Source organism: Pseudomonas sp. PDM21 (assembly GCF_014852505.2).
Lineage (GTDB): Bacteria > Pseudomonadota > Gammaproteobacteria > Pseudomonadales > Pseudomonadaceae > Pseudomonas.
In genome coordinates this window covers 5,541,870-5,598,285 of sequence record NZ_CM181223.1, presented here as the reverse complement: position 1 = coordinate 5,598,285, position 56,416 = coordinate 5,541,870, and the positions used below count along the sequence as shown (strand labels likewise).

53 protein-coding genes, 3 tRNA genes and 1 pseudogene (2 of these 57 only partly in view) are annotated in these 56,416 nt (G+C 63.7%); 26 read left to right on the top strand and 31 right to left on the bottom strand.

Annotation, left to right across the window (positions count from 1 at the left end; genetic code table 11):
* The 10 genes from IB275_RS25865 to IB275_RS25820 form a co-directional block, all read left to right on the top strand.
* Positions 1-68 carry the 3' portion of a hypothetical protein gene (locus IB275_RS25865; protein WP_192292445.1) on the top strand. It extends 1,015 nt beyond the left edge of the window, so the window shows 68 of its 1,083 coding nt (coding positions 1,016-1,083); the start codon falls outside the window, past its left edge; the stop codon is at positions 66-68.
* A 1-nt stretch (position 69) separates the two neighbouring features.
* Positions 70-1,650: a hypothetical protein gene (locus IB275_RS25860; RefSeq protein WP_192292443.1), complete on the top strand. Its 1,581-nt coding sequence runs from the start codon at positions 70-72 to the stop codon at positions 1,648-1,650.
* Between the two features lie 18 nt (positions 1,651-1,668).
* Positions 1,669-2,184, top strand: a complete 516-nt coding sequence (locus IB275_RS25855; RefSeq protein WP_318652554.1) for a DUF6160 family protein — start codon at positions 1,669-1,671, stop codon at positions 2,182-2,184.
* A 115-nt stretch (positions 2,185-2,299) separates the two neighbouring features.
* Entirely contained in the window at positions 2,300-3,133 is an 834-nt protein-coding gene (locus tag IB275_RS25850) for an energy transducer TonB (RefSeq protein ID WP_192292438.1), read from the top strand.
* A complete protein-coding gene (gene rimI, locus IB275_RS25845) occupies positions 3,130-3,582 on the top strand; it encodes a ribosomal protein S18-alanine N-acetyltransferase (RefSeq protein WP_081516411.1) in 453 nt (150 codons plus the stop codon). The genes IB275_RS25850 and rimI overlap by 4 nt, the downstream gene beginning before the upstream one ends.
* A 317-nt stretch (positions 3,583-3,899) precedes the next feature.
* On the top strand, positions 3,900-5,288 hold the full coding sequence (locus IB275_RS25840) for a flavin monoamine oxidase family protein (RefSeq protein WP_192292435.1): 1,389 nt from the start codon (positions 3,900-3,902) through the stop codon (positions 5,286-5,288).
* The gene (locus IB275_RS25835; RefSeq protein ID WP_192292432.1) at positions 5,263-6,507 is read left to right on the top strand and encodes a C69 family dipeptidase; all 1,245 of its coding nucleotides are present in this window, start codon (positions 5,263-5,265) and stop codon (positions 6,505-6,507) included. The genes IB275_RS25840 and IB275_RS25835 overlap by 26 nt, the downstream gene beginning before the upstream one ends.
* Before the next feature lie 64 nt (positions 6,508-6,571).
* Positions 6,572-7,216 carry a carbonate dehydratase gene (gene can / locus IB275_RS25830; RefSeq protein WP_081516408.1) on the top strand — a complete coding sequence of 215 codons (645 nt, stop codon included), beginning with the start codon at positions 6,572-6,574 and terminating at the stop codon, positions 7,214-7,216.
* A complete protein-coding gene (locus IB275_RS25825) occupies positions 7,213-8,214 on the top strand; it encodes an isocitrate/isopropylmalate dehydrogenase family protein (protein WP_192292429.1) in 1,002 nt (333 codons plus the stop codon). Before can ends, IB275_RS25825 begins: the two co-directional genes overlap by 4 nt.
* An 80-nt stretch (positions 8,215-8,294) precedes the next feature.
* Positions 8,295-8,987, top strand: a complete 693-nt coding sequence (locus IB275_RS25820; RefSeq protein WP_192292426.1) for an SOS response-associated peptidase — start codon at positions 8,295-8,297, stop codon at positions 8,985-8,987.
* Positions 8,988-9,278: 291 nt separating this feature from the next.
* Here the strand turns inward: IB275_RS25820 and IB275_RS25815 are convergent, their stop codons facing one another.
* On the bottom strand, positions 9,279-9,680 hold the full coding sequence (locus IB275_RS25815) for a DUF1493 family protein (protein WP_192292423.1): 402 nt from the start codon (positions 9,678-9,680) through the stop codon (positions 9,279-9,281).
* 261 nt (positions 9,681-9,941) lie between these two features.
* On the opposite strand from IB275_RS25815, the gene IB275_RS25810 reads away from it, so the two are divergent.
* The 4 genes from IB275_RS25810 to IB275_RS25795 all read left to right on the top strand — a co-directional run bounded on the left by IB275_RS25810 (position 9,942) and on the right by IB275_RS25795 (position 11,842).
* The gene (locus IB275_RS25810; RefSeq protein ID WP_192292420.1) at positions 9,942-10,325 is read left to right on the top strand and encodes a hypothetical protein; all 384 of its coding nucleotides are present in this window, start codon (positions 9,942-9,944) and stop codon (positions 10,323-10,325) included.
* Positions 10,326-10,368: 43 nt separating this feature from the next.
* Entirely contained in the window at positions 10,369-10,923 is a 555-nt protein-coding gene (locus IB275_RS25805; RefSeq protein WP_192292416.1) for an ankyrin repeat domain-containing protein, read from the top strand.
* A 242-nt stretch (positions 10,924-11,165) separates the two neighbouring features.
* On the top strand, positions 11,166-11,558 hold the full coding sequence (locus IB275_RS25800; RefSeq protein ID WP_192292413.1) for a hypothetical protein: 393 nt from the start codon (positions 11,166-11,168) through the stop codon (positions 11,556-11,558).
* Positions 11,555-11,842, top strand: a complete 288-nt coding sequence (locus IB275_RS25795) for a barstar family protein (protein ID WP_192292411.1) — start codon at positions 11,555-11,557, stop codon at positions 11,840-11,842. The genes IB275_RS25800 and IB275_RS25795 overlap by 4 nt, the downstream gene beginning before the upstream one ends.
* Before the next feature lie 158 nt (positions 11,843-12,000).
* Here the strand turns inward: IB275_RS25795 and IB275_RS25790 are convergent, their stop codons facing one another.
* The 4 genes from IB275_RS25790 to IB275_RS25775 form a co-directional block, all read right to left on the bottom strand.
* On the bottom strand, positions 12,001-12,867 hold the full coding sequence (locus IB275_RS25790) for an IS3 family transposase (protein ID WP_192292408.1): 867 nt from the start codon (positions 12,865-12,867) through the stop codon (positions 12,001-12,003).
* Positions 12,864-13,157: a transposase gene (locus IB275_RS25785; protein WP_192292405.1), complete on the bottom strand. Its 294-nt coding sequence runs from the start codon at positions 13,155-13,157 to the stop codon at positions 12,864-12,866. Before IB275_RS25785 ends, IB275_RS25790 begins: the two co-directional genes overlap by 4 nt.
* Positions 13,158-13,357: 200 nt before the next feature.
* Positions 13,358-16,213, bottom strand: a complete 2,856-nt coding sequence (locus IB275_RS25780) for an RHS repeat-associated core domain-containing protein (RefSeq protein WP_225607665.1) — start codon at positions 16,211-16,213, stop codon at positions 13,358-13,360.
* A 17-nt stretch (positions 16,214-16,230) separates the two neighbouring features.
* A complete protein-coding gene (locus IB275_RS25775; protein ID WP_192292402.1) occupies positions 16,231-17,700 on the bottom strand; it encodes a DUF6531 domain-containing protein in 1,470 nt (489 codons plus the stop codon).
* A gap of 534 nt (positions 17,701-18,234) precedes the next feature.
* On the opposite strand from IB275_RS25775, the gene IB275_RS25770 reads away from it, so the two are divergent.
* Both IB275_RS25770 and IB275_RS25765 read left to right on the top strand, forming a co-directional pair.
* Positions 18,235-18,480 carry a FitA-like ribbon-helix-helix domain-containing protein gene (locus IB275_RS25770; protein WP_192292399.1) on the top strand — a complete coding sequence of 82 codons (246 nt, stop codon included), beginning with the start codon at positions 18,235-18,237 and terminating at the stop codon, positions 18,478-18,480.
* Positions 18,477-18,896, top strand: a complete 420-nt coding sequence (locus IB275_RS25765; RefSeq protein ID WP_192292396.1) for a type II toxin-antitoxin system VapC family toxin — start codon at positions 18,477-18,479, stop codon at positions 18,894-18,896. Before IB275_RS25770 ends, IB275_RS25765 begins: the two co-directional genes overlap by 4 nt.
* Here the strand turns inward: IB275_RS25765 and IB275_RS25760 are convergent.
* The 11 genes from IB275_RS25760 to IB275_RS25710 all read right to left on the bottom strand — a co-directional run bounded on the left by IB275_RS25760 (position 18,877) and on the right by IB275_RS25710 (position 27,166).
* Positions 18,877-19,767 (bottom strand): OST-HTH/LOTUS domain-containing protein, encoded by an 891-nt coding sequence (locus tag IB275_RS25760; RefSeq protein WP_192292393.1) that lies wholly within the window; start codon positions 19,765-19,767, stop codon positions 18,877-18,879. The two genes, IB275_RS25765 and IB275_RS25760, sit on opposite strands and share 20 nt — an antisense overlap.
* Before the next feature lie 151 nt (positions 19,768-19,918).
* Positions 19,919-19,995: transfer RNA gene (locus tag IB275_RS25755), tRNA-Met, on the bottom strand.
* A 178-nt stretch (positions 19,996-20,173) separates the two neighbouring features.
* A complete protein-coding gene (gene ychF / locus IB275_RS25750) occupies positions 20,174-21,274 on the bottom strand; it encodes a redox-regulated ATPase YchF (protein ID WP_192292390.1) in 1,101 nt (366 codons plus the stop codon).
* A gap of 40 nt (positions 21,275-21,314) precedes the next feature.
* Positions 21,315-21,899 (bottom strand): aminoacyl-tRNA hydrolase, encoded by a 585-nt coding sequence (pth, locus tag IB275_RS25745; protein WP_081516404.1) that lies wholly within the window; start codon positions 21,897-21,899, stop codon positions 21,315-21,317.
* Positions 21,900-21,937: 38 nt separating this feature from the next.
* A complete protein-coding gene (locus IB275_RS25740) occupies positions 21,938-22,552 on the bottom strand; it encodes a 50S ribosomal protein L25/general stress protein Ctc (RefSeq protein ID WP_081516403.1) in 615 nt (204 codons plus the stop codon).
* 112 nt (positions 22,553-22,664) lie between these two features.
* A complete protein-coding gene (locus IB275_RS25735) occupies positions 22,665-23,606 on the bottom strand; it encodes a ribose-phosphate pyrophosphokinase (protein WP_015478849.1) in 942 nt (313 codons plus the stop codon).
* A 52-nt stretch (positions 23,607-23,658) separates the two neighbouring features.
* Positions 23,659-23,733, bottom strand: a tRNA-Gln gene (locus IB275_RS25730).
* A 62-nt stretch (positions 23,734-23,795) separates the two neighbouring features.
* A tRNA-Gln gene (locus IB275_RS25725) sits at positions 23,796-23,870 on the bottom strand.
* Positions 23,871-23,901: 31 nt separating this feature from the next.
* A complete protein-coding gene (gene ispE / locus IB275_RS25720; RefSeq protein ID WP_192292387.1) occupies positions 23,902-24,750 on the bottom strand; it encodes a 4-(cytidine 5'-diphospho)-2-C-methyl-D-erythritol kinase in 849 nt (282 codons plus the stop codon).
* 1 nt (position 24,751) lies between these two features.
* Positions 24,752-25,396 (bottom strand): lipoprotein insertase outer membrane protein LolB, encoded by a 645-nt coding sequence (gene lolB / locus IB275_RS25715; protein WP_081516401.1) that lies wholly within the window; start codon positions 25,394-25,396, stop codon positions 24,752-24,754.
* Between the two features lie 3 nt (positions 25,397-25,399).
* Positions 25,400-27,166 carry a tetratricopeptide repeat protein gene (locus IB275_RS25710; protein ID WP_192292384.1) on the bottom strand — a complete coding sequence of 589 codons (1,767 nt, stop codon included), beginning with the start codon at positions 27,164-27,166 and terminating at the stop codon, positions 25,400-25,402.
* Between the two features lie 145 nt (positions 27,167-27,311).
* Between IB275_RS25710 and hemA the strand changes: the two genes are divergently transcribed.
* The 6 genes from hemA to IB275_RS25680 all read left to right on the top strand — a co-directional run bounded on the left by hemA (position 27,312) and on the right by IB275_RS25680 (position 32,693).
* Positions 27,312-28,580, top strand: a complete 1,269-nt coding sequence (gene hemA, locus IB275_RS25705) for a glutamyl-tRNA reductase (protein WP_045211202.1) — start codon at positions 27,312-27,314, stop codon at positions 28,578-28,580.
* A complete protein-coding gene (gene prfA, locus IB275_RS25700; RefSeq protein WP_138215893.1) occupies positions 28,577-29,659 on the top strand; it encodes a peptide chain release factor 1 in 1,083 nt (360 codons plus the stop codon). Before hemA ends, prfA begins: the two co-directional genes overlap by 4 nt.
* A 30-nt stretch (positions 29,660-29,689) precedes the next feature.
* Entirely contained in the window at positions 29,690-30,520 is an 831-nt protein-coding gene (gene prmC / locus IB275_RS25695) for a peptide chain release factor N(5)-glutamine methyltransferase (RefSeq protein ID WP_192292381.1), read from the top strand.
* On the top strand, positions 30,514-31,269 hold the full coding sequence (locus IB275_RS25690; protein WP_192292378.1) for a molybdopterin-synthase adenylyltransferase MoeB: 756 nt from the start codon (positions 30,514-30,516) through the stop codon (positions 31,267-31,269). Before prmC ends, IB275_RS25690 begins: the two co-directional genes overlap by 7 nt.
* Positions 31,262-32,056 carry a glutamate racemase gene (murI, locus tag IB275_RS25685; RefSeq protein ID WP_192292375.1) on the top strand — a complete coding sequence of 265 codons (795 nt, stop codon included), beginning with the start codon at positions 31,262-31,264 and terminating at the stop codon, positions 32,054-32,056. Before IB275_RS25690 ends, murI begins: the two co-directional genes overlap by 8 nt.
* A gap of 115 nt (positions 32,057-32,171) precedes the next feature.
* The gene (locus tag IB275_RS25680; protein ID WP_192292372.1) at positions 32,172-32,693 is read left to right on the top strand and encodes an acyloxyacyl hydrolase; all 522 of its coding nucleotides are present in this window, start codon (positions 32,172-32,174) and stop codon (positions 32,691-32,693) included.
* Between the two features lie 231 nt (positions 32,694-32,924).
* Here IB275_RS25680 and phrB read toward each other — a convergent pair whose 3' ends face one another.
* The 4 genes from phrB to IB275_RS25660 all read right to left on the bottom strand — a co-directional run bounded on the left by phrB (position 32,925) and on the right by IB275_RS25660 (position 37,435).
* Positions 32,925-34,352, bottom strand: a complete 1,428-nt coding sequence (gene phrB, locus IB275_RS25675; RefSeq protein WP_192292369.1) for a deoxyribodipyrimidine photo-lyase — start codon at positions 34,350-34,352, stop codon at positions 32,925-32,927.
* Positions 34,349-35,299, bottom strand: a complete 951-nt coding sequence (locus IB275_RS25670; RefSeq protein WP_192292367.1) for a MerR family transcriptional regulator — start codon at positions 35,297-35,299, stop codon at positions 34,349-34,351. Before IB275_RS25670 ends, phrB begins: the two co-directional genes overlap by 4 nt.
* 31 nt (positions 35,300-35,330) lie before the next feature.
* Positions 35,331-36,302, bottom strand: a complete 972-nt coding sequence (locus IB275_RS25665; RefSeq protein ID WP_192292365.1) for a YbgA family protein — start codon at positions 36,300-36,302, stop codon at positions 35,331-35,333.
* Positions 36,303-36,451: 149 nt separating this feature from the next.
* Complete coding sequence (locus IB275_RS25660; RefSeq protein ID WP_192292362.1) at positions 36,452-37,435, bottom strand: NAD(P)/FAD-dependent oxidoreductase; 984 nt, start codon at positions 37,433-37,435, stop codon at positions 36,452-36,454.
* Between the two features lie 276 nt (positions 37,436-37,711).
* On the opposite strand from IB275_RS25660, the gene IB275_RS25655 reads away from it, so the two are divergent.
* From IB275_RS25655 to IB275_RS25640, 4 genes are all read left to right on the top strand, one after another.
* Complete coding sequence (locus IB275_RS25655) at positions 37,712-38,617, top strand: TIGR01777 family oxidoreductase (RefSeq protein WP_192292359.1); 906 nt, start codon at positions 37,712-37,714, stop codon at positions 38,615-38,617.
* 107 nt (positions 38,618-38,724) lie between these two features.
* On the top strand, positions 38,725-39,747 hold the full coding sequence (gene hemH / locus IB275_RS25650) for a ferrochelatase (RefSeq protein ID WP_192292356.1): 1,023 nt from the start codon (positions 38,725-38,727) through the stop codon (positions 39,745-39,747).
* A 269-nt stretch (positions 39,748-40,016) separates the two neighbouring features.
* Positions 40,017-41,381, top strand: a complete 1,365-nt coding sequence (locus tag IB275_RS25645; protein ID WP_192292354.1) for a spinster family MFS transporter — start codon at positions 40,017-40,019, stop codon at positions 41,379-41,381.
* A gap of 103 nt (positions 41,382-41,484) precedes the next feature.
* Positions 41,485-42,600, top strand: coding sequence for a hypothetical protein (locus IB275_RS25640; RefSeq protein WP_192292351.1), 1,116 nt, complete (start codon positions 41,485-41,487; stop codon positions 42,598-42,600).
* 115 nt (positions 42,601-42,715) lie between these two features.
* On the opposite strand, the gene IB275_RS25635 is transcribed toward IB275_RS25640, so the two are convergent.
* The 11 genes and pseudogenes from IB275_RS25635 to IB275_RS25585 all read right to left on the bottom strand — a co-directional run.
* Positions 42,716-43,153 carry a type IV pilin protein gene (locus IB275_RS25635; RefSeq protein WP_192292348.1) on the bottom strand — a complete coding sequence of 146 codons (438 nt, stop codon included), beginning with the start codon at positions 43,151-43,153 and terminating at the stop codon, positions 42,716-42,718.
* Positions 43,150-47,121 carry a pilus assembly protein gene (locus IB275_RS25630; protein WP_192292345.1) on the bottom strand — a complete coding sequence of 1,324 codons (3,972 nt, stop codon included), beginning with the start codon at positions 47,119-47,121 and terminating at the stop codon, positions 43,150-43,152. Before IB275_RS25630 ends, IB275_RS25635 begins: the two co-directional genes overlap by 4 nt.
* A gap of 10 nt (positions 47,122-47,131) precedes the next feature.
* Complete coding sequence (locus IB275_RS25625; protein WP_192292342.1) at positions 47,132-47,710, bottom strand: pilus assembly PilX family protein; 579 nt, start codon at positions 47,708-47,710, stop codon at positions 47,132-47,134.
* The gene (locus tag IB275_RS25620; protein ID WP_192292339.1) at positions 47,707-48,468 is read right to left on the bottom strand and encodes a PilW family protein; all 762 of its coding nucleotides are present in this window, start codon (positions 48,466-48,468) and stop codon (positions 47,707-47,709) included. The genes IB275_RS25625 and IB275_RS25620 overlap by 4 nt, the downstream gene beginning before the upstream one ends.
* Positions 48,469-48,476: 8 nt before the next feature.
* Positions 48,477-49,013, bottom strand: a complete 537-nt coding sequence (gene pilV, locus IB275_RS25615) for a type IV pilus modification protein PilV (RefSeq protein WP_192292334.1) — start codon at positions 49,011-49,013, stop codon at positions 48,477-48,479.
* Positions 49,010-49,483, bottom strand: coding sequence for a GspH/FimT family pseudopilin (locus IB275_RS25610; RefSeq protein ID WP_192292331.1), 474 nt, complete (start codon positions 49,481-49,483; stop codon positions 49,010-49,012). The genes pilV and IB275_RS25610 overlap by 4 nt, the downstream gene beginning before the upstream one ends.
* Positions 49,484-49,753: 270 nt before the next feature.
* On the bottom strand, positions 49,754-52,813 hold the full coding sequence (locus IB275_RS25605; protein ID WP_192292328.1) for a multidrug efflux RND transporter permease subunit: 3,060 nt from the start codon (positions 52,811-52,813) through the stop codon (positions 49,754-49,756).
* A gap of 195 nt (positions 52,814-53,008) precedes the next feature.
* Positions 53,009-54,151 carry an efflux RND transporter periplasmic adaptor subunit gene (locus IB275_RS25600; RefSeq protein WP_192292325.1) on the bottom strand — a complete coding sequence of 381 codons (1,143 nt, stop codon included), beginning with the start codon at positions 54,149-54,151 and terminating at the stop codon, positions 53,009-53,011.
* Positions 54,152-54,454: 303 nt separating this feature from the next.
* The gene (locus IB275_RS25595) at positions 54,455-55,159 is read right to left on the bottom strand and encodes a methyl-accepting chemotaxis protein (protein ID WP_412548371.1); all 705 of its coding nucleotides are present in this window, start codon (positions 55,157-55,159) and stop codon (positions 54,455-54,457) included.
* A 228-nt stretch (positions 55,160-55,387) separates the two neighbouring features.
* Positions 55,388-55,597 (bottom strand): annotated as a pseudogene (locus IB275_RS25590) (methyl-accepting chemotaxis protein); the annotation flags it as partial.
* Between the two features lie 604 nt (positions 55,598-56,201).
* On the bottom strand, positions 56,202-56,416 hold the 3' end of the coding sequence (locus tag IB275_RS25585; protein ID WP_192292319.1) for a DUF1513 domain-containing protein. The gene runs 880 nt beyond the window's last position; only the last 215 of its 1,095 coding nucleotides appear in the window; its start codon lies beyond the right edge, outside the window; its stop codon occupies positions 56,202-56,204.

Here is a 56,416-nt window from a genome sequence, read left to right as displayed (position 1 = left end):
TCTACGACGCCCTGCGCGGCCTGCCCCGGCAGTCCACCTGCATGGGCTCGCAAGCAGCGGGCTGCTGACATGAGCTGGCGCGCAGCGGTAGCTGCCTGTCTCGCCGGTTGCCTGGTCAGCCTGCCGGCGCTGGGCATGAAGGCCCTGGATGATGATCAACTGGAGGAGGTCAGCGGCGCGGGCCTGGGTTTCTTCATCGATGGCTTCAGCTACGACCAGGCCACGGCCACTTCGAAGATCACCGGGGTGAAGAACAGCGCCAACCAGGATGTGCAGGTGGATATCACCGGGGCCTATATAAAAGGTGCGGGCAGCCAGCGCGGCACCCTCGACACCAAGGCCTACCTCGGCACCCCCATGCACCCCTTTACCCTCGGCCCGGTGAAGTACAAGGCGGGGCTGAACATCCCGGCCAACCAGGAAGCGCTGCAACTGATGACGCCGACCTGGACCGACCCGATCAACGACACCCACAAGTTCGGCCTCTGGTCCTACTACCAGGGCTGCCTGTATGGCGACGCCGGTTGCACCAACCCGGCCCAGGCGACCAACAAGATCAACACCGAGCTGAGCGCCCTGAAGACCCAGCGCGACACGCTGCTGACCACCTATTCGAACAACATGGTGACGCTCAAGAGCGGCATCGATGCCGACATGGTCGTGGTCAACCAGCGCAAGGCGACGGTGGATGCCGCGCAGGTGGTGCAGAGGAACAACTACAGCACCATGCAGAGCACCTTCAACGTGGCCCCGGCCAGGGTCTGCGATACCGTCCTGGGCATTGCCTGTACCAACAAGCCGGACTTCGGCGAGAAGTACAGTTGCGGCGGCATCGTCGGTTGCAGCAGCAACTCGGGGGTGAAGGCCTACAACGACTCGGTGGACAAGTACGCCAGCAGCACCTCCGACCTCACCAAGGCGCAGCAGGACCTCAGCGCCTCCTGGTCGGTCAGTCGCAACGGCGTCACCCTGAGCCAGCGCGCCAGCGACTACGACAAGTTCGTCCAGCTCTGCGGCGCGCAAGGTGGCAGCGCCACCACCTGCGTCAGCGGCACCATCAGCCGTACCGAGAAGAACGTCTCCACGGTGCAACTGGTCGCCAGCGCCATGCAGAACTCCTCCGGCACCCGTATCCAGGGGCTGGATATCGGTATCGCCACCAAGTTCACCCTGCCCAGCACCGCTTACAACAGCAACGGCAGCGCGGGCGCCACCACGACCCGCACCGACTTCTTCTCCATTGCCCTGGAAAACTTCACCCTCAACGGCTCCTACCTCAATCTGTGGGGCGATGCCGCTGGCCTGAAGGCCTCCATGAGTCTGCAGATGTACGCCGACAAGCTGATCATCGCCGGCTGCGAGAACTGCGCCGACAGCAACAAGGTGGTGGCCAAGAACGTCTACTTCGACCTCAACCTGGGCGATGCCAACTACCAGCCGGCGACGCTCTCGGTGGCCAGCAACGGCGACCTGATGCTCAGCGCGCCGGGCGTCACCTGGGCCAACCACGAGGCCTTCTACCAGAACGTGCAGAAGAGCAATATCAGCATCGGCAACCTGAACATCAGCGGCACCGACGTCGGTTCCCAGGCCATCCGCGGCCTGCGCATCGACTACCTGAACGTCCGCACCGTGAACCTGCCGCGCTAGCGCATGAGGAGACTCGCCGTGAAAACCGCACGCCTTTCGAGCCGACTCCTGGCCCCCCTGTTGCTGCTGGCTGCCGCGATCGCCCACGGCGAGATGCGCGGGCTGGACGACAGTGAAATGGCCGACGTCAGTGGCCAGGACGGCGTCAGCCTGAGCGTCAATTTCAACCTTGCCGCCAACACCGCCGATACCCGCTGCACCGGCGGCTGCGGTGCGCGACTGGCGATCCAGCCGCTCAACAGCACCGGCTACATCGTGCTGGACAACATCAAGGGCACCTTCAGCTTCGACGGCATGTCCATCGACATGGTGACCATCAACAACGGCTTCAATGGTGACGGCGCGCTGTTCAACCGCCAGGCCATGAAAGTTGGCCTGACCAACGCCAGCGCCAGCAACCTGCAATTCACCCTGGGCGGCTCCAACCAGGGCAAGGTATCCGGCAGCGGCCTGCAGCAGACCAACCTGCTGACCTACCAGGCCACTGGCGCGGTCAAGCTCACCGGCAACGTCTACGTCTTCGGCACCCCGTAAGCGAAACGTACAGGCTCTCCGCCCGCCGGCCTTTCCCCCCGGCGCGTTTCACGCGACAATCCCGCCTCGTCGTGTCGGCCTGTCCATGCAGGCACCACCCACAGGTAAACGCCCCTTGATCGAAGAAGCCCGTCGCCGCGCCTACCTTGGCGCCATGCAGGTCGCCAGCTGGCTGCCGCGCGTGGTGCTGCCGTTTGCCGCCCCGTCGCGCCCGGAGCTGCTGGAAACCCCCGCGCCCGTCACGGCCGAGCCCACGGTAGCTGCGCCTGCCGCGGCTGCACGCGGGGCCGCCGCTCCGGTTGTGGCACCCGCGCCTGCGCCGGTCACGGCCGGCGAACCCGGCTCGATCGCCGCGCGCCTGCTGCCCAAGGTCGGTGCCCAGGCCAAGCCGGCCGCGCCGGTCAAAGCCGAGGAGTCGACCGAGGCGGAAGCCGAACCTGCCGTCCGCGCGCCAGTCGCCCCGCCGCCGCGTTTCGCCCTGCAATTGCTGCGCGCCGGCGAATGTATCCTGCTGGTCGAGCTGCCCACCGGAGAGCCGCTGGCCAGCCGTGACCCGGCCTACTTGCTGCTGAAGGACCTGCTGCGTGCCTCTGGCCTGCCGGACAGCCCGCAACTGATGGGCGAGCCGGTACGCTGGCCGCTGTTCTCCCGCGGCAACATGGACCAGGGCCCGCAAGCCGCCCGCGAGTTCGTCCAGGGTTTCGTCGCCGCGCGGCTGGAGGAGGGCGCCCCATGCTCCTGCCTGTGGCTGGTCGGTATGCCCGCCGTGCGCTTCGCTGGCGAAGGCGATGAAGAATCCCTGCTGCGCGAGCTGCAGGTCGAAGGCCTGGGCGTCGCCTGGGCGCTGCCGGGCCTCGAGCGCCTGGCCGAAGAACCCACTTTGAAAGCCGACCTCTGGCGCGCCATGCGCCGGGTGCGGCAACGCTGGATGAGTCAGACCCCTGCATGAGCGACGCTGTTTCCTTCCGCCCGATGACCGAGGCGGACCTCGATGCCGTACTCAAGATCGAATACGCCGCCTTCAGCCACCCCTGGACGCGCGGTACCTTCGCCGACGGCCTGAAGAGCTACGAATGCTGGGTGATGTTCGAAGGCAGCCAGCAGGTCGGCCACGGCGTGATCCAGCTGATCCTCGATGAAGCGCACCTGCTCAACATCACGGTGAAGCCGGAAAGCCAGGGGCGTGGCCTTGGTCTGGCGCTGCTGGAGCACCTGATGAAGCGTGCCCACGAGAAGGGCGGGGTGGAATGCTTCCTCGAAGTCCGCGCCTCCAACGGCCCAGCCTATCGTCTCTACGAGCGCTACGGCTTCAACGAAATCGGCCGCCGCCGCGATTACTACCCGGCAGTCGGCGGTCGTGAAGACGCGCTGGTGATGGCCTGCACGCTGGTCGACTGACTTCGCTGGAAAGTCTCACCGCAGCATGGCGTGGAGCGAAGCGATACCCATCACTGGGTGCGCCTGCCGCAAGGGGCTCGCTCGTCCTGCAAACGTCGCTCGGATCAGACATGTGTACCTGTGGGAGCGGGCCATGCCCGCGATCGCGCGCATGGCGCGCTCCTGCAGGTCTACTTCGCGCGTTCGGCAAAGCGTCGGAATCTGCCGCCTCGATTCCCCCGCAATTATTGAGAAATTTCCTGCCGATCGGGTTTTTCCGAGGGCGATTCCTGGCTTACCCTTAAGACCAATAACAACAAGAACATAAGGTCGCAAACATGAATCGCAGTGATGTGATCGTGGTGGGCGCCGGTATTTCGGGGCTGACCGCGGCCTGGCGTCTGGCGCAAGCCGGGCGGCGGGTGAAAGTGATCGAGGCCAACAAGCGCGTCGGTGGGCGCACCCTCAACCATCGCTTCGCCAGCGGCGAAGTGGTCGAAGTGGGCGGGCAGTGGGTCGGCCCGACCCAGGAGCGTATCCTTTCCCTGTTGGCCGAACTCGGCCTCTCGACCTTTCCGCAATGGAGCCAGGGCGACAACCTCACTCTTTTCGGCGGCCGACTCAGGCCGTATCGCGGCACCATCCCGAAGTTTCCTCCCCACGTTCTGCTCGATGTCCTTCAGGCCCATGTCCGCCTGGACCGCATGGCGCGGGAAATTCCGCTGGGCGACCCCAGCCTGCATCCCAAGGCGCCTCAGTGGGACAGCCTCACCTTCGCCGAGTGGCTGCGGCGCAACGTGCGCACCTCCACCGGGCGCAAGGTCTTCGAGCTGATGTGCGGCGCCGTGTTCGCCGCCAGCCCCCATGACCTCTCGTTTCTCCATGTCCTCTTTTATATCCACGGCGGCACCAACCTCGACACCGTGCTCGGCGTCGAAGGCGGCGCCCAGCAGGACCGCATCGTCGGCGGCTCCCAGCGGATCAGCGAAACCCTGGCCGAGCGCATCGGCGACGTCCAAACCGGCGAACCCGTGCGCGCCGTGCGCCAGGACGGCAGCCGCGTCGAACTGGTGACCGACCGCGGCACGCACCAGGCCAGCCATGTCATCTTCGCCATCCCACCAACGCAACTGCTGCGCATCACCCAGGAACCGCTGTTGCCCAGCTGGCGCGACCAGCTCCTGCAACGGCTGCCGCAAGGCGCGGTGATCAAATGCATGGCGCTCTATGACAAGCCTTTCTGGCGCGACAAGGGCCTCTCCGGTCAGGCCACCAGCGAAACCGGCCCGGTGCGCCTGACCTTCGACAACAGCGTCCCCGATTCCGGACGCGGCGTGCTGCTGGGCTTCATCGAAGGCGACGAGGCGCGGCAATGGAACGCCCGGCCCGCCGGTGACCGCCGTGGCCAGGTGCTGGACTGCTTCGCCCGCTACTTCGGCGAGCAGGCGCTGCAGCCGGTGGATTACGTGGACAAATCCTGGGCCGAGGAGCCCTTCGCCCGCGGCTGCTATGCCGCCCTGTTCCCGCCGGGGCTGTGGAGCAGCGGCGCGGCGCGCCTGCGCGAACCCTACGGACGTCTGCACTTCGCCGGTACGGAAACGGCGACCCGCTGGATGGGTTATTTCGATGGGGCCGTGGAGGCCGGGGAGCGCGCCGCGCGGGAAGTGCTCGGCGCGCGGGAAGATCACGGGGAGGAAGATTATGTGCGACACCTTGGTATTGCGTAGCGGCGGGGCCACCTGGTTCGCCAAGAACAGCGACCGTGAACCCGCCGAAGCGCAACGCCTGATCCGCCTGCCCGCTGTCAGCGGCGACAGCGCGGCCACGGTGCGCACCAGCTACCTGCAGATCCCCCAGACCGCCAACCGCCACGGTGTTATCCTCAGCCAGCCTGCGTGGCTGTGGGGCGCCGAAATGGGCGTCAATGACAAGGGCGTGGCCATCGGCAACGAAGCCGTGTTCACCCGATTGACCCAGCGCGACGGTGAGGCCTTGCTCGGCATGGACTTGCTGCGTCTGGGCCTGGAGCGCGGCGGCAGCGCCCGCGAGGCCCTGGCAGTGATCACCGAACTGCTGGAACGCCACGGCCAGGGCGGCCCGGCCGGCTATCGCAACAAGCGCATGCGCTACGACAACAGCTACCTGATTGCCGACCGTGACGAGGCCTGGGTGCTGGAAACCGCCGGGCGTCTGTGGGCGGCGAAGAAGGTCGAGCGCTGGGCCATCTCCAACGCCCTGAGCCTTGGCCACGAATACGACCTCGCCAGCCCCAACCTGGAAACCCAGGCGCGCCGCTTCGGCTGCTGGAACGGCCGCGGCGACTTCCATTTTGCCCGTGCCTTCGATGGCCGCGTACTGCCCTGGGTGGCTGGCGCCCACCAGCGCCGCCAGCTCAACGAAGACTTCCTCGCCCACTGCCCGGTCCAGGTCGACTGGCTGGCGCTGGTGGTCGCCCTGCGCAGCCATGGCCATCGCGGGCACCGCTTCAATCTGCACGACAACCGGCAGATCTGCCTGCATGCCGGCAGCTTCTGGCGCCCTTCGCAGACCACCGCCAGCCTCATCGCCCGGCTCGACGGCGACTCTCCGCGCCTTGCCGCGACGGCGACTTCCGCCCCCTGCCTGTCGATGTTCCAGCCGCTGGGCTTCGACGAGCGCGCCGGGGAAGGGCTGCTCAGCCGCGAGACCGACGCCGTTGGAGATTCACTCTGGTGGCGCTTCGAAACCGTGCACCAGCGCGCCCTGACCGACCCCGGCTTCGCCGACGCCCTGCGCGCCGGTCACGGCTGGCTGGAAACCGAGTTGCTCGGCGCACTGGATCGGCGCACGCTGGATTGGCCGCGCCTCGCCGCCGAAGGCCAGGCCTGGCACGACGCCTGGCACCAGCTGGCGCTGCAGCAGGCGCCTCGCCCGTCGCGCTGGTGGCGGATGAACGCTGTGCGCTGATGCGGCTTGTCAGCCACGCCTGTGCTGCGTAAGGTGCCGCCAGCCAAATGATGAGGAGCCGGACATGAGCGATCTGCAGGAACTGTTCGACAACAACGCCCGCTGGGCCGAAGCCATCAAGCAGGAAGACCCCGACTTCTTCGCCAAACTGGCCCGCCAGCAGACCCCCGAATACCTGTGGATCGGCTGCTCCGATGCACGCGTACCGTCCAACCAGATCGTCGGCCTGCTGCCCGGCGACCTGTTCGTCCACCGCAACGTCGCTAACGTCGTGCTGCACACCGACCTCAACTGCCTGTCGGTCATCCAGTTCGCCGTCGACGTACTCAAGGTCAAGCACATCCTGGTCACCGGCCACTATGGCTGCGGTGGCGTGCGCGCTGCGCTGCACCACAGCCAGCTCGGCCTGATCGACGGCTGGCTGCGCACCATCCGCGACCTCGCCTACGAATACCGTGACCACCTCGCCCAGTTCGAGAAGGAAGAAGAGCGCGTCGACCGCCTCTGCGAGCTCAACGTCATCCAGCAGGTCGCCAACGTCAGCCACACCAGCATCGTCCAGAACGCCTGGCACCGCGGCCAGAAAATCTCCGTGCACGGCTGCATCTACGGCATCAAGGACGGCATCTGGAAGGACCTCAACGTCACCGTCAGCGGCCTCGACCAGTTGCCGCCGCAATACCGTCTGCGCCCGCTCGGCCAGTCTTGAGCCGACGCCTCTGCGTCATCCCCGGTGACGGCATCGGTCGCGAGGTCGTACCCGTCGCCGTGGAGGTGCTGCAGCGCCTGCTACCCGACCTGCAGGTAGAAGAAGCCGAAGCCGGCTGGGACTGCTTCCAGCGCCACGGCACCTCCGTTCCTGACGCCACCTACGAACGCCTTCGAGCCTGCGGCGCCGGGCTGTTCGGCGCGGTTTCCTCGCCCAGTCACAAGGTCGAGGGCTACCGCAGCGCCATCCTCAGTTTGCGCCAGACGCTGGCGCTGAACCTCAATTTGCGCCCGGTGCGTTCTCGCCCGGTCGTCTCACCGCGCGCAGGCATCGACCTGCTGGTTCTGCGGGAAAACAGCGAAGGCCTCTACAGCGGGCGCGAGCATTGGGAAGCCGAAGGCGTCGCCATCGCTGAGCGAGTCATCAGCCGCGCCGCCTGCGAGCGCCTCGCCGCTGGCGCTGCCGAATTTGCCCGCCTGCGACGTGCCCGGCGAATCACCCTGGTGCACAAGGCCAACGTCCTGCCGCTGACCTGCGGCCTGTTCCGCGACACCTGCCGCGACCTGCTCGCCGAAGACGGCTGGAGCGACGTGCTCGACGAGCGCCTGGTCGACGTCGCCGCCCTGCAACTGGTCGAGCGCCCGGAAGCCTTTGACCTGATCGTCACCACCAACCTCTTCGGCGACATCCTCTCCGACCTCGCCAGCCACTGGGGCGGCGGCCTGGGCCTGGCGCCCTCGCTCAACCTCGGCACCGGCATCGGCCTGGCCGAACCCGTCCACGGCAGCGCCCCCGACATCGCCGGCTCCGGCCGCGCCAACCCGCTGGCCGCCATCCTCAGCGCCGGCATGCTGCTGCGGCATTACTGGCAAATGTCGGCGCTGGCCGACCGGCTCGATGGAGCGGTGGACGCATTCCTGCGGGAGGAGGGCAGTGTGGACTTCGGGGGCGAGACGACGCGGGTGATAGGAAAGGGCGTGCTGGAGCGCCTGGGCTAGACGGACGCCCGTCGCCCTGTCTGGACAGCCCGCCATTCGACACCCAAGGTGAAAGTAATCCTTTCCCCAAGGTCACCGGCATGTGCGGACGCTACGTCAGCCCCGAAGAGGCAGCCATCGAACGCTACTGGCACATCGGCGCGCGCACGCCACCGCGCTGGCTGCAGGCCTGCTACAACGTCGCCCCGACCATGACCGTGCCCATCCTGCGCCACGACGAAAACGGCCAGCTCGAACTGTTGCCCGCCCGCTGGGGCCTGATTCCCACCTGGTGGAAACAGCCCACCCCGCCGCGCTACTCCTTCAACGCCCGCAGCGAAGACGCTGCCGGCAAGCCCCTCTGGCGCCAAGCCCTGCGCAGCACCCGCTGCCTCATGCCCGCGCTGGGCTGGTACGAGTGGAACGAGACGGAATCTGTTCGTAACCCCGCCGGTCGCGAGGTCCACCAGCCGTACTTCATTCACAGCCCGACCGACCCCATCATCGCTATCGCCGGTCTCTGGTCCCTGTGGATAAACCCTAATGGCGGGCCCATCCTCTCCTGCGCCTTGCTGACCCGATCCGCCGTGCCCAGCATCGAACGCATCCATCACCGCATGCCGGTTGTGCTGGCGCCGGAGAACTTCGAGGAGTGGTTATCCGCTGCTACGCGCAGCGAAGCGCTGGACGATTTGATTCACCATGCGCGGGATGACTTTGCGGGGTATCGGGTGACATTGCGGGTGAATGACGCGAGGAATGACTCGGCGGCGTTGATCGAGGAGGCCGAGTAGACGAGAGAGCGGTTTTTTCGCAGGCAAAAGAAAAGGGGTTGAGCTTTCGCTAAACCCCTTTCGAGAGATGGTGGCTACACCGGGACTTGAACCTAGGACATCAGCATTATGAATCGCATGGAGTGACCATCGCTCACCCTCAGAGACCCATATTTCGGGGCTTTCAGAAGGGCTGATAGCTGGATCAACCTTACTATTTCACGCTGGCGCTATGATGTAGTCACCAGTGGTTCGGGTGACTGAGGGGCGGGGTCCTGATGATTGTGTGTCGTGCCTTGGCCGCAGTCACGATCAAACTCCAGGGCACCACTGACCCGCGCGGGCGGACTCATAGAGATCTTGCGCAGTCATGGTTTTGAACGAGCGCCGGCCTGCAAAACTACCCCAGATCAATGAATCGAGTTCCCGAAACAGCGATAGCCTGGAATTGCTGGGACTGTGCATCTGTCTGTCTGCATAAGAATGCATGCTTGCAGAGCCTTCATCGGGAAAGTATTCACTGAAGGGAAGCTCAGATAGGTCGACACCAAATTCTTTAGAGAATCTCTCCAAAAACTCCTCGGCGTCATCTCCAATCAATCGGAGGTCTTCCCCAACTCGAGTGCCCATACTGATTTCGCCTTTGTAGCCCCGGCATTCGCCGTCTAGAAAGGCAATGATGCTTTCAGGCGTAACGTCTCTTGGGATCTGCATTCGTTTCACTCACTTGCGCTGCACATATGTCACGCACGTAGCGTTCGCAGGAAAATTCACGGCTCCCGCGTGAGGTACTGGTTCAGCTCTACGTTGAGCTTATCAGCAGAGTCTTATGGATCGCATGGAGTGCTCATCGCTCACCCTCAGAGGTCCATATTTCGTGGCTTCCAGAGGGTCTGATAGCTGGTTCAACCCTGCTGTTTCACTCTGGCTCTATGATGTAGTCACCTCGAATTCGAACACCCAAGGAAGGATGGCGTGACCCCGACGGATCTATCTCGCATCACCGCTGTGGCGGCAACCACCCAGACCTGCAGAAGAGCAGAGATCGTCGGAGTTAGTTACGACGTGGATTCGCTGCGGGTCGAGGTACGTGACCTTGAGGGCGATGCGCATTGGCAAATCACCTTCCCTGGAATCGAAGGTTTCCGGGTTCTCGATGAAGGCGACCTTGGAGAGTTCTGGGGGCACGTTCCCGGTCTGGTCATCGAGGTGACCGCTGGCGGCTGGTGGGAACAAGAGTGCTCAAGGGCCGGATTCGTCGCTCAATGGACCAAGAAAGTCCGAGAGTATTTTGTAAGTGGCCAAAATGCTTGCGTGAGCGTATTTGCTTGGAGCGAGCCCGAAATCTCGTTGAAGTGATAACCGTTGGCCCGCTTCGTTTACAGGGAGGTTGCAGGTGGTAATGAGAGAGTATTTTGTTGTTGATGTGGCTTATGAGCCGGAAGTCGGTCGCCTGGAGGTGGCTTGGTCGAATAACCACGTCTGGTGGCATTTCGGTGTTCCCGCTGACTTGTTTGAAGAGCTCAAAACTGCCTCGGACAAGACAGATTTCTATTTGAAACACGTGCGAGAGGGTTATCCCGCCCGTCGAAAATGGCGCGATCTTGAAGAGCTATTGGAAATATTTTCGGACATCCATCTGTTTGATCCCCCTCCTCAGGATGTGAACTCTTCAGGGATGGGGGGAGAGCGGCCGTTGCATTTGGCTGCTTCCTGGGGCGATGTCGAGGCGATAGACCTATTAGCCGCCCACGGGGCCGAGGTGGATGCGAAGGGCGATCTGGATGGCACTCCGCTGCTGACCGCTGTCTCTTCTGGTCATGTGGCCGCAGCACGTCGTTTGCTTGAGCTAGGGGCTTCGCCGCACGCCGCAAATGAACTCGGTTCCACTCCTGCCAGCGTGGCAAGCCGAAAGGGTAGCGAACAAATGAAAAAGCTATTCGGTGATTTGCCCTGAGTGGTAAGAAGACTTCGAGCTGTTCAGCTCGTACTGATGGGTTTTGGGCCCGGCAGCAGAGTCTATGAATCGCATGAGAGCCACCCCGCGCAGCCCCGAAGCCTTGTCAATCGGGCCTTTCAGCGTGGATAAACCTCACCTCAACGGGCTGTTTCTGACGATACCCCCGATGTAGTCACCCCAGAGGCTTTACCAATACAGGTACCTCGCGCTAGGGTCTGGACCACTTAATGGAGCGGTAGGTGGAAATGGATTTGTCGGTTCCTGGGGCGAAGGAAGAGCGTGCCAAGCTCAAGCGCCTCCATCAGATTCTGAATGCCTCTGACCTAGTCCCCGATCAGGCGTATCGGATGTCCTCGGGTCTCTACCCCTTGGTTAGCTTCGTCAACCACTGCATCGGGCTCTACCTCAGCAAGAATTACGACGTCATTCCGTTGTTTCTCGCCCGAGCCCATTTCTTTATGCAGGATCGGCCGCCGCAGTCCAATGCCACTGCGTACTACAAGTGGGTGGATGCCTACCTGCTTCAGATGGCGTACGTCTTGAGATGCTTCACCGGAGTCGCACCCGAGCTGCTGGCGCTGCATTTGCCACTGGAGCTGATGGAAGCCGGGGCGCAGGACATTCCGGAATGACCCGCCCGCAAATCATCACCATTGATCTTGGTGGCGTTCGGGGAATAGAGGAACTGCACGAGTGTTTGGGTCAAGCCCTGGGGTTTCCCGATTGGTATGGCCGGAACTGGGATGCTTTCTGGGATGCCATCACGGGATTGGTGGATATGCCGGAAATGCTGGAATTGCACGGATGGTCTGCATTCGCCGTGACCATGCCGAAAGAGTCGGTGCTGTTGTCTGAGCTGTTCGTCGAGATGAATGACAAATATCCGGCGTGGGCGCCAAAGGTCATCTACCGATAATCGACCATAAGGGGCGGAGAGCTTCTCACCAGAAGCTCATTAGTCGCATGAGAGCTATTCCGCGAGCCCCTGAAGCCCTATAAGCCGGGCCTTCCAAAGGCGACGAAACCTCAATTCAACCGGCTGTTTGGTCTGTCCCGGAGCTGGTGGACAGGTAGTTAAGAGTTACTACTCACATAGCGCCGCTCAAACTCCATCGGACTGAGATAGCCCAGCGTCGAGTGGCGGCGACGGTGATTGTAAAAGCGGATGTAGTCGAACAGGTCGTTTTTCGCCTCGTGGTAGCTGGCATAGCGCGTCAGGTACACCCGCTCAGCCTTCAGCGAACGGAAGAAGCTCTCCATCGCGGCGTTGTCCCAGCAGTTCCCGGGACGCGAATGGCTGGGCACGATTCGATGTCGCCGAAGCAAGGCCTGGTAGTCGTACGCGCAGTATTGGCTGCCACGATCCGAGTGCAGCAGCACTTCTTCTTTCGGCTGTCGACGTACAACGGCCATCTCCAGGGCGGCGTGTACCAAGGCCTGCTGCATGCGGTGGTGCATCGCCCAACCGACGACGGCGCGTGAATAGAGATCGAGCACGACTGCCAGATACAGCCAACCTTGGGCCGTCCGCACATAGGTCATGTCCGAGACCCAGTGCCGATTGGCGCGATCCGAGGCGAACTGGCGATCCAGGTGGTTCGGGGCAATCGGCAGAGCATGACGACTGCTGGAAACCAGCCGCCAGCGCTTGCGCGAGCGAACGCGCAGACCGGCTTCGCGCATCAGTCGAGCAACCCGGTGTCGACCACACGCATGCCCCATGGCCGCCAACTCGGCCTTGGTTCGGCGATGGCCATAGATCCCATTCACCTCATGGTGAATGGTGCGGATCTCCTTGCTCAGACGCCGATTCGCCATCTCTCTCGCCGAAGGTGGCCGCTGCTGCCAGGCATAGAAGCCGCTGCGGGATACCCGCAGCAGCCGGCACATTGGCGCTACGGGATAGCGACCAGCCAACGCCTCGATGGCGCGGAACTTCACTTCGTGGTCTGCGAGAAGATGGCGAGCGCCTTTTTTAAAACATCGCGCTCCATGGTGACCTGAGCCAGTTGCTGGCGTAGACGACGCAACGCCGCACTCTCACCACGCTGCTTGCCGTTGCCTGGAAAGGCATCGTCACCTTGCTGCTCGTACTGTCGCTTCCATTTGCCCAGCAGGCTTTCAGCGATGCCGAGCGTCTCGGCTACATGACGAAGCGGCGTGCCGGCAAATACCTGGTCTACTGCCTCGCGTTTGAAGGATTCGGGAAAGCGTCGTCTGGTCTGGGTCATGAACACTCCTCGCGGTGGGCATTATCCACCTTAAGTCAGTGTCCACTCAGCCCGGGACAGACCAGTACGGTCCCATATCGACCTAACTGCTGCTAAAAATCAGGTAAAAAATTACCGAAATCATAAATGTGACCCAAATAATCACTAGCCATGGCCTTATAGCTTTTTTCCTAAATCTCCGCCTGAAAAGCCTCCGAACATTACCACTTAACCCCTGTGTTGCCTTGGTTGTAAGAGTTACCTGCGCCTAAGCTTCCGCCATTATTGCTAGAAGCACCCTTGCTTACACCAGCCCCGACGCCAATAAGTACTGCTGTTCCATTGCCTGGTGAAGAGACCAGCCCGCCACCTACGTAGTAATAAGCCTTGGCTCCGCTTGCCGCGTATCCATTTAGGAAGTTATTGACATCGCCGTCGCGTACATAGGCACGGGTTAACCAACCCGCGTTGACACTTCCGGAGAAACTCAATGCTGAAGGATAAGCTCTATTAAACCCCAAGCCGGCATATGAATTTCCATCTCGACTAAATGTTCCCCACGCGCTGACCATGCACGCATCGACCTGGAAATTAACGAAGTCAGGAGCGCGCATATCATTCTGTCGAGGCATGTTCGCGGCACAATCTGCTGTTGCGCACCGCGCTTCATTGGGATAGCCAGTCAGGCCGCTTGAATCAGACATGTAGCACGCTGTTCCTGGTGGGGCGATACCCGGAGGGCATGGAGCTAGACCATTAGGATCGATGAGGTTGACGGGGTTGCCAAACACATACCCATAGATATTCAGCCCCCCGTTTAGCCCAATCGAATCACTCTGGATATAGCGCCCGGTATCGGTGTCGTAGTCTCGAAAGTAGTTGTAGTGCAGCCCGCTCTCTGCATCGAAGTACTGGCCTGGGAATCTCAGATTCAGCACCGTCTGTTGCCCGCTCCCAAGCGGATCCTGATTCGGTGCGCCGTTGCCGAATGCATCCGATTGCCACTGCCAAATTAGGTCCTGGTTCTCGGCGGTTGCCAGTCGTGGCGTGTTCAGGTGGTCGCTGTGCAGATAGATCACGCGTGGTGTGGCGCTAGCCAGCTTTTCGACACTAGCCAGAGGCATGCTGTCCAGCCACAGATAAGCTTGGCTGCGCTGCTGGGCGCTGGCGCTGCTGTAGTCGGTTTCTGCCAGCAGTTGGCCGTCGGGGCCGTACAGGTAAGTGGTGAACCCCTGGCCGGTGAGTTTGGCCACACGCTGGCCGAGGCTGTTGTAGCGATACTCTGCCACCTGCTGGCCGTTAATCTTCACTGTGGCCAAGCGGTTCTGCGCATCGTAGCCGAGCAGTCGGCTGGAACGGTCCTGGGTCAGGTTGCCGGCGGCGTCGGTGCTGACAGACTGTCCGTCGATGGCGGTCAAGCGGTTGCTATCACTGGCGTACTGATAGGTCGCGCTCACCGTTGCGCCGTTCTCGGTGACTTGGCGCTGTGTGCGGTTGCCTACGCCATCGTAGCTGTAGCTACCTTGCTTGCTGGTGCCGTTCTCACTGGTTAGGCGGTCTAGCGCGTCGTAGCCGTAGCTCAACGTGCCCCAGATGTTGGTGGCCAGTTCGGTGATGTTGCCGTTGGTGTCACGCTGGTAGTCGTTACGCCAAATGCCGACGTCCTGGCGGGTGAGCTGGTAGTCCTGGTCATACTGGCGGTTGAGCTGGATGTCATTGGCCCAGGTCAGTTGCTGTAGAGGGCCGAAGGGCAGGTAGCTGATGCCGCTGGCCACATTGGTGGTGGTGCCGCCATCGAGGGCGAGGGTAACGCTGGTGACCTGTCCGCCCGCGTTGCGTGGATAACCCACTTGCACAGCGCCCGGATACCCGATGCCCACCAGTTGGTCAGCGGCGTCGTACTGGAAGGTCACGGTGTCTGCCAGCGTCTGGCCGTTAATGCTCAGGTTGCGAGCCTGCTCGATCAGGTTGCCGCGAGCGTCGTACCGGTAGGCGAGGGTGCCGCTACCGTCCTGGATCGAGGTTAAGCGGCCGATACCAGCGTTTCCACCCACTGTGGCGTCGTAGCTGTAGGTGGCGTCCAGTGCCGGCGTGGCCGGATAGTGACGGGCTGTCAGTCGGTTCAGAGCGTCGTAGCTGAAGGTCACGACTACACCCCGAGCATCTGTCTGCTTGGTGACGTTGCCGGCGGCATCGTACTCGAAGGTGCTGGTACCGCTATCCGGGCTGATCAGCTTGGTCAGGTTGCCCAGGCCGTCATATTCGTAGCGCGTGGTGACACCGCGCGGATCCTGCACCTTGGTCAGGTTGTCCTGGGCGTCGTAGCCCAGTTGGGTGACGCCATTCAGGGCATCGGTCTGGCTGACCAGTCGATCCAGGGCGTCGAAGCTGCTGGAGTTGCTGAACTGGCGTGGGTTGGTGTGGCCAGTGGGGTTGTCGTTCAGGTCGTACTGGTAGTGATCGGTTTGCGCGCCGGCACCGACCGAACGCAGCAGGCGGCCCAGTTCGTCGTAGACCCAGTTCTGTTGCTGCTTCAGTGTGCCGGTGGCGTCTTTCAGGCGCTGCGCTGTGCGCTTGCCGGCCACGTCGACGTCGTACTCCACACGCTCGCCAAGGTTGTTGGTGATCGCGGTCAGTCGACGCGCCGGGTCGTAGGTGTATTGCAGCCAACTGCCGTCAGCTCGGGTGATCTTGGTCAGTTGCCCGACCGCATCGTGCTCGAAGCTGGTGGTGCTGCTGGCGGTGGTGATACTCGCAAGCTTGGGATCCACGCCGCTGTAGGTCAGGGTGCTGACCACACCGTTGGCGTCGGTGATGGTGCCGGGGTTGCCACGATCATCGTAATTGCCCAGCAGGGTTTCCTGCCCCAGGGCGTTGGTGGCCTTGGTGACGTTGCCCTTGGCGTCGTAGGTGTAGTGGGTGACGTCCTGCACGTCAGTACGTGGGCCGTCGGCTGTTTCGATCAGTCCCTGGGCGGTATAGGTGTAGTTCCAGCTACGCTCTGCCGCTGTCGCGGACATAGCGATGCCGCAGGCAAGGGCGAGCGCGCCCAGCCTGTACATGGGATGTACCTGCATGATGACTTCCTTGGTATTTAGCGGGGGGTAACGATCTGGCCGGTCTGGCGGCCTTGGGCGTCGTACTGGTAGGTAGTGATGCGGTCTGGTTCGATGACTTTGGTTTTCAGGAACAAGGTCGGATGCCACTCGGTGGTGGTGGTACGAGCCTGCTGGGTGCCGAAGGCTTCGGTGCGGCTGGTTTCGAGGCCGCGGTCGTTGTAATCGTAGGTCGTGAGGTTGCCATTGGCGTCGGCCATTTTTTCAAGCAGACCTTGCGAGTTGTAGGTGTAGTTAGAGTTGCTGTACGGACAGTTTGTCGATGCTTGCCCTGTAATCGAGTCAATAAGCCTCTGGCCTTGAACTAAAGAGAAATGATATGTCGTCTTCTTGTTGTATTCATTTGTAGCGGTAACGGTGTCGGGGGCGATATATGTTAGATCAACTTTGTTAGTGCCTTGGGCATGTTCACTTGAAACCGCTCTTCCTTGAGAGTCATAACTCCACTTTGCGAAAGTGATACCGTTAGCGTCTGTAATAGAGGTAAGAAGCCCTGGTTGAGATCCGGGTGAGTAAGTGTAGTTAGTTGTTTTGGTGATTCCATTACTTGTTTTTGATGCGCTTTTCAGTCGGATGGCATCGTACGTGTACACGATTGCTGTGTTCTCTGAGGTGAACGACTTGGGTTGGTGTAAAGAATCCTCAGAGATTTTGGCGATTGCATGCTGATCATAACTGACAGTGATGGTCTTATCTGTGTAGCTCAGCTGTAAGGTAATTCCAGGTTTCGAGGTTATGGAGGTAAGCTTCCCAGAAGATGAAAATGTAAGAATTTCGCTGTTGGCAGAGTTGTAAGTATAGGAACTTAATCCAGTGATGATGCTGCCTGGTGTTGTTTTTGAAACAAACTTTCCATCGATAGGGCTGAATAAGTGCTCGCTACCGTCAGAATTTATAAGTAGTACGTTGCCATTAATAAACGTTAGGTGTGTTGAAAGGCTGTGTCGCCAAAGCCCATCGACGCTATTATAGCTTCTGGAAAAACCAAATAATTTGCTGGAATAATCTAACTCTTCTTGATACTTGTTTCCAATTGCAATATTTATCGGGTTGCCTTGCGTCGGTGAGGGTGTGTCGCACGACATGGCCGCTGTTGGTCTCCCCTTGTGATTGGCCAATAGACATTGTTTCGAATTGAAGTCGAAAGTGGTTCCGTTTGCACAAGTGATGCTGGATTTCTGAGCAGCTCCGAAGGCAGTAAATCCTGTAGAGGTTTTCATTGCACATCTTAGAGTTTCAGGTGGATTGTAGTAGTTCTCGTCAGGGAGATACCTGTCAGCTAAATGTGGCCACCAGTCGGAGTATAAAAAGTCACACACTTCTTTTGCTGAGCCGAAAACGGGCTTTGGGGTATTGGATGTAAACCAAAATGTGTAAGTTTCTGCGTGGCTGTAGTTTCCAAGCGATTGGATAAAAATGGCAAGCGCCAAAGCTATGTGGGGTTTCATAAGGCATCCGTATCGATTGTTCTGAGAGTTGAAAGGTTTGGCTGATTAGCATTAATCGTGATTTGAACTGGGAGCAGGAATAAAAAATCCGGCGCGTGGCCGGATTTCAAAAAAGTCAGTAGCTGGATATTTCTTTGCTCAGCTTGAGTAATTTATATTCCTCGATTCCCAACACAGCAACTTTAATTAGCTGAAACACTACAATATATGGGGGATACATGGGCAACAGGGGGACAACAAACGGCAGAAGAGGATGCGTAATCGGAGAGGCTGCGATTGATCGCATGCAGACGGACCGTGAGCGGTCTGAGGGGGAGTGCTGATTCTGATCGGCCATATTTCGGCGTTAGAGCGGCTTTTTACGTGCCTTGCTCTAAATGGGCTCGCCTTGCTGGTCTCGAGAATAGGATCTGATTTGACGTCGCAAGGGAAGGAAGCACGAGCAGCTTGGCCGGGTGTCTGTCTCCGCTCGCATAGACCATTCAGCTTCTCTTATGATATCAATGATTTCATTGATTTCTCCCGGAGGGCTCTATGGCCAGCATCACGATTAGAAACCTAGACGAAGACCTCAAGGCCAAGCTCCGAGTGGTTGCAGCGAACCATGGCCGCTCGATGGAAGAGGAGGTCCGAGTAATTCTCGCCCAAGCGCTTTCTCCGAAAGAAAAGCAGAGTGGTTTGGGAAGCCGCATTCATGCCCGTTTTGCGTCGGTTGGCGGGGCAGATATTGAGCTGCCGGCATGCAAGGCCAAGGCTCGGGCTGCGGACTTCGACGAATGATTCTGCTCGATACTAATGTCTTGTCGGAGTTGATGAGGGCAAAGCCGGATCCGGCTGTGATTGCCTGGATCGATGCTCAACCTGCCCAGGATCTGCTGATCTCCTCGATCACGGTGGCTGAGATCCTTTATGGCATCGCCAGGATGCCGGAAGGTAAGCGCAGGCAAGCGCTACAGGACGTGGCCATCGCTATGTTCGAAGAGGACTTTGATGGGAGGATCTTGCCGTTCGATGCGGACGCCGCAGTGCATTACGCGGAGTTGGCGGCAGACAGTGAGGCCAAGGGAAAGATTCCCGATATGGCGGACGGGCAAATCGCTGCGATTGCCCGGCTTCACGGAGTGCAGATCGCCACGCGGAACGTCCGTCACTTTGAAAGCTTTGGCGTCCCGCTGACTAACCCATGGGGACTGTAGCGGGCTTTGGGGAGATTTCTGATTTAGGTTTGCTGCGGAACCAGATCTGACCTGTCTCGGATCCATGCTGCCTGCGCCTCTGAAGATCGAATAGGCGCGATTCATGAATGAGATGCCGCCAACTGCTACATCCATATTTCTTTGGGGTGTGCTCCGGCCAATTTTCCTCGAGTGTCTTAATTGCCTCAGCTAGACAGGTCCAGCCATCAACAGCAAAAGCTTGTTCGATCTTTTTCAGGTACTGAACGACTACCGTTTGGGGCCAGTTATGAGGTTGGCCGTCAACAATCCCGAAAACGAGAAGATCATCGAAACCTGGAGCTTGCATTAGCTCTTTTATCGCTTTCGTGGCCCGATTAGCTGTCTCTACCCATCCACGAAGCTCCTGATGTTGTTTATCAATTGCGGCATGAGTTGTGTCTAGGTAGCTCAACGCCTTCTGGCAGTCTTCGTAGCTCTGAAGATTGAAACGCTCTGTGAAGTGATGCACGAGCTCATTGCGGAGCGCCACGAAGCTATCTAAGCGATCTTTAGTATCTTGGAGCTCTTGCCCGGATAGCGGTGCATGGAACGTCACTCGGAACAGCGGTTCTGTTGCGCCCACTCCCCAGTTGTCCGCTTCGTCGTCTTGTGCATTGTTTAAAAAGCCGCTGACGAGTGTGTTTTTGACTTGGCCAAGGGTCTTGTCGGCAAACTCTTTTGTTCGCTTGGCGAAATTGTCCCCTATGGTCGTGACGGAGCCCCCAATCTGCTGGGTAGAGATGAGTCGCTTCACTCCCTGCTCGTACTGCTGCAATCGAATGATGCAAACGCCAACTTTTCGAGCGATGTCGTTTTGAAGGGGGGTTAAGTCAATAGCTGGCTCGTCCATGCCTGTCTCCATCCATATCTGGGGTATGACAAGGCTAGAGATCGGGAGCTAGGGGAGCAACAGATTTGGGAGGTAGACAGGGTGTAGTCACTTCGTAGTCACTACCCCAGAAAGCACAAAGGGCTAGCTTTCGCTAACCCTTTGTTTTGTATGGTGGCTACACCGGGACTTGAACCTGGGACATCAGCATTATGAATGCTGCGCTCTAACCGACTGAGCTATGTAGCCGAGTGGCGCGCATTTTCCGCAGATCGAGGGGGGGTGTCAACCCCTTTTCTTGAATATTGTTCTGATCTATCAATCGTTTAGCCTGCCGCGAGGGTTTTTCGCGATGAGCGGCGGGGCAGGGCGCTCATATGAAAAAGCCCCGGCGGGTGGCCGGGGCTTTTTCGGGTCTGGCTGGCGCTTATACGTTGAAGCGGAAGTGCATCACGTCGCCATCCTTGACGATGTATTCCTTGCCTTCCAGGCGCCATTTGCCGGCCTCTTTCGCGCCCTGTTCGCCCTTGAACTGGATGAAGTCGTCGTAGGCGACGACTTCGGCGCGGATGAAGCCTTTTTCGAAGTCGGTGTGGATCACGGCGGCGGCCTGCGGGGCGGTGGCGCCGACGCGGACGGTCCAGGCGCGGACTTCCTTCACACCGGCGGTGAAGTAGGTCTGCAGGTGCAGCAGCTCGTAGCCGGCGCGGATCACGCGGTTCAGGCCAGGCTCTTCGAGGCCGAGGGACTCGAGGAACATGTCCTTCTCTTCGCCATCGTCGAGCTCGGCGATCTCGGCTTCGATCTTGTTGCACACCGGCACGACCATGGCGCCTTCTTCTTCGGCGATGGCGCGCACGACGTCCAGGTGCGGGTTGTTCTCGAAGCCGTCTTCGGCGACGTTGGCGATGTACATCACCGGCTTGCTGGTCAGCAGGTGGAAGCTGCGGACGAGGCGCTTCTCGTCATCGCCCATGTTCTTCATCAGCGAGCGGGCGGGTTTGCCTTCGCTGAAGTGGGGGATGAGCTTTTCCAGCAGGGCTTTCTGCACCAGGGCATCCTTATCGCCGCCCTTGGCGTTGCGCGCGACTTTCTGCAGTTGCTTCTCGCAGCTGTCGAGGTCCGCGAAGATCAGTTCGAGGTCGATGATCTCGATGTCGCGCTTGGGGTCGACACTGTTGGAGACGTGGATGACGTTCTCGTCTTCGAAGCAGCGCACGACGTGGGCGATGGCGTCGGTCTCGCGGATGTTGGCGAGGAACTTGTTGCCCAGGCCTTCACCCTTGGAGGCGCCCGCTACCAGGCCGGCGATGTCGACGAATTCCATGGTGGTCGGGATCACGCGCTCGGGCTTGACGATCGCGGCCAGCGCATCGAGGCGGGCGTCGGGCATCGGTACGATGCCGCTGTTCGGCTCGATGGTGCAGAAGGGGAAGTTTTCCGCCGCGATGCCGGATTTGGTCAGGGCGTTGAACAGGGTGGACTTGCCGACGTTGGGCAGGCCGACGATGCCGCAGTTGAATCCCATGCTAGGTTCCTCGCGCCACGTGGCGGAAATAGAGGTGTGATCAGGCCTTCTGGCTGTGCAGCTTCTGCATCGCGCGGGTCCAGTCCCCGTCGAGCATTTCCGGCAGCACGCCGAGGGCGGAGTCGATGCTGGTGTCGAGCAGTTCCTGCTCGGAGCGCGGAGCGCGGCCGAGGACGAAGCCGGACACCAGGCTGCTGTGCCCCGGATGGCCGATGCCAAGCCGCAGGCGATGGAAACCGTTCTGGTTGCCGAGTTGGGCGATGATGTCGCGCAGCCCGTTGTGCCCGCCGTGTCCGCCGCCCTTCTTGAGCTTGGCGACGCCGGGAGGCATATCGAGTTCGTCGTGGGCCACCAGGATGGCTTCGACCGGAATGCGGAAGAATCCGGCGAGCGCCGCCACGGCCTGGCCGCTGCGGTTCATGTAGGTGGTGGGGATGAGCAGACGAACGTCGCGGCCCTTGTGGCTGAACTTGCCGACCAGGCCGAAGTACTTCTTGTCCAGCGACAGGTTCGCGCGTTGCGCGTCCGCCAGTCGCTCAACGAAAAGGGCCCCCGCGTTATGCCGGGTCTGGTCGTATTCGGGGCCTGGATTTCCCAGGCCAACGATCAGTTGTACGGCAGTCACGACGGGGGCCCCTTCCTTAAAGGCAATGGTGCGCGCGATTACTCGGCAGCAGCTTCGCCTTCACCTTCTTCTTTCACTACGCGGGAAGCGTGGATGTTGGCGACGGCCAGGTCGTTACCGTGGGCCAGCTGCACCAGCTCTACGCCTTTCGGCAGTTTCAGGTCGGACAGGTGAACGATCTGGCCCAGTTCTACTTTGGCCAGGTCGACTTCGATGAATTCCGGCAGGTTGGTCGGCAGGCAGGAAACTTCGACTTCGGCGATCACGTGGGAGATCTCGCCGCCACCAACCTTGACGCCAACAGCGGTGGCTTCGTTGATGAAGTGCAGCGGTACGTGAGCGGTCAGTTTCTGGCCGGCAACGACGCGCTGGAAGTCAGCGTGCATGACGAAACCCTTGGACGGGTGACGCTGCAGGGCCTTGATCAGTACGGTTTCCTTGGCGGAACCGACGTTCAGGGTGATCACGTGGCTGAAGGCAGCCTCGTTTTCCAGCAGCTTGGACACTTCGCGCAGTTCCAGAGTCAGGGATTGCGGGGCTTTCTCGCCACCGTAAACCACAGCCGGGATCAGGCCTTCGTTACGACGCAGGCGGCGGCTCGCACCTTTCCCCAGGTCGGAACGCTCTTGTGCATTCAGTACAAAATCAACCATTTCACACTCTCCAAAATGACAAGATCGCCCGGACGCTTGCGACCAGCGTTCGGGCGATTTTGCTAATGCCCCATCGACGCGACGGGGCGCTTTACGTCAGCGCTGTCCCGCCTTAGCGGAACATGGCGCTGATCGATTCTTCATTGCTGATGCGGCGCATGGCTTCAGCGACAACCGGAGCGATGTCCAGCTGGCGGATGCGGCCACAGGCTTGCGCAGCAGCGGACAGCGGGATGGTGTTGGTCACCACCAGCTCGTCCAGTACGGAATTCTCGATGTTTTCGATGGCGCGGCCGGACAGCACCGGGTGGGTGCAGTAGGCGATGACCTTGGCGGCACCGTGCTCTTTCAGAGCCTTGGCGGCGTGGCCGAGGGTGCCAGCGGTATCGACCATGTCGTCGACCAGTACGCAGGTACGGCCTTCGACATCACCGATGATGTGCATGACTTCGGACTGGTTGGCCTTCGGACGACGCTTGTCGATGATGGCGAGGTCCACACCCAGGGACTTGGCGACGGCGCGAGCACGCACCACACCACCGATGTCCGGGGAGACGATCATCAGGTTCTCGAAGCGCTGGTCTTCGATGTCGTCGACAAGAACGGGCGAGCCGTAGATGTTGTCGACGGGGATATCGAAGAAGCCCTGGATCTGGTCGGCGTGCAGGTCAACGGTGAGAACGCGGTTGACGCCTACGACGGTCAGCATGTCGGCAACGACTTTGGCGCTGATGGCCACACGGGCGGAACGCGGGCGGCGATCCTGGCGGGCGTAACCGAAGTAGGGGATGACGGCCGTGATACGAGTCGCCGAGGAGCGGCGGAAGGCATCGGCCATCACCACCAGTTCCATCAGGTTGTCGTTGGTCGGTGCGCAGGTCGGTTGAATCAGGAAGACGTCCTTACCACGAACGTTTTCGTTGATCTCAACGCTGATCTCGCCGTCGGAGAATTTACCGACAGAAACGTCACCGAGGGGGATGTGCAGCTGCCGTACGACACGGCGTGCCAGATCGGGGTTGGCGTTCCCCGTGAAAACCATCATTTTGGACACGCTGCAGTACCTGTGTCGGCTTGAGGGTAGGCCCGGTTGAGCCAGAAGAAAATGGCAGGGGCGGCTGGATTCGAACCAACGCATGGCAGGATCAAAACCTGCTGCCTTACCGCTTGGCGACGCCCCTGTAGCTTACAACTTGCGGAGCAATGTGTTCGTTGACGCTGTACGTGTAACCCTGTGGGTTAATGGCAGGGGCGGCTGGATTCGAACCAACGCATGGCAGGATCAAAACCTGCTGCCTTACCGCTTGGCGACGCCCCTGTATCGTACAACCGATTACATTGCTTACTTCTCACTCCAGGCTTTGCAGCTTTCGGTGCAACATCGAGATGTTACGGCCCTGGGCAACAAAACTAGGCAGAGTGGCCGGAAGTTGGCGGCGAACTTTATCAGCATCGCCTTTGTTTGGGAAGCTCCCAAACACACAAGCTCCGGTGCCGGTCAATCTAGCCTGGGTAAATTTACCTAGCTGGATCAGTGCGTTACGTACATCCGGGTAACGCTTCTCGACGACCGGCTGGCAGTCGTTATGACCGTCCACCCCGAGAAGGCTGCGAACTTTAATGGGCGGAGTATCCCGTGTCAACTCGGGATCGGAGAAAACTTCTGCTGTGGAGACAAAGACTTGCGGCACGGCGACGAGGAACCAGGGTTCGTCGAGTTCCACCGGCGTGAGCTGTTCGCCGACGCCTTCGGCAAACGCCGCGCGGCCGCGCACGAAGACTGGAACGTCTGCGCCCAGGCTCAGGCCCAGTGCGGCGAGGCGGTCCTCGCTCCAGTTCAGCTGCCACAGGTGATTCAGCGCGAGCAAGGTGGTGGCAGCGTCGGAACTGCCGCCGCCGATGCCGCCGCCCATGGGCAGGCGCTTGTCCAGCCAAATGTCGGCGCCCAGCTGGCAGCCCGATTGCTCCTGCAGCCGGCGAGCGGCCTTGACGATCAGGTTGCTGTCGTGGGGAACGCCCTCGATCTCGGTGTTCAGGCGGATTTCGCCGTCATTGCGCACTGCGAATTGCAGTTCGTCGCCGTGGTCGAGGAACTGAAACAGGGTCTGCAGCTCGTGGTAACCATCGGCGCGGCGGCCGGTGATGTGCAGGAACAGGTTGAGCTTGGCCGGCGCCGGCAGGGTCAGGCGGTCCTGCATGTCACTGCGGGTCCGCTTTGTTCGACTGGCCTGCGCCCAATTGACGCGGCTGCCAGGTCTTCACCACCAGGGTGACGTCGAGGTCCTGGCCGTGCAGCTTCAGGCGCTCGGGCAGCCAGTAGCCGTTCTGCTCGCTGTAGCGGGTGTACTCCACGTCCCAGCCGTCCTGCTGCAGCTTGGCCAGTCGGCTGTCGCCGTCCAGGGTCAGGCGGCTCTTGCTGTCCGGCGCGGGCAGGCCGCGAATCCACCAGAGCAGGTGGGAAACCGGCAGGCGCCAGCCCATCTGTTGTTCCAGCAGTTCTTCGGGGGAGGTGGCCTCAAAGCGGCCCTGGCCGGCGACCTCGAGGGTCACCGCACCTTCGCGCCCGGTCAGGCGTGCGGCGCCGCGGCCCAGCGGGCCCGACAGGCGGATGTCGTAGTAGTCCTGGCGTTGCAGCCAGAACAGGGTGCCGCTGCCGGAGTCCTTGGGTGCGCGGATGCCGACCTTGCCATCGATCTGCCAGCCGTCGAGGGTGGCGATGCGCGCCTTGTGGGCGTTCCAGGCGGTGGCGTTGCCCTGGCCTTCCAGGGCTTCGTGGGTGCCGAAGCTGGAGCAGCCGGCGAGCAAGGCAAGCGCGGCGGCGCCGATCAGGTGACGTAAACGCATGAATCAGAGGGTTCCGGAGCCGGTCAGGCGCAACATGGTGTCGCGTAGGACGGCGCTGTCAGGCTGGCTTTGCAGGGCGGTGGCCCAGACCTTGCGGGCTTCGCTCTGTTTGCCCTGGGCCCAGAGCACTTCGCCCAGGTGCGCAGCCACTTCGTGGTCGGGGAAGCGTTCCAGCGCCTTGCGCAGGTAGGTTTCCGCTTCGCTGAGGTTGCCCAGGCGGTAATTCACCCAGCCCAGGCTGTCGAGGATCGCGGGGTCGTCCGGGTTCAGCGAATGGGCCTTCTGGATCAGGTCGCGGGCTTCGCTGTAGCGGGTGGTGCGGTCGGCCAGGGTGTAGCCCAGCGCGTTGAGCGCCATGGCGTTGTCCGGCTCGCGCTGGATGATCAGCCGCAGGTCCTGCTCCATCTGCGCCAGGTCGTTGCGCTTCTCGGCGAGCATGGAGCGGGTGTAGAGCAGGTTGAGGTCATCCGGGAACTGCTTGAGGCCCTGCTGGATGACGTTCCAGGCGCGATCCACCTGGTCGCGATTGGACAGGCCTTCGGCTTCGATCAGGTACAGCTGGATGGCGTAGTCAGGCTGGCGGTCGCGAGTCTCGGCCAGGCGGCGCGAGGCGTCGTCATAGCGCTTCTGGTCCAGCAGGATCTCGGTCGAGCGCAGCTGGGCCGGGAGGAAGTCGTTGCCCGGGCCGACCAGGGCGTATTCCTTGAGCGCGGTTTCCGGGTCCTTCTGCTCCTCGGCCAGGCGGCCCAGGTTGAAGTGGGCGGAGTCGACGTGGCTGTCGCGCTCGACCAGTTCCTGCAGGTAGACCTTGGCCTCGTCCCAGGCCTGGGCTTCGAGGCAGACCAGCGCGAGGGAGAAGCGCAGGTCGTCGTCGTCGGGGAATTGCTCGACCAGCGCGGAGAACTCGGCCTTGGCGTCTTCCAGGCGGTTCTGCTCCACCAGCAGGCGGGCGTAGGCGAGGTGGACGCGCTTGTCGTCCGGGTGTTCCTTGATGCCGGCCTTGAGCAGCGGCAGCGCTTCGTCGCTGCGCTTCATGCTCTGCAGCAGGCGCGCGCGCAGCAGCAGCGGGGCGACGTCATGCTTGCTGGCGGAGTTGTCTTCGAGCAGGTGCAGTGCTTCCTGCGGGCGGCCGTCCTGCTGCAGCAGCAGGGCCTTGCCGAACAGCAGCTGGCCGTTGTCGGGGTACTTCTTCAGCAGGCGGTCGAAGCTCTGCAAGAGGCCGGCGCGGGTATCCGGGTCAGTCTCGGCGGCGGACAGCGCAAGGAAGTCGAAGTGAGTGTCGCCCTGGCCGTTGAGGACTTTCTCCATGTACACCATGGATTCGTCGTACTGGCCGGTGCGCGCCAGCTGGATGGCGGCGGCGCGCTGGGCATCGAGGTTGTCCGGCGCGGCCTTGGCCCAGATCAGCGAGGTGTCCAGGGCTTCCTGGTCGGCGCCCAGGTACTCGGCGATGCGGAAGGCGCGCTCGGCGACGCCAGGATCGCGGGTTTCCCTGGCCTGCTCGACGTAGTTGGCGAGGGCGATGTCGAAGCGGTTGCGCTGGCCGGCGAGCTCGGCGGTGAGGAGCGAGAACATCGTGTCTTCGCTGAAGGAGCCGTACTTCTGATTCTTCTGAGCAGCCGCGGCCTTGTCCTTCTCCACGGAAGCACTGTCGGAATTTTTCTGTGTAAGAGACTGGCAGCCGCCGAGCAGCAGCAGAGCAGTCAGCAGCGCAAGAGACTTGTTCATAGAGGAAGGACGAGGGCCTGACCTGCGAAATGGGACCATCATGACATAAGGAAAGTGCCAATCCCATGGGCAAGCGCCGCTGACGGGCCTGTATACGATTTGCAGTGTGCGATACGTCGCGGGTGGTTGTCCTTCACAAGGCTAAGTAGGACAATTGCGGGCTTTCCGATCAGCTCAGCGACTCTGCATGGCCTTCATTGCCCTCGGCATCAACCACAAGACCGCGTCCGTGGCCGTCCGCGAGCGCGTGGCTTTTACTCCCGAGCAGATGGTCGAGGCCCTGCAGCTGCTGTGCAGGCTGACTTCCAGCCGCGAAGCCGCGATCCTCTCCACCTGCAACCGCAGCGAACTCTACCTGGAGATCGAGCATCCGGACGCCGGCGACGTGCTGGCCTGGCTGGCCGATTACCACAACCTGGGGATCGACGACCTGCGCGCCTGCGCCTACGTTCATCAGGACGAGGAAGCCGTGCGCCACATGATGCGCGTCGCCGCGGGCCTGGATTCCATGGTGCTGGGCGAGCCGCAGATCCTCGGGCAGATGAAGTCCGCCTACGCCGTAGCCCGCGAGGCCGGCACCGTCGGGCCGATGCTGGGGCGCCTGTTCCAGGCCACCTTCAGCACCGCCAAGACCGTGCGCACCGACACCGCCATCGGCGAGAACCCGGTGTCCGTGGCTTTCGCCGCGGTCAGCCTGGCCCGGCAGATATTCAGCGACCTGAGCCGCAGCCAGGCGCTGCTGATCGGCGCTGGCGAGACCATTACCCTGGTCGCCCGCCATCTGCACGAGCAGGGCGTGAAGCGCATCGTGGTCGCCAACCGCACCCTGGAGCGCGCCAGCCTGCTGGCCGAGCAGTTCGGCGCCCGCGCCATTCTGCTGGCGGACATGCCGGACGAGTTGGTCAACAGCGACATCGTCATCAGTTCCACCGCCAGCCAGTTGCCGATCCTGGGCAAGGGCGCGGTGGAGCGTGCGCTGAAACAGCGTCGGCACAAGCCGATGTTCATGGTCGATATCGCCGTGCCGCGCGACATCGAGCCGGAAGTCGGCGAGCTGGAAGACGTCTACCTCTATAGCGTCGATGACCTCCACGAAGTGGTGGCCGAAAACCTCAAGAGCCGCCAGGGCGCCGCCCAGGCCGCCGAGGAACTGGTCGGCGACGGTGTGCACGAGTTCATGCTGCGCCTGCGCGAGCTGGCCGCGGTCGATGTGCTGCGCGCCTATCGCCAGCAGGCCGAGCGCCTGCGCGACGAGGAAACCCAGAAGGCCCAGCGCCTGCTGGCCAACGGCGCCGACCCGATGGAGGTCATCGCCCAGCTCAGCCGTGGCCTGACCAACAAATTGCTGCACGCCCCCAGCGTGCAGATGAAGAAACTCTCCGCCGAGGGCCGCATCGATGCGCTGGCCGTCGCGCAGGAACTGTTCGCCCTCGAGGAGGGCACTGACAAGCGATGAAAGCTTCCCTCCTGAAAAAGCTGGATATCCTCAGCGACCGCTATGAAGAGCTGACCGCTCTCTTGGGCGACGCCGAGGTGATCAGCGACCAGACCAAGTTCCGCGCTTACTCCCGTGAATACGCTGAAGTGGAGCCGGTCATCCTCGCCTTCCGCGAGTTCCGCAAGGTGCAGTCCGACCTCGAAGGCGCTCAGGCGCTGCTCAAGGACAGCGACCCGGACCTGCGCGAGATGGCCGAGGAGGAAGTCGCCGAGGCGAAGACCGCATTGGTCGGCCTGGAGGATCGCCTGCAGCGCATGCTGCTGCCCAAGGACCCCAACGACGGCCGCAACGTCTTCCTGGAAATCCGTGCCGGCACCGGTGGCGACGAAGCGGCGATCTTCTCCGGCGACCTGTTCCGCATGTACTCGCGCTACGCCGAGAAGCAGGGCTGGCGTGTGGAGATCATGTCCGAGAACGAGGGCGAGCACGGCGGCTATAAAGAAGTCATCGCCCGTGTGGAAGGCGAGAGCGTCTACGCCAAGCTCAAGTTCGAATCCGGCGCCCACCGCGTGCAGCGCGTGCCGGCCACCGAATCCCAGGGGCGCATCCATACCTCGGCGTGCACCGTGGCGGTGCTGCCCGAGCCGGACGAACAGGCGGCCATCGAGATCAACCCGGCCGACCTGCGCGTGGACACCTACCGTTCCTCCGGCGCTGGCGGCCAGCACGTGAACAAGACCGACTCGGCGGTGCGCATCACGCACATCCCGTCGGGTATCGTGGTCGAGTGCCAGGAAGAGCGCTCCCAGCACAAGAACCGCGCCAAGGCCATGGCCTGGCTGGCGGCCAAGCTCAACGACCAGCAGCAGTCCGCGGCCCAGCAGGCGATCGCCAGCACGCGCAAGCTGCTGGTCGGTTCGGGTGATCGCTCCGAGCGCATCCGCACCTACAATTTCCCCCAGGGCCGGGTGACCGACCACCGCATCAACCTCACCCTGTACTCCCTGGGTGAAGTCATGGAAGGCGCGGTGGAGCAGGTCATCGAGCCGCTGCTGCAAGAGTTCCAGGCCGACCAGCTGGCCGCGCTCGGTGATTGAGAGAGCGGGCGACTGAGAGAGCGATAGACCATGGCAACCATCATGACCCTGCTCAACGAGGCGCAACTGCCGGACTCGCCCAGCGCGCGCCTGGATGCCGAGCTGCTGCTCGCCGCCGCGTTGGGCAAGCCGCGCAGCTTCCTGCGGACCTGGCCCGAGCGCGTGGTCAGCCGCGAGGCCCACGACCTCTACGACCGCTACCTGGCGCGCCGGGTGGCCGGCGAGCCGGTGGCCTACATCCTCGGCCGCCAGGGCTTCTGGAGCCTGGATCTGGAAGTCGCGCCGCACACCCTGATCCCGCGCCCGGACACCGAGCTGCTGGTGGAGACCGCGCTGGCGCTGCTGCCAGCCTCGCCATCGCGCGTGCTCGACCTGGGCACCGGCACCGGCGCCATCGCCCTTGCGCTGGCGTGCGAACGCCTGAGCTGGCAGGTGCTGGGCGTCGACCGCATTCCCGAGGCCGTCGCCCTGGCCGAGCGCAACCGCGAACGCCTGCGCCTGGCCAACGTCGCCTTCCGCGCCAGCCACTGGTTCTCGGCGGTAGAAGGCGAGCGCTTTGCGCTGATCGTCAGCAACCCGCCCTACATTCCCAGCACCGACCCGCACCTCAAGCAGGGCGATGTGCGCTTCGAGCCGTCGAGCGCGCTGGTCGCCGGGCAGGACGGGCTGGACGACATCCGCCTGATCATCGAGCAGGCGCCAAACCACCTGGAAAACGGCGGGTGGCTGATGCTCGAACATGGCTTCGACCAGCCTGACGCCGTGCGCGACCTGCTGCTCAGCCGTGGCTTCAGCGCGGTGGAAAGCCGTCGCGACCTCGGCGGCCACGAGCGCATCAGCCTGGGGCGATGGACATGCTGACCGACAACGAACTGCTGCGTTACAGCCGGCAGATCCTCCTGTCGCAGATCGACGTGGACGGCCAGCTGCGCCTGAAGGACAGCCGCGTGCTGATCGTCGGCCTCGGCGGCCTCGGTGCCCCGGTGGCGCTGTACCTGGCCGCGGCCGGCGTCGGCGAACTGCACCTGGCGGACTTCGACACCGTCGACCTGACCAACCTGCAGCGGCAGATCATCCACGGCACCGACAGCGTCGGCGTGGGCAAGGTGGACTCCGCCATCGCCCGCCTGACCGCGCTGAACCCGGACGTGAAGCTGGTTGCCCATCGCCAGGCGCTGGACGCCGACTCCCTCGACGCCGCCGTGGCGGGTGTGGACCTGGTGCTCGACTGCTGCGACAACTTCGGCACCCGCGAAGCGGTGAACGCCGCCTGCGTCGCCGCGAAGAAACCGCTGGTGAGCGGCGCGGCCATTCGGCTGGAAGGACAGCTTTCGGTGTTCGATCCGCGCCGCGAGGACAGCCCGTGCTACCACTGCCTCTACGGCCATGGCAGTGAAGCCGAACTGACCTGTAGCGAGGCCGGCGTGGTCGGCCCGCTGGTGGGGCTGGTGGGCAGCCTGCAGGCGCTTGAAGCATTGAAGCTGCTGGCCGGCTTCGGCGAGCCGCTGGTAGGTCGCCTGCTGCTGATCGATGCCCTCGGCACGCGCTTCCGCGAACTGCGGGTCAAGCGCGATCCGCAGTGCGCCGTGTGCGGAGCCGCGCATGGCTGATGCCGCGCCGATCGGCGTGTTCGATTCCGGTGTGGGCGGCCTCAGCGTCCTCCACGAAATCCGGGCGCGGCTTCCCCACGAATCCCTGATCTACCTCGCCGATTGCGGCCACGTGCCCTACGGCGAGAAGACTCCCGAGTACATCCGCGCGCGTTGCCGCGCCATCGCCGATTTCCTCCTGAATCGTGGCGCCAAGGCGCTGGTGCTGGCCTGCAACACGGCCACCGCCGCCGCCGCTGCTGACCTGCGCGAGCTGTACCCGCAACTGCCCATCGTCGCCATGGAACCGGCCGTAAAGCCGGCGGCCGAAGCGACCCGCAGTGGCGTAGTCGGCGTGCTCGCCACCACCGGCACCCTGAAGAGCGCACGCTTCGCCGCACTGCTGGATCGCTTCGCCAGCGACGTGCGGGTCGTTACCCAGCCCTGCCCAGGCCTGGTGGAACGCATCGAGCTGGGCGACCTCAGCGGCTCTCAGACCCGTGAACTGCTGCAAGGTTACGTCTCGCCATTGTTGGCCGAGGGCTGCGACACGCTGATCCTCGGCTGCACGCATTACCCTTTCCTGCGTCCGCTGCTGCGTGAGCTGGTGCCGGCGGACGTTTCGCTGATCGACACCGGGGCCGCTGTGGCCCGGCAGCTCGAGCGTCTGTTGCAGGTACGGGGGATGCTGGCGCTGGGGGATGCAAAAAAAACTGAGCTATGGACCAGCGGTGCAGTCGAAGAACTTGAACGCGTACTGCCGGTGCTCTGGGGCACCGAAGAGCCGGTCAATTTCTTCCCTGGCTGATGAAAAAATAGCGGGCTGGATCTTTGGGTCTGTCAGCAAGTGGTGACAAATGGCCTTATAATCGCCAGCTATTCGCGGGGATTTTTCATTCAGCTTTCTAATAAAGGATGTTTCGATGAAGAAACTACTCTCGCTTGCCGCCGTGGCAGCTTTGACTCTGGGGCCTCTGCTCTCCGCACAGGCCGCTGGCCTGACTGGCGCCGTTGGTTTCACCGGGCAGAACACCATGACCTATCGCCTGGGTCTGGGTTTCGACTGGGACAAGAGCTGGTGGGAAAGCTCCACCGGGCGGCTGACCGGCTACTGGGACGCCGGCTACACCTACTGGGAAGGTGGTGACGAGGCCAGTGGCCGTCATTCGCTGTCCCTCAGCCCCGTGTTCGTCTACGAGTTCTCTGGCGAGAAGGTCAAGCCCTTCGTCGAAGCCGGTATCGGCGTGGCCGTGTTCAGTGGTTCCCGCGTCGGCGACCAGAACCTGGGTGGCGCTTTCAACTTCGAGGATCGCCTGGGCGTCGGCCTGCGCTTCGGTGAGGGCCAGGCACTGGGTGTGCGCGCCATGCACTACTCCAACGCCGGCATCAGCCAGCCGAACGATGGCATCGAATCCTACAGCCTTTATTACACGCATCCGCTGTAACAGAGCGCTGACAAAGAAAGCCGGACCCTGGGTCCGGCTTTTTTGTGCGCGACATGATTAGCTGAGGGCGGCTCCTGTGCTCCCAAAAGGCACTGGCGTTAATCGGTAACTCCGTAGGGCGCATAACGCACCAGCGTTATCCGCCGTGACCTAACCGGCGGATAACCCGTTCCGGGCGATTCGCCCTACGGGCGGAGTCTCCCCGCGATCGTGCGCATGGCGCGCTCAGCTTCAGCGGCCGGCGGAGAGGCTCTTGAACGCTTCCAGCGCGCGTTCCCGAGTGGCCGACAGGTCGCACATCGGCTGTGGATAACGTTCCGCGCCGAACAGCCCCAGTTTCGACGGATCGTGCATCGCCCGGCCTTGCAGCCCGGCCAGTTCCGGCACCCAGCGGCGGATGAAGCGGCCGTCGGGGTCGAAGCGTTCGGACTGCGAGATCGGGTTGAAGATGCGGAAGTAGGGCGCCGCGTCGGTGCCGGTGGAAGCGCTCCACTGCCAGCCGCCGTTATTCGCCGCCAGGTCGCCGTCGATCAGGTGGCGCATGAACCAGCGTTCGCCCTCGCGCCAGTCGATCAGCAGGTTCTTGGTGAGGAACATCGCCACCACCATGCGCAGGCGGTTGTGCATCCAGCCGGTGGCGAGCAACTGGCGCATGGCGGCGTCGATGATGGGGAAGCCGGTGCGGCCCTGCTGCCAGTCCTCCAGTTCTTTCTGGTCGTAGCGCCACTTCAGCTTCTCGGTGTCCTCGCGGAAGGCCCGGTGCCGGCTCACGCGCGGGAAGCCAACCAGGATGTGTTTGTAGAACTCGCGCCAGAGCAGCTCGTTGATCCAGCTGACCGCGCCGCTGTTGCCGGTCTCGAACTCGCCGTGGTTGTTCGCCAGCGCCGCGTGCAGGCATTGGCGGGGAGACAGCACGCCGGCGGCCAGGTACGGCGATAGGCGGCTGGTGCCGTCGCGGGCGGGGAGGTCGCGGGTGTCCTGGTAGGTCTTGAGGATTTCGTCGGTGAACCGCTCAACGCGCTCATGGGCGGCTTCCTCGCCGGCGGGCCATTCTTCGCTCAGTTCGGCGGGCGGCGGCTCGAAGCCCGCAACTTGCGAGGGCACCTCGTCGCTGGCGATATCCAGTTCCTGCTGCGCGCGGGGCGCCGGTACGAGGCTGGGCACGCCGAGGTTCAGGCGTTCATAGCAGACCTTGCGGAACTGGCTGTAGACCTGGAAGTAGGTGCCGCCCTTGGTGAGGATGGTGCCGGGGGTGAAGAACAGCTGGTCGAGGTGGCTGCGAAGGCGAACGCCGTCGTGCCCCAGCGCCTTCTCCACGGCGGCGTCGCGAGCAGCCTCGTTGACGCCGTACTCCTCGTTGACGTGCAGCGTTTCGATGTCCAGCTCGCGGCATAGCTGAGCGATGACTGTTGGTGCCTCGTCCCAGTGATCCGCCGTGCGGATCAGCAGAGGGATGCACAGCTTGTCGAGGTCGGCGCGCAGTTCGCGCAGGTTGCGCAGCCAGAAGTCGACCTTGCATGGGGCGTCATCGTGACGTCGCCACTGGCCGGGGCTGAGCAGGTAGAGAGCGATCACCGGGCCGCGCTCGGCGGCGGCATGCAGGGCGCTGTTGTCGTGCAGGCGCAGGTCGGTGCGCAGCCAGACGAGTTGGCGTTTCATGCGGCCTCCCCGTTGAGCAGGTGCAGTTCGCGCAGCAGGTGGAAGGCGGCGACCGGATCGCTGGCCAGGTGCAGCGGTGGTTCGGCGATGGCCAGTTCCTGCAGCGCGTCGGGGTGGATGGCGGTGGCAGGGCCGGCCAGCAGGCGCGGGCAGTCGACGCCGGCCAGCAGCCGGGGCAACTGCAACAGGTTCAGCGTGCGGCTGGAGTAGAGCAACACGGCACGCGGCTGCAGGCGCTCCACCGCCAGCGCCAGTTCACCGGGCGGCAAGGGCCAGTCGAAGATTTCCAGCGGGCAACCGGCACTGCTGGCCAGCCAGGCGGTGAGCCATAGGCCCGGTTCCAGCGGCAGTCCGGACTGGTTCACCAGCAGCAGCGGTGCGCCGCGCTGCTGGCGGTTGTGGTGGTAGAGGCGGGTGCCGAACTTGGTGCGCAGCCAGGTGTGGAAGAACACCCGTTCCAGCTGCGCGCCGAACTGGCCCTGCCAGCGCCGCTCGAGCTCTTCCAGCAGTGGCAGCATCAGTTGCTCGCAAAGGGTTTGCGCGGGATAGATTGCCAGTGCGCCGTTGAACAGCTCGTCCAGCTGGCGCTCATTGATCCGGCCGATGGCGGCGATGCACTGCTGGCGCAGGTCGTCCCAGGGCGAGGCGGTGGTTTCCGGCGGTGGCGGCGCGTCTTCGTCGATCAGCGAGCGGATCTTGCTCACCGCCACGCCTCTGCCTAGCCAGGTGAGAATGGCCTGGATGCGCGCGATCTGCGCTTCGGAGTAGAGGCGGTGGCCCTTGGGCGTGCGTTGCGGCACGACCAGGCCGTAGCGGCGCTCCCAGGCGCGCAGGGTGACCGGGTTGACGCCGGTGCGCCGGGAGACTTCGCGGATCGGCAGCCAGCCTTCGGCCAGGGCCTGACGGTAGTCGTCGTCCGATTCGCGGTGAGGGTGGTCGGGATTCATGGGCATCCTTTCAGTACGTCTGACGGCTACGTCAGATGGCATTGCGCAGGCTCAGGTCTTCGGGGTGCGGTTGCAGGTAGGCCTGGGCATCGATGTAGGGGTGTGGGTGCAGGCGGAAGTGGTGTTTGAGCAGTGTCAGCGGCACCACCAGCGGGATCACACCTTCGCGGTACTGGTCGATCAGGTGCTGCATCTCGGCCTTCTCGGTGGAGGGCAGGTCGTGCTTGAGATAACCGGCCAGGTGCTGCAGCACGTTGCTGTGGGTGCCGCGGGTGGCGCAAGTGCCCAGCGCCTGCATGAAGTCTCGGAAATAGTCCGGGGCGAAGTCTTCCAGCGGTTGCTCGCCGATCTTCGCCAGGCGCTGGCCGAGGGCGCTGTACTGGCGCGGGTTGTGCGCCATCAGCTGGTACTTGTAGCGGGAGTGGAAGCCGATCACCGCGTGGCGTGTCAGGCCGTCCGCGCAGAGCTTCTGCCACGCGGCGTAGGCGAACACGCGGGTGAGGAAGTTCTCGCGGATCACCGGGTCGTTGAGCCGGCCTTCTTCTTCCACGGGCAACTCCGGACGCGCGGCGCAGAAAGTTTCCGCATAGAGCCCGCGCACTCCCGGCGGACGCAGCTGGCCGTCGAAGCGATAGAGCTTCACCCGCTGCAGCCCGCAGGAAGGTGACTGCTGCATGAAGATGTAGCCGCAGATGTCCTGCAGCAGCGCGGCCTGCTTGCGGCCGAAGTCACGCAGGGCTTCGCTGACGTCGCGGCCGCCTTCGCGCTGGATCAGGGCCCGCGGGTCATCTCGGTCGCCAACCAGACGCAGGGTCGGCCGCGGCACGCCGAGGCCGATGGCGACTTCCGGGCACACCGGGACGAAGTCGAAGTAGCGGCTGAGTACGTCCAGGCACAGGCGTGAGGCCTTGTGTCCGCCGTTGTAGCGCACCGGCTCGCCCAGCAGGCAGGCGCTGATGGCGAGCTGGGGGCGTGAGGGGCTGTTGGGCTTGGCGATGGACATGGCGGCAACCGATTTCTTGTACAGATGAGTTTCTTTGTACAACTATCGGCAAGGATAGGCGCAGGCTTGTACAAGTGCAAAGACTTGTACAAGGAGGGGGCGAGCGCGTGATTCGACGGCCATCTCCGCAGGGAGTTGGCCGTGATCGGTCAGAGGTGTTCGAGCAGGCGGCGGGCCGCTTCCAGGCCGCTCAGCCAGGCGCCCTCGACGCGGCCGGAGAGACACCAGTCGCCGCAGGCATAGATGCCCAGGTCAGCGTCGGCGAGCGCGCCGAACTGGTGCGCCTCCATGGGCCGGGCGTAGAGCCAGCGGTGGGCAAGGGCGAAGTCGGGGGCGTGGACGGCGCAGCCGATCAGCTCGGCGAAGGCGCCGCGCAGGTGCTCGATCACGCTTTCCTTGGGCAGGTCGATGTGCTGTTTGCTCCAGCCGCTGGCGGCGTGCAGTACCCAGGTGTCGAGCTGCTCGTCACGGCCGGGCTTGGAGTGGTTGCTGGCCAGCCAGGACAGCGGGCCTTCGTGCACGAAACAGCCCTGCACGGGCGTATCCAGCGGTTCGCGGAAGGCCAGGGCAACGGCCCAGGTCGGCTCCATGGGAATGCTCGCGGCGGCGGCGGCCAGCTTTGGTGCACTGGCCAGCAGTGCGGCGGCCTGTGGCGCCGGTGTGGCGACCAGCACGCGGCTGAAGGGGCCGTGGGTCTGGCCCTCGGAGTCCTGCAGGTGCCAGTGCTCCTCGCCGCGGTAGACCTCGGTGATGCGGCAGGTGAAGGTAACGACCTGGTCCTGCAGCAGCGCCCGGGTGATCGCACTCATGCGCGGGGTGCCGACCCAGCGCGGCTGCTCGTCGGGGGAGGGGCTCAGTTCACCGTCGCGGTACTGGTACAGGGCCGGGTCCCATTCGGCGACCCAGCCGTGCTCGCGCCACTTCTGCACGGCGTCGAGAAAGCGCCGGTCGCGGGCAGTGAAGTACTGCGCACCGAGGTCCAGGGCGCCGGCTTCGCTGCGCTTGCTGGCCATCCGGCCGCCGCTGCCGTGGCCCTTGTCGAATAGCTGGATGACCTGTCCGGCATCGCGCAGGGCGTGGGCGGCCGAGAGTCCGGCGATACCGGTGCCAATGATGGCAATGGGGGCGCTCATGACATGCCTCGTAGTCTGTGTCTTTCAGCGTAACGAGCGGGAGGCTCTTGTACAAACGAAACTATCTGTACAATTGCATTTCAGCTGTCCGCGCTCGTCAACGATAGGGGGTCCGATCATCGGAACCTTCGGCGCCGCATCGGTTCATTCAGGAATGAGCCCGGCTTTGGTTCCGGCACTTACAGCGTAGACCTCGCCGTAGAGGGAGTGTCAATGCAATCGCCTCCCTCTCGTCCAGACTGATGGAAGGTGGAACAGCCCAACAAGGAGTTCGCCATGCATATTCTCTTGACCGGCGGCACCGGTCTGATCGGCCGCCGCCTCTGCCGCCAGTGGAGCGCCGATGGGCACCAGCTCACCGTGCTGAGCCGCCAGCCGCAGCGCGTCGCCTCGCTGTGCGGGGAGACGGTGCGCGGAATTGCCGACTTCGAGGTCTATGGAGACGGGCCGCTGGATGCGGTGGTCAACCTGGCCGGCGAGCCCATCGCCGACAAGCCCTGGAGCGCCCGGCGCAAGGCTCTGCTGTGGGACAGTCGCGTGCGCCTGACCGAGCGCCTGGTGAGCTGGCTTGAGGGGCGCAGCCAGCGCCCGGCGGTACTGATCAACGGCTCGGCGGTCGGTTGGTATGGCGATGCCGGCGAGCGTCCGCTGGAGGAGAACAGCGCGGCGGCCGGCGAGGATTTTGCCAGCGAGCTGTGCCTGGCCTGGGAGCAGATCGCCCGCGAGGCCGAGGCACTGGGCATCCGCGTAGTCCTGGTACGCACCGGTCTGGTGCTGGCGCCCGAAGGCGGTTTCCTCAAGCGTCTGCTGCCGCCGTTCCGCCTGGGCGCCGGCGGGCGGCTGGGGGATGGACGGCAGTGGATGTCCTGGGTGCATATCGAAGATCAGATCGCCCTGATCGATTTTCTTTTGCGCAAGGCGGACGCGGCCGGTCCTTATAATGCGTGCGCGCCGCAGCCGGTGCGCAACCGCGACTTCACCCAGGAACTGGGCCAGGCGCTGCACCGGCCGACGCTGATGCCGGTGCCGGGCTTTGCCCTGCGTCTGCTGCTGGGCGAAATGTCGACCCTGTTGCTGGGCGGCCAGCGCATCGTGCCGCGCCGCCTGCTGGACGCGGGCTTCGAGTTCCGCTTCCCGGAATTCAAGGCAGCGCTGGCCGATGTGCTGCAGGAAAAGCGCTGAGCTCTGCGACATCGGCAACAGCCCTGGAACATCTGGATAGAGCGGGCTGCGTGTAAACTGCGCAGCCCGCACGACGACCTCCTACCGTACCGGTTTAAGGACACTGCATGACCCAAAACGCCCTCCTGCTGGTCAACCTGGGATCCCCGGCCTCCACCCAGGTCGAGGACGTGCGCCGCTACCTCGATCAGTTCCTCATGGACCCTTACGTGATCGACCTGCCCTGGCCGATCCGCCGGCTGCTGGTATCGCTGGTGCTGCGCAAGCGCCCGGAGGAATCCGCCCACGCCTACGCGTCGATCTGGTGGGACGAGGGCTCGCCGCTGGTCGTGCTGAGCCGCCGCCTGCAGGAGGCCGTCCGGCCGTTCTGGCCGCACGGCCCGGTGGAGCTGGGCATGCGCTATGGCGAACCGTCGATCGAGAAGGCGCTGCTGCGCCTGAGCCAGCAGGGCATCACCCAGGTCACCTTCGCGCCGCTCTACCCGCAGTTCGCCGACAGCACCACCACCACCGCTATCGAGGAAGCTCGCCGGGTGATGCGCGAGCACAACCTCAAGCTGGAGCTGAAGGTGCTGCCGCCGTTCTACGCCGAGCCCGAGTACCGCCAGGCGCTGGTGGACAGCGTGAAGCCGTACCTGGAACAACCCTACGACCACCTGCTGCTGAGCTTCCACGGCCTGCCCGAGTCGCACATCCGCAAGTTGGTGAAGGACAAGAGCCACGACCTCACCGCCAGCTCCAGCCGGGGTGTGCACGAGGACGTCATGGCCGTCTGTTACCGCAGCCAGTGCCTGCGCACGGCGGAGGATTTCGCCGCTGGCGCCGGTCTGCAGGATGGGCGCTGGTCGGTGTCCTTCCAGTCGCGCCTGGGCCGCAATAAGTGGATCGAGCCCTACACCGAGGCGCAACTGGACAAACTCGGCAAGCAGGGCGTGAAGCGCCTGCTGGTGATGTGCCCGGCCTTCGTCGCCGACTGCATCGAGACGCTGGAAGAGATCGGCCAGCGTGGCCAGGAGCAATTCCGCGCGGCGGGCGGCGAGGAGCTGGTGCTGGTGCCTTGCCTGAACGACCAGGAACTGTGGGCGCGGGCGCTGGCGAAGCTTTGTGAACGGACGCCTGCTGCGGTCTGAGCGAGTCATGTCGGGTGAATTACGCCTCGAGCGTTATCCGCCACGGCGGATAAAGCGTTCCGTTTTATGCGCCTTACAGGGAAGCTCTGCTCTCCTACAGGGCGAGACGGCGAAACCCTCCATCCAATCCCTGACCACCCATTCATCAGCCAACGGCCGACGCGCGCATTCAGAGATTTGATAGTGCGCGCGCGACGCGTTCGCAATGCCTACTCTGCGGGTTCTCCCCTTCGCCTTCGCCGCGATTGGCGGCGTTTCAGGAGCCCGGCATGAACAACAACAATAACGGCTACCCCTCCAGTGCCGTGGCCTGGTCCACGGTTGCGATCCTCATGGTCGCCTACGTGCTTTCTTTCATCGACCGACAGATTCTCAACCTGCTGGTCGGCCCCATCCGGCGCGATCTGGAGATCAGCGACACGCAGATGAGCCTGCTGATGGGCTTGTCTTTTGCGCTGTTCTACACGCTGTGTGGCATCCCCCTCGGGCGCATGGCCGACAGCCGCAGTCGCCGCGGACTGATCACCGTCGGCGTGCTGATCTGGAGCGCCATGACCGCAGCCTGCGGCCTGGCCCGTCAGTACTGGCACTTCCTGCTGTTCCGCGTTGGCGTCGGTGTGGGCGAGGCGGCCTTGTCGCCGGCCGCCTACTCGCTGATCGCCGACAGCTTCCCGGCCCAGCGCCGCGCCACCGCCATCAGCGTCTATTCCATGGGGATCTACCTCGGCTCGGGGCTGGCCTTCCTGCTCGGCGGGCTGGTGATCAAGTTCGCTTCCGCCCAGGGCGACGTGCACCTGCCGATCCTCGGTGAAGTGCGCCCCTGGCAGCTGATCTTCCTGATCCTCGGCGCTGCCGGCGTGCTCTTCACCCTGCTGATGCTCGCGGTGAAGGAACCGACCCGCCGTGGCGTCGGTGCCGGCGTGGTGGTGCCGATGAGCGAAGTGGGCGCCTACCTGCGCGCCAACCGCAAGACCGTGCTCTGCCACAACTTCGGCTTCGCCTGCATCTCCTTCGCCAGCTACGGCAGCGGCGCCTGGGTGCCGACCTTCTTCGTCCGCACCTACGGCTGGGACGCCGGCCACGTGGGCGTGGTGTACGGCAGTATCGTCGCGGTGTTCGGCTGCCTGGGCATCGTCTGCGGCGGCCGCCTGGCCGACTACTGGTCCAAGCGCGGGCGCACCGATGCCAACATGCGCGTGGGCCTGCTGGCCGCCTGCCTGGCGATCCCGCTGAGCCTGGTCTATCCGCTGCTGGACAGCGGCAACGCGGCGGCAGCGATGATGGCGCCCATCGTGTTCTTCCTCAGCATGCCCTTCGGCGTCGCCCCGGCGGCGATCCAGGAAATCATGCCCAACTCCATGCGCGGCCAGGCCTCGGCCATCTACCTGTTCGTGGTCACGCTGCTGGGCCTGGGCATCGGCCCGACCGCCATCGCCCTGGTGACCGACTATGTGTTCGGCGACGACATGGCGCTGCGCTACTCGCTGCTGATCGTCAGCGTCGTGGCACTGGTCGCGGGGGCATTGCTGCTGGCCAATGGTCTGAAACCGTACCGCGCGAGCCTCGAGCACCTGAAGAGCTGGAGCCTGAAAGGCGAGAGCGACAGCGGCGCGATGCAACGCCAGCCGGCCTGATCGTTCTTCCGCGAGATCGAGCCCCCGCGCAGTGATGCGCGGGGGCTTTTCTTTGCCCGTGGCACAATGCAGCGGAACACCGGATCAAGGAGAAATTTCCAGCATGGAAGGAAATGGCATAGGTGCAGGGCTGGCAGGCCTCGTGGCGCTGGCGTTGAGTGTTTCAGCAGTGGCGGGCGAACCCTGGGTGGCATTCACGCAGAACGACCTCATCGGCTTCAAGGATGCCCAGGGCAGCGTGAAGGTTGCGCCGACGCTCAGCCCGATGTTCACCCTGGCCCGACGCTTCGAGCACATCATCGCCACCGGCGAGGAAACCGCCGACGGTTACCGCAGCTACTACCTGCTGCGCGATGGCCGCCACGTGGCGCCGGATTCGCTGTACTTCTTCGACAATGCACCGATCTGCGAGAGCGAAAACAGCATCCGCTTCCGTGACCGCCAGCGTGACAAGGTCGGCTTCCTCGACGGCAATGGCCAGGTGCTGATCCCGGCCGAGCTGAGTGACGCGACGGCCATGCGCAACGGCATGGTGGTGGCGCTGAAGGGCGCCACGCGCAGCTGTGCCGATCCGGACGTGAGCCTGGAGCAGTGCGAGCACAAGGGCTGGAGCGGTGGCATTGAACTGCTGCTGGATCGCCACGGCAGGACGCTGGTGCAAGGCTTCGACGCTTCCCGCGCCGAGGCGCTGGACTGGTATTCGAAGCAGGTGAGCGGGCAAGCTTCCAGCGACCCGCGCCGCGTGTCCTTCAAGGGAGTCGACGGCCGCTACATCAGCTTCGTCGATATCGAGAAGGACTTCGCCGTCTGGTTCCGCGATGAGTTCCTCGCGCACCTCGATGACGCCTCGCTGAAGGCCCACAGCTACTCCCGAATCCGGACTGGGCAGGGCAGTGGGCCGCTGGATGACTGGCAGGCTGCCACGCCGGACGAGGTGCTGAAAAAGTACGGCGCAGAGTTGCGCCAGCGACTGGAGGCCTTGCGAAGCTCCGCCGGCTACGGCGTGCGCCTGGGCGACATGGGCTGGCCCTTCGACCCCGAGCGCGACCCGCAGTATTTCGACAGCTGCGGCGAGTTCGCCCAGTGGCAGACGCCCAGGGTGTCGGCCATGGAGCATTGGCAGCAGGGCTCGTTCGAGCCGGGCAAGCACGCCAGCTTCGAATTCATCCGTACCGCCGAGGGGTATCGGCTGGTGGCGTTTTCTATCCCCGGGCAGTGACGGCTACCTGTAAGAGCGGGCCATGCCCGCGACTGGATACGACGCCTGGACATCCGGCGAGCCCTGTGCCGATCTGGTCCCGGTTCTGCCGGTGGATCGCGAGGCCTGTCGCGCCTCAACGCCAGCAATCACTTACGCTGCCGGTGCCGCTGCTGCCCTTCTGGCCCTGGGCGGTCAGGGTCAGGTGGGTGCACTTGCTATCGGTGAAGGTCGGGTTGGCCGTCAGCGTGTAGCCGCCGTCGCTGCTGCCTCCGCCCACCGTCAGGGTATACAGGCCGGTGGGGGAGGTGACGGTGCTGCCACTGGTGCCAGCCAGCTTCAGGTTGGCCACCGAAGACTGGTCGGTGACGTAGCCGGATACCGAATTGAGCGCGTACCAGCGTTCTTCCTGCGACGCGGCCTGGTTGAGCAGGGCCTGGCCTTCCGCGCGTTTGCCGCGCAGCACATATTCCTGGTAGTTGGGGTAGGCGACGGCGGCGAGGATCGCCAGGATCGCCACCACCACCATGAGCTCCATCAGGGTGAAGCCGTCTTGCCGGTAGTGCCTGTTCATTCCTGTTCCTTGATGTTCAGCCAGTTCTGCCGCCCGGAGCTGGCGCCGCTGGTTGCCACGCTGACGCAGCCGTCGCTTCCGCAGGCGTTGACGTTGCTGCTGCTGGCGCTGGTGCTGCCGACCGTGAAGCCGCCCTTGAGGCCGGACATCTGCAAGGCGGAGACGACGCTGCCGTTGTACAGATCGTTGTCGTCCACCACGCCGTCGTTGTTCAGGTCCAGGGTGGCGAAATCGGTGGCGCCGCCGGTATACGGGTCGAGCGACATCAGCCAGGTAGTGACGCCGTCGGCGCAGGGGTCTTCGTTGGGCGTCAGGGTGCTGGCGAGCAGCACGCCGGAGGTGGCGTAGGGGTTGTTGACCACCATTTCGCCGGTGGCGGGGAGGTCCAGGTACCAGCCGTACTGCGAGACGTTGCCGCTGCTGTCGTACCAGGTGACGGCGTTGTCGCTGACGGTGCGGATGGTCTGGGTCACCGCCGTGCCGTTGTTGTCGAAGGACGTGGTCACTTCGCTCTGGGTGATGGTCTGCTGCTGCAGCTTGCCGCGGCTGAGCGTGGGTGTACTGGTGGCGGCCTCGCCGGCGGTCTGCCGGTCCCAGATGCCGTAGAGGTCCATGATCTGGGTGGTGTTGGGGTCGGCGTCGTCGGACTCGATGTACTTGCCGGTGCCGAAGATCACCAGGTAGCCGGTGCCGGAGCTGTGCTTGACCAGGTAGGGTGCGCTGGTGATCGGTTGCACCTGCCCGGCAGTGGTGGTCGCGCTGTACAGCGGCGAGCCGCCGAAGCCGACGCGGAAGCTGCTGGCGGTGGTGCTGGCGGTGAGGCTGCCGGAGCTGGTCAGGTCGAAGCGCCAGAGGTTGCCGTGCAGGTCACCGGCATAGACGTAGTCGGTGATCAGGTCACCGTTGATATCGGCGGCGCGCGGGGTGGCCAGGCCATTGGCGGTGGTCTTGCCGTCGCTGGCGGTAAGGGCCTTGATCAGGCTGCCGTCCTTGACGTCCATCAGGTAGAGCACGGCCTTGTCGTTGGCGCCGTTGTAGCCGTTGCCCAGGATCACCGCCCAGGTGCCGTTGTGCAGCAGGCTGATGGTCGGCCGCGAGTAGGTGAAGCCCAGCTCGCTGTAGTCGCTGTCGCTGTAGCTCTTCTCCCAGAGCAGCTTGATGTTGGCCGGGTCGGTGATGTCCAGGGCGAACAGCGCGCGGCCGCCGCCGCGCAGGGTGCCGACCAGCACGGTGTGCCAGGCGTTGTCGTAATAGACATCGGCGGTGACCGGCGAGCCGTCCACGTAATACTGGTGGGTGGCGCTGGTGTAGTCGCTGTCGGTGAGCTTGTAGAGGTTGCTGATCACCGCGCTGGGGACGTAGGCGAAGACTTCCTTACCGTCGGCATCGAAGGCATGCAGCATGCCGTCGTTGGCGCCGACATAGAGGCGCGTGGGGCGCGCGCTCCAGGTGCTCTTGAAGGTGGTGTAGGAGGTGTCGGTGCTGCTGACGGTGGCGTTCATCAGCGAGGCTAGGCGGTTGGGTGGGCCCACCAGCACCGGCGAAGAATCGATGATGTCGCCCAGCACGGTGCTGCGAGTACGCAGCAGTGTGCCTTCATTGCTGCGGTCGCCACGCAGGTAGGCCACGCGCTTCTCGCCATTGCTGTCGGTGACGCTGGCGAGGGTCTTGTTGAGGGTGGTCTGCTGGGCGCTGCTGAGGTTGCTCCAGGTGAAGTCCTTGAGCGTCCCGGCTGTGCTGCCGGCCATCTTCACCGTACGCGTGGACCAGGCGCTGTTGCCGCTACCGTAGGTGCTGTCCATAACGTCCTGGGCGCTCCAGACAGAAGTCTGGCTGCCGTTGGCTGTGTTCTGCAGGTACTTGATCAGGTCGCCGCTCCAGTCTGTGCTGGCGAACTTCGGGGTATAGCTGTACAGCTCACTGTCGGCGGTGCTGCTGTCTGCATTGAGCAGCGGCGAGCTGACCAGCGCCGGCGCGGCGCCAGAGTCCTCGCGCTGGGAGATGCGGTTGACCACGTTCTGCAGGGCGGAGACCAGGTCATCGGGCGAGTCGACGCTGAAGAACTCGCCACGGGAGTCGATCGCCGCGTGCCAAAGGTCGTAGACGTTGTTGGCACTGCCCGAGGACGCCGCCGGCCAGCTCAGCGTGCCGGCGGCCAGCTTGCTGTAGTCCCCGGAATAGGTGTCGCCGCCCCAGGCGGGGTTGGTCAGGCTGGTGGTCAGGCCCAGACCGACGAAGTAGCTGACCATGTGCTGCCAGGTCGCTGGATCGTTTTTCGGGTTCCAGTACTGGGTGGTGGCGTTGCTGTTGCTCTCGGCGATGTAGGTGCTGACGTTGTTGGCGATGTTGGGCTGGGCGTCGGTGGCCCAGTACTTGAATGCCAGGTCGGCGAGGGTATTGGAAGCGCTGTCCTTGTACGGTGCGCGTGCACTGTAGGTCTGGCCGTCGGGCAGGGTACGGCCGGTGCTGTCCCAGTCGCCGTGGCTGCCGGCGGTGTTCCAGATGCCGTCGGTGAGGGTGATGCTGTAGCTCGCCCGGCAGCTGTACAGCGGCGTTTCGCTGCTGCCGATGGAGTAGGCATAGGGGCTGTACTTGCCGGTGACACTGAGCAGCGAACCGACGCGGTCGACGGCATCCAGCAGCGGGGTGCCCTGGTTGAAGTAGATGTCGCCGAGCCACTCGAAGAACTTGGCCCGGTGCGCACCGGAGAAGGTGCCGAGGCGGTTGTCGTAATAGCTGGTGCTGGTGTTGCTCAGCCCGCGGCAGTTGTAGCTCGACAGGTACGAGCTGCTGGTGATGCAGGTGTCGCTGGTGCCCAGGGCCTGCCAGCTGAGGCGGGTGTTCTCCGGCAGCGAGACGAAAGCGAGGTTGGCGCCGGACTGGGTCGCCAGCTCACGGTTGCGGTAGAAGCTGTACCAGTTGGCGAAGTTCTGCCGCTCGTCACTGCTGTTGGTGCCGGAGGTGGAGGACACGGTCACCAGCTTGTAGCAGTTGTCGTCGTTGACGTTGCTGCTGCAGCCGCTGAGTGCGGTGTTGTAGACGTAGTAGTACGCCGGCACTGCCGCCTTGGTGCGATCGGGGTAGGTGGTGGTCGTCGTCAGCGTGGTGGTGGCGGTCGAGGTCACCGTGTAGGTGGTGGTCTTACCGCTGGTGGCGTAAGAGCAGCTGGCGGTCGAGTAGCTGACGGCGGTGGTAGTGCTGGAGGTGCTGCCGTCACTGTTGGTGGTGGTCGACCCGGTGCTGGACTTTGGGTTGGTGATGGTCGCCGTGCAGCTGCTGCTCTTGGCGGTGACCGTGTAGGTGCCGCCGCCGGTGAGCGACGCCGACTTGCCAGTGGAAGTGGTCGAGCTGCTGACGCTGGAGGAACTGGTGGTGCTGGACGAGGTACTGCTCGAACTGAAGTCCGAGGACGGGTTCGCCGCCAGGTAGTAGACCTTGTCCGGGCTGTTGTAGGAGGTGTAGCCGGTGTAGGTCCAGTAGGTGCTGTCGGTGGTTGCGCGGGCGGTGTCGTACTCCCAGGAGACCTTGTACGCCGAGCTCAGGTCGAAGCTGCCCTTGGCGCTCTTGAAACCGTTCACATAGGCCGTGGTGAAGCTGGTGGTCAGCGGCGTGTAGGTGGTGCTGGCGTTGCTGTAGCTGACGCTGTAGGGCGCCTGGTAGGTGACGTTGGGGTTGTAGTACAGCGGGTTGAAGGTCGACGACTTGGCGCGCCGGCTGGTGCGCACCTGGTCGGCGGTGTAGCCGTTGTAGGTGCTGCCGGTGGTGGGGTTCATGCCGTCGGGGGCAAAGCTCCAGCGCATGCTGTTGGAGTTGTCGATGGTCACCATGATGTTCGGCGCCACGCCCTCGGTGAGGAACAGCGGCTGCTGGCTCAGCGTCAGTGTCGCGGCATCGGTGGGCAGCGCGGTGGCGAGCAACAGGCCGCCGAACAGGAGCGGCAGGAAGGGCTGGGCGGGACGTCGGCTCACGTCGGGCTCCTCAGTAGTAGCGACGGATGGTGACGGTCTGCAGCACGCTCATCAGGCGCTGTCCGTCGGCGCGGGCGGCAGCGCTCACCCGGTAGTAATGCGGCCCGCGCCCCTGGGAGCGCTCGTCGGGGTCGGTGATCTGTACGTTGCCGTTGGAGTCGGCCGGGTCGAAGGCGATGTAGGCGGCATTCCAGCGCGGCACGGGGTCGAAGGTGGAGCTGCCGTCCATGCCCAGGTAGGCGATGGAGGTGGCGTCGCTGCTCCACCAGTCGGCGTTGGCCTTGGCGTTGGAGGCGTACTTGTCGCTGACCAGGATGCACAGGTTGGCGTGCTGCGCGACGCTGGAGGCGCAGTTCGCCGAACCCTGGTCCAGGCTGGTCTGCGCGGCCAGTCGGCGCTCGCCCTCGCGCAGTGCTGACTCGGCGGCAGCCCGCGAATGCTGTTGCTCGCTGAGGTTGCCGATGATGCGGGTCTCGGTGGTGGTGCCGCGCATGCTGCTCAGGGCGATCAGGGTGCCAAGCAGCAGCATCACCAGGGCGATGACCAGGGTGGCGCCGCGTTGTGCGCGCAGGGTGTGTCGTGGGCTCATGGCATCAGGTTCCGCAGCATCACGCTGCCTTGGGCGATCTGGTAGAGGTAGGCGGTGTTCTCGCTGAGGGTCGCGCCGCTGAGGGTTTTCCAGCGGCTGGCGATCTCGCTGCTCATGCCGCCACGGGTCGATGCACCGGTGGCGAGCAGAGCGGCGTAGCTCACCGCCTGGCTGTCATCGCTGCTGGAGGGCAGGGCGAACAGCGCAAAGTCCGCCACGCCCTTGATCAGCGCCTGCTCGGTGGCGCCCTGGGCCGTGCAGGTGAGGGTGCCGTCCGCCGGCGTGCTGCCGGCGATATAGCTGATGCGCGTGAGCACACGTGTACCGCGCGGGACGAAGGCGCCCAGGCAGTCGTACTGGTTGCCATTGGAGCCGGCGACTTCCGTGGTGCTGTCGCTGGCGCCCTGGTAACGCAGGCAGACGCCCTTGCCGTCGCTGCTCGCCTGGTAGGTCTGGCCGGCCTTGAAGGACGGGCAGCCGTTGCTGCTGGCCAGTGCCGGGAAGGCTACTTCCAGGCTGTCCTGGGGCAGGTAGCGATAGCCGGTGCGGGCCAGTTGCTGGTCCAGCAGCAGGAGCGTGTAGCGGGCGTTTTCCTGGTTGCCCAGTTGGCCCTGCTGGAACTGGAAGTGCGCCTTGTTGTTGATGAACAGCTCGGTGGCGCCGAGGATCAGCAGGCTGCCGATGGCCAGGGCGACCATCAGCTCGACCAGCGACAGGCCGGCTTGGCGTGCTTGTGCGGGGAATGTTCTTGCGGACATGCCGGACCTCAGAGTTCGCCGCGCAGGCGGTAGATGCACAGGTTGTTGTCGCACTGGCCGCTGGGGTCGTTCCACGCCAACTGGATCAGCACGGCGGAGCTGGCGTCGTTGCTGCACTCGCCATCGGACTGGCTGGGGCAGATGGTGAAGCTGGCGCTGAGGATCGAGCTGGTCACCGGCAGCGTCGCCTGCACCGCTTGCAGCCAGCATGCGAGATCGGCTTTCGCCACGTCGGAGCCGCCATTACCGCGCTCGCGGGTGGCGCAATCGCTGCGCGAAGCGGTGGCGAAGGCCGTGCCGGCGACCTTGTAGTAGGCCGAGCTGCTGCTGAATTGATGGGTGGTGCTCAAGGCATCCTTGGGGTTGCTGCGCATCTGCTCCAGCAACTGTTGGGCGAGCATGATTGCCTCGTTGCGCTGCACCGCATCCTGCGTGTAACGCAGGCTCTTGCCCTGGAGTGCCGCCATGCCCAGTGCGCCGACGCTGACCAGCAGCAGGCTGATCAGCACTTCCAGCAGGCTGAAACCTCGGTGGGCGCGTCTCATGACGAGCACTCCGTGGTGGTGCTGGTGATCTGTCCGCTGCTGGAGATGCTCAGCAGACGGCCGCTGCTGCCGCTGCTGGGGCACAGACGGATGCTCTGTGCAGCGCCATTGAGCGTACCGGCTGCGCGGAAGGTCAGACTGCTGGCGCTGCCGGTCGCGGTCACCGCGCTGCCGCCGTTGATGCCCTCGCTGCCATACTGGCGCAGGGTTTCGCTGCTGGTGGCGACACTCAGCGCACCGACCCAGTTGCCGCTGCTGGCGGTGATCGTCACCGCGCTGGCGCGGGTGATGGCTTCGCTGCGCGCGTACTGCAGCAGGTGGGCCAGTTCGCCGCTGGCGGCATCGACTTTACTGCGTTGGATCAGGTCGCCGAACATCGGCGCGGCCAGTGTCGAGAGGATGGCCAGGACGGCCAGGGTGACCATCAGTTCGACCAGGGTGAAGCCTGGGCTTGGGGTGTTTGCCGGCATGGCGGGTTCCGACGTTGGGCCGGAGATCCCCGGCGAATGGCGCGCAGGGATACGCGATGCGTGTTTGGGGAATTTAGAGGTTGTGTATCAACGCCGAGATAAAGGAGCGGACGGTCGAAATGTGCGTATGAATGGTCTGTCGGAAGTCTGCTCAGATGACGAACTGGCGCGCCGATCCTGCAGGTGGGCCTCGTCCTGCAAGGCAGCTCCGGATGTCTCGGTGGCGGAGCTGCTCAAAGAAAAGGCCCCGCAAGTGCGGGGCCTTTTTGTTCAGTGCGCCGTGGCCGGTGCGGGGGATTCGGCCGGCTTCTTGTCCGGCTTGGCCAGCAGCGTGTAGACGCAGGGCAGCACGAACAGGGTGAACAGCGTGCCGACGCTCATACCGGTGGCGATCACCACGCCGATGTCGAAGCGGCTCACCGCGCCTGCCCCGGTGGCGAGCAGCAGCGGGATCACGCCGAGCACCATGGCAGCGGTGGTCATCAGCACTGGACGCAGGCGGATTGCCGCGGCTTCCTCCACCGCCTCGCGCACCGACAGCCCGCGCTCATGGCGCAGCTGGTTGGCGAACTCGACGATGAGGATACCGTGCTTGCTGATCAGCCCGATCAGCGTCACCAGCCCCACCTGGGTGTAGATGTTCAGGCTCGACAGGCCGAGGAACAGCGGGATCAGTGCGCCGCAGATCGACAGTGGCACGGTGACCATGATCACCAGCGGATCGCGGAAGCTCTCGAACTGCGCCGCCAGCACCAGGAAGATCACCGCCAGCGCCAGGGCGAAGGTAATCATCAATGCGCTGCCTTCCTGCACGAACTGCCGTGAGGCGCCGGCGTAGTCGAAGGAGAAGCCGCGCGGTGATTCCTGCTCGGCGATGCTGCGCACGGTGTCGATGGCTTCGCCCATGCTGACCATCGGCACGCCGGAGATGATCGCCGAGTTCAGCTGCTGGAACTGGTTGAGCTGGCGCGGGCGCGCGCGCTCGTGGAAGGTCACCAGGGTGGACAGCGAGATCAGCTGGCCGCTCTGGCTCTTTACGTAGTAGTTGTTCAGCCAGCTCGGGTTGTCGCGGTAGGCTCGCTCGACCTGGGCGATGACTTTGTAGCTGCGCCCGTCGATGGTGAAGCGGTTGATCTCGCCTTCACCCAGCAGCGCTCCCAGTGCGATGCCCAGATCCTGCATGGACACGCCCATCTGCGCGGCCTTGGCGCGGTCGATATCGACCACCAGTTCGGGCTTGTCGAAGGCCAGGTCGAGGTCGAGGAAGGCGAACTTGCCCGACTCTTCCGCGCGCTTCTTCACCCGCTCGGCTACCTGCAGCAGGGACTGGTAGTCGCTGGCGGTGTTGATCACGAACTGGAATGGCAGGCCCTCGCCTGTGCCCGGCAGCGACGGCAGGTTGAAGCCAAAGATCTGCAGGCCGGGGATCTTGTCCAGCTCGCCCTGCACCGCGTGCAGCAGTTCCATCTGGCTGCGCTGGCGCTCGTCCCAGGGCTTGAGCAGCATGCCGCCGATGCCGGTCTGCACGCCGTTGTAGCCGTTGATCTGGAACGCGGAATAATACTCGGGGAACTTGCGGAAGATGCCCTCGAACTCGGCGGTGTACTTCGACAGGTAGTCGAGGTTCGCCGTCTGCGGCGCGTTGGCCATGATGAAGACGATGCCCTGGTCCTCCTCCGGCGCCAGTTCCTTGTGGGTGAACATCATCAGCAGCGGGATGATCGCCAGCACCAGCAGGGCGAAGACGATGACCACCGGGCGGCTGTTCAGCGTGCCGTGCAGCGCACGCTGGTAGCGCACTTTCAGGCCTTCGAAGATCAGGTCCAGGCGATGGGCCAGGCCGCTGGGGTTCTCGTCGTGGCGCAGCAGGCGCGAGCACATCATAGGCGACAGCGTCAGCGCGACGATGCCGGAGATGATCACCGCGCCGGCCAGGGTGAAGGCGAACTCCTTGAACAGTGCGCCGGTGAGGCCGCTGAGGAAACCGATGGGCGCGTACACGGCGGCCAGGGTGATGGTCATGGTCACCACCGGCACGGCGATTTCCCGTGCGCCCTCGATGGCGCCCTGGAACGGCGATTTGCCCTCCTCGATGTGACGGTGGATGTTCTCCACCACCACGATGGCGTCGTCCACCACCAGGCCGATGGCGAGCACCATGGCCAGCAGCGTCAGCAGGTTGATCGAGTAGCCCATCACCTGCATGAAGAACAGCACGCCGATCATCGACAGCGGGATGGTCACCACCGGGATGATCACCGAGCGGAACGCGCCGAGGAACAGGAACACCACCACGATGACGATCAGGATCGCCTCGCCGAGGGTCTTCACCACCTCGTCGATGGAGGCCTGGATGAAGCGCGTGGCGTCATAGGCGATGGACACCTTGAGGCCCGGCGGCAGCTGCTCTTCCAGCTCCGGCATCTTGGCGCGGACTTCCTTGATCACATCCAGCGGGTTGGAGCTGGGCGTGCCCTTGATGCCGATGTACACCGACGGGATGCCGTTGAACGAGCTGACCGCGTCGTAGCTCGCCGCACCCAGCTCGATGCGCGCCACATCGCCCATCAGTACGCGGCGATCGCCCGCGGTCTTCAGGGGAATGGCGGCGAAGGCTTCCGGAGATTTCAGGTCGGTGGAGGCGTTCACCGAGGTGACCACCAGCTCGCCCTTCACCTCGCCGGCGGCGGAGAGGAAGTTGTACTCGCGCACCGCGCTGGCCACGTCGCCGGCGGTGATGCCGTAGGCGGCCATCTTCACCGGGTCGAGCCACAGACGCATGGCGAACACCTGGTTGCCGAGGATCTCGGCTTCGGAAATACCCGGCAAGGTGGCGAGCTTGGGCTGGATCACCCGCGACAGGTAGTCGGTGATCTGCGGGTTGTTCATCTGCTCGCTGAAGAAGCTGATGTACATCAGCGCCGAGGCATCGGCGGCTTCCTTGTCCAGTACCGGGTCTTCCGCATCGGGCGGCAGCTGGGTCTTCACCTCACCGATCTTCGACAGCAGCTCGGTGACCAGGCGATCGGAGTTGGCGCCGATGTGCGCGTAGATCGAGATCACCGAGTAGTTCTGCCGGCTCACCGAGGTCATGTAGTCGATGCCTTCTGCGCTGGCGAGACTCTGCTGCAGCGGCTGGGTGATGTAGCCCTGGATGGTTTCGGCGTTGGCGCCGGCATAGAAGGTGGTGACGGTGATCAGCGCGTTTTCCATCTGCGGATATTCGCGGATCACCAGCTTGCTGAAGGCCTGCATGCCGAGCAGGACGATCAGCAGGCTGACCACGGTCGCCAGCACGGGGCGACGGATAAAGGGATCGGTGAAGCCCATAAGCTCAATCCTTTGTGTTCGGATTTGCTGCGCGTCGGCCATGCGGCGTTGGAGGAAATCGTCGAAATGCTCATTGGCTACAGCCAACTCCGCTTTCGCCAATTCCCTCCGCCTTGCCTGGCTCTAGCTCGCGAAATCCGGGCAGAGCGGTTGTCTCTGGTTGCCCTCGCCGGTGGCGAGGGCACTGCTGTGCGATTACTGCGGGTCCTGGACGATGGCCACGGCGGTACCGTTGTCCAGCTTGAGCTGGCCGGAGGTCACCACTTCTTCGCCGGCCTTCAGGCCCTCGAGGATCACCACGCTGCCTTCGCGGCGTTCGCCGGTCTTGACGAAGCGGCGCTCGACTTCGAGCTTTTTCTGCGAAGACTCCGTGACCTTGGTCTGGCTGGTACTGGCCACGTCGGCGTCCTTGTCGTCGGCCTTGTTCTTCTGCGGCACCACCACGTACACCGAGTTGCCATACAGGGTGAAGGCCACCGCGGTCTCGGGTACCACGACGCGCGGCGCACTGTCCGGCAACTGCACTTCCAGGTTGGCGAACATGCCCGGCAGCAGCTTGCCGTCGGGGTTGGCCATGCTGGCGCGGACCAGCAGGTTGCGCGTCTGGTTGTCCACGCGCGGGCTGATGGCGTCGATCTGCGCGTCGAAGCTCTGGCCCGGATAGGCCGCCACGCGTACCACGACTTTCTGCCCGCGCTTGAGCAGCGGGAAGTCCTGCTCGGGCAGGAAGAAGTCCACCTGCAAGGTCGTCAGGTCCTGCAGGGTGACGATCTCGGTGCCGGGGGAGACGTAGTCGCCGACGTCCACCTGGCGGATGCCGATGGTGCCGGAGAAGGGCGCGAGGATGCGCTTCTTCGCCAGCGCCGCGCGCAGTTGCGCGACGGTGGCGGTGGATCGGTTCAGCTGGGCGGCGAGGCGGTCGTACTCGCTCTTGGAAATGGCCTGGCGGCCCACCAGGCTCTTGCCGCGCTCGTACTCGACCTGGGCCAGCCCGAGATCCGCCTCGGCGGTGCGCAGGGTGGCCTGCTCGACGTCGGATTCGAGTTGCACCACCGGCTGGCCGACCTTGACCTTGTCGCCGGAGACGAACTGCACCGCGCTGACCGTGCCGGAGACTTCGGCAGTCAGGGTCACGCCCTGGATCGCGCGCAGGGTGCCGATGGCCTGCAGGCGGCTCTGCCAGTCGCGCTCTTCGGCATTGGCTGCGTTCACGCTCACCGGCGGACGCGGCGCCGAGAACATGGCGATCTGTTTCTTGATGGAGAGGTATTTCGAGCCGGCGAGCACCGCAACGATGACGGCAACTACGCCCAGCATGATCAGCATGCGGCGCAACATCTTCCTGTTCCTTGGTACGTGCCTGGCAGCAATCGGGCGCGATCGCTCGCCCACAAATTGCCGGGCGGCCTTCCGTTCGCGCAGATATCGATCAGGCTTTGAAGCCGATACGGGGGACGCCCCATTGCGGGGCGGAATTGCGCACCTTATGCCTGAATGCACGGCGAGTCAAAGGGCTGCGATTACAAGAGGTTTCCCACGAAAAGTAAGGTTGTTTGCGGAAGATGTGCGCTGGATCGGTGCGACGGAATCTGCTGGAGAAGTGTGGTGGAGGGAGAGCCACGTCCATGTGGCTGAGAAGGATCAGGCGCTGAGCTTGCGAGTGACATCCGCCAGCTCGCCGGAGAGACCATGCAAGTGACGGCTGGCGCCCTGGGTGCGCACCACGTTCTCCTCGTTGGTGGCGCCGATGGCGGTGATCTCGGTGAGGTTGCGCGAGATGTCCTCGGCAACCGAGGTCTGCTCCTCGGCGGCGGTGGCGATCTGGCGGTTCATGTCGCGGATGGCTTCCACGGCGTGGGTGATGCTGCGCAGCACTTCGCCGGCCTGGGTGACGCGCTCCACGCCCTGTTCGCTGCGGGTCTGGCCGCTCTCGATGGCGCGCAGGGCGTTGACCGAGCCGGTCTGCACGGTGTCGATGATCTGGTGGATCTCGGCGGTGGACTCGGCGGTGCGCTGGGCCAGGGTGCGGACCTCGTCGGCGACCACGGCGAAACCACGGCCGGCTTCACCGGCACGGGCGGCCTCGATGGCGGCGTTGAGGGCCAGCAGGTTGGTCTGGTCGGCGATGCCGCGGATCACTTCGAGCACCTTGCCGATGCGTCCGCTGTCGCTTTCCAGGCGGCGGATGACTTCGGCAGTGTTGGCGATCTCGTTGCTCATCTCGGTGATGGTGACGATGGTGGTCTTCATCACTTCGCCGCCTTCCTGGGCGTGCTGGTCGGCATCGTCGGCGGCGCGGGCGGCGTCGGAGGCGTGTCGGGCGACTTCCTGGGCGGTGGCGGACATCTCGTGCATCGCCGTGGCCACCTGATCGGTGCGCGAGAACTGCTCGCGGGTACCTTCGGCCATCAGGGTGGCGATGGCGTTCAGTTCGCCGCTGGCGGTGTCCAGTTCGGTGGTGCTGTGTTTCAGGCGGGTGAAGGTCTCGGCCAGGAAGTCGCGCAGGGTATTGGCAGCGCGGGCCAGGCGGCCCAGTTCATCGCGGCGGCTGGCGTCGACGCGCTCGCCGAAGTTGCCTTCGCTGAGCTGGGCGATGTGTTCGATCAGGCGGGCGATCGGGCCGATCAGGTTGCGGTTGACCAGCCACAGGCTCAGCAGGCCTAGCGCGAGGCCGGAGATCAGCAGGGTCAGGCTGCCGCTGATGACGGTGCTGTGGGCGCTGGCGGAGATGTTCCCGGCTTCTTCCTGGGCATCGCGGTGCAGGCTGTCCACCAGGGCGGCCATCTGCTCGCTGGCGGCGCGGTCGATGCCTTTCACCGCGGCGTCACCGGCGCGCGGGTCGCTGCCGGCGGCGAGGTAGGCGTCGCGTCCCTTGCGGTAGGCCTGGCCGAGCTGGCGGTGTTCGTCGCGCAGGCGGCTGACCTGGGCCTTGAGCTGCGGCTCGTCGGCGGCGTTCTGCTCCAGGCGACCGAGCACCTCCTGCACGGCGCGTTCCTGGTCCTCGAACTGGCCCCAGTACTTGGTCAGGTCAGCCGGCTGCTGGCCGCGCAGCAGGACGTTCTTCCATTCCTGCACCTGGACCTTGAAGGCCAGGTTCGCCTGGTCGACCAGTTGCGAGGACTGCAGCGGGCCGTCCAGCAGGCGCTGGTAGGCGCCGACGCTGCCGGAGAGGAAGTGGAAGCAGGCGAGGGCGATCAGCAGCACGAGCAGCAGGCTGCCGCCCAGCAGCGAAAGGATCTGGGTACGCAGGGAAGTGTTGGGGGACATCTTGGTTTACGCCTCTAAGACGCAGGGTGGGAATCGGTCAGCCTTTGCATCGGCCGTGTCGGCACCTTCCGTAGTGCCGGCAGACGAGTGGTAGGGGGTGCGGACGCTCTGGTACGGGCGTTCAGGCCAGGTGCAGGTGGTTGTCCCAGAAGGCCGGGGGCAGGTCCAGCGGGGTGCCGGCGATGCGTTCGCTGCGGCAGTCGTAGAAGCGGCAGCGGCCCTGGCCGGAGGTGACGACGAAGCCGTCCTTCACCGCGCCGACACCGGCGCAGTCGGGCAGCGGCGCGTCCAGGCGCACGGCGCCGGAGTCCAGGTCCCAGATGAAGAAGCGGTTGC

Bases quoted from the DNA above. Each gene is read 5' to 3' on its own strand.
- IB275_RS25860 (WP_192292443.1), top strand. From the start codon at position 70: ATGAGCTGGCGCGCAGCGGTAGCTGCCTGTCTCGCCGGTTGCCTGGTC.
- rimI (WP_081516411.1), top strand. From the start codon at position 3,130: ATGAGCGACGCTGTTTCCTTCCGCCCGATGACCGAGGCGGACCTCGAT.
- IB275_RS25840 (WP_192292435.1), top strand. From the start codon at position 3,900: ATGAATCGCAGTGATGTGATCGTGGTGGGCGCCGGTATTTCGGGGCTG.
- IB275_RS25835 (WP_192292432.1), top strand. From the start codon at position 5,263: ATGTGCGACACCTTGGTATTGCGTAGCGGCGGGGCCACCTGGTTCGCC.
- can (WP_081516408.1), top strand. From the start codon at position 6,572: ATGAGCGATCTGCAGGAACTGTTCGACAACAACGCCCGCTGGGCCGAA.
- IB275_RS25820 (WP_192292426.1), top strand. From the start codon at position 8,295: ATGTGCGGACGCTACGTCAGCCCCGAAGAGGCAGCCATCGAACGCTAC.
- IB275_RS25815 (WP_192292423.1), bottom strand. From the start codon at position 9,680: ATGCAGATCCCAAGAGACGTTACGCCTGAAAGCATCATTGCCTTTCTA.
- IB275_RS25805 (WP_192292416.1), top strand. From the start codon at position 10,369: ATGAGAGAGTATTTTGTTGTTGATGTGGCTTATGAGCCGGAAGTCGGT.
- IB275_RS25795 (WP_192292411.1), top strand. From the start codon at position 11,555: ATGACCCGCCCGCAAATCATCACCATTGATCTTGGTGGCGTTCGGGGA.
- IB275_RS25785 (WP_192292405.1), bottom strand. From the start codon at position 13,157: ATGACCCAGACCAGACGACGCTTTCCCGAATCCTTCAAACGCGAGGCA.
- IB275_RS25780 (WP_225607665.1), bottom strand. From the start codon at position 16,213: ATGCAGGTACATCCCATGTACAGGCTGGGCGCGCTCGCCCTTGCCTGC.
- IB275_RS25775 (WP_192292402.1), bottom strand. From the start codon at position 17,700: ATGAAACCCCACATAGCTTTGGCGCTTGCCATTTTTATCCAATCGCTT.
- IB275_RS25770 (WP_192292399.1), top strand. From the start codon at position 18,235: ATGGCCAGCATCACGATTAGAAACCTAGACGAAGACCTCAAGGCCAAG.
- IB275_RS25765 (WP_192292396.1), top strand. From the start codon at position 18,477: ATGATTCTGCTCGATACTAATGTCTTGTCGGAGTTGATGAGGGCAAAG.
- IB275_RS25760 (WP_192292393.1), bottom strand. From the start codon at position 19,767: ATGGACGAGCCAGCTATTGACTTAACCCCCCTTCAAAACGACATCGCT.
- ychF (WP_192292390.1), bottom strand. From the start codon at position 21,274: ATGGGATTCAACTGCGGCATCGTCGGCCTGCCCAACGTCGGCAAGTCC.
- IB275_RS25740 (WP_081516403.1), bottom strand. From the start codon at position 22,552: ATGGTTGATTTTGTACTGAATGCACAAGAGCGTTCCGACCTGGGGAAA.
- ispE (WP_192292387.1), bottom strand. From the start codon at position 24,750: ATGCAGGACCGCCTGACCCTGCCGGCGCCGGCCAAGCTCAACCTGTTC.
- lolB (WP_081516401.1), bottom strand. From the start codon at position 25,396: ATGCGTTTACGTCACCTGATCGGCGCCGCCGCGCTTGCCTTGCTCGCC.
- IB275_RS25710 (WP_192292384.1), bottom strand. From the start codon at position 27,166: ATGATGGTCCCATTTCGCAGGTCAGGCCCTCGTCCTTCCTCTATGAAC.
- hemA (WP_045211202.1), top strand. From the start codon at position 27,312: ATGGCCTTCATTGCCCTCGGCATCAACCACAAGACCGCGTCCGTGGCC.
- prfA (WP_138215893.1), top strand. From the start codon at position 28,577: ATGAAAGCTTCCCTCCTGAAAAAGCTGGATATCCTCAGCGACCGCTAT.
- prmC (WP_192292381.1), top strand. From the start codon at position 29,690: ATGGCAACCATCATGACCCTGCTCAACGAGGCGCAACTGCCGGACTCG.
- IB275_RS25690 (WP_192292378.1), top strand. From the start codon at position 30,514: ATGCTGACCGACAACGAACTGCTGCGTTACAGCCGGCAGATCCTCCTG.
- murI (WP_192292375.1), top strand. From the start codon at position 31,262: ATGGCTGATGCCGCGCCGATCGGCGTGTTCGATTCCGGTGTGGGCGGC.
- IB275_RS25680 (WP_192292372.1), top strand. From the start codon at position 32,172: ATGAAGAAACTACTCTCGCTTGCCGCCGTGGCAGCTTTGACTCTGGGG.
- phrB (WP_192292369.1), bottom strand. From the start codon at position 34,352: ATGAAACGCCAACTCGTCTGGCTGCGCACCGACCTGCGCCTGCACGAC.
- IB275_RS25670 (WP_192292367.1), bottom strand. From the start codon at position 35,299: ATGAATCCCGACCACCCTCACCGCGAATCGGACGACGACTACCGTCAG.
- IB275_RS25665 (WP_192292365.1), bottom strand. From the start codon at position 36,302: ATGTCCATCGCCAAGCCCAACAGCCCCTCACGCCCCCAGCTCGCCATC.
- IB275_RS25660 (WP_192292362.1), bottom strand. From the start codon at position 37,435: ATGAGCGCCCCCATTGCCATCATTGGCACCGGTATCGCCGGACTCTCG.
- IB275_RS25655 (WP_192292359.1), top strand. From the start codon at position 37,712: ATGCATATTCTCTTGACCGGCGGCACCGGTCTGATCGGCCGCCGCCTC.
- hemH (WP_192292356.1), top strand. From the start codon at position 38,725: ATGACCCAAAACGCCCTCCTGCTGGTCAACCTGGGATCCCCGGCCTCC.
- IB275_RS25645 (WP_192292354.1), top strand. From the start codon at position 40,017: ATGAACAACAACAATAACGGCTACCCCTCCAGTGCCGTGGCCTGGTCC.
- IB275_RS25640 (WP_192292351.1), top strand. From the start codon at position 41,485: ATGGAAGGAAATGGCATAGGTGCAGGGCTGGCAGGCCTCGTGGCGCTG.
- IB275_RS25635 (WP_192292348.1), bottom strand. From the start codon at position 43,153: ATGAACAGGCACTACCGGCAAGACGGCTTCACCCTGATGGAGCTCATG.
- IB275_RS25625 (WP_192292342.1), bottom strand. From the start codon at position 47,710: ATGAGCCCACGACACACCCTGCGCGCACAACGCGGCGCCACCCTGGTC.
- IB275_RS25620 (WP_192292339.1), bottom strand. From the start codon at position 48,468: ATGTCCGCAAGAACATTCCCCGCACAAGCACGCCAAGCCGGCCTGTCG.
- pilV (WP_192292334.1), bottom strand. From the start codon at position 49,013: ATGAGACGCGCCCACCGAGGTTTCAGCCTGCTGGAAGTGCTGATCAGC.
- IB275_RS25610 (WP_192292331.1), bottom strand. From the start codon at position 49,483: ATGCCGGCAAACACCCCAAGCCCAGGCTTCACCCTGGTCGAACTGATG.
- IB275_RS25605 (WP_192292328.1), bottom strand. From the start codon at position 52,813: ATGGGCTTCACCGATCCCTTTATCCGTCGCCCCGTGCTGGCGACCGTG.
- IB275_RS25600 (WP_192292325.1), bottom strand. From the start codon at position 54,151: ATGTTGCGCCGCATGCTGATCATGCTGGGCGTAGTTGCCGTCATCGTT.
- IB275_RS25595 (WP_412548371.1), bottom strand. From the start codon at position 55,159: ATGTCCGCCACCGCCCAGGAAGTCGCCCGACACGCCTCCGACGCCGCC.